The following is a 56358-nucleotide window of genomic DNA, read 5'->3' as shown; positions in this document are numbered from 1 at the left end:
CGTGGACGGCATGCACGACATCTACTACGGCACGGCACTGCCGCCGCACCGCAAGCCGATTCCGCTGGTGCACGGCAATGACCGCATCGGTGAGACCTCGCTGCGCTGCGACCCGGACAAGATCGTGGCGGTGGTGCGCACCAACGGCCCGGACCGCAACAGCCCGTTCAGCCCGATCGATGCGACCAGCGAGCAGATTGCCGCGCACCTGATCGAGTTCCTGAAGCACGAAGTCGCGCGCGGGCGCCTGCCGGCCAACCTGCTGCCGCTGCAGAGCGGCGTGGGCAACATTCCGAATGCGGTGCTGGCCGGCCTGGGCAGGAGCGGCTTCCGCGACCTGAGCGCGTTCACCGAGGTGATCCAGGACGGCATGCTGGACCTGCTGCGCGATGGGGTGCTGAGCTATGCCTCGTGCACCGGGTTCGCGCTGAGCCCGCAGGCCAATGAGACGTTCAAGGAGAACATCGATTTCTACCGCGAGCGCATCATCATGCGTACGCAGGAGATATCCAACCACCCGGAGCTGGTGCGCCGCCTGGGCTGCATCGGCATGAACGGGATGATCGAGGTGGATCTGTACGGCAACGTCAATTCCACGCATGTGATGGGCACGCGGATCATGAACGGCATTGGCGGCTCGGGCGATTTCGCGCGCAATGGCTTCCTGTCGGCGTTCCTGAGCCCATCGACGGCGAAGAACGGCACCATTTCGGCGATCGTGCCGATGGTGAGCCATGTGGACCACACCGAGCACGATGTGTCGGTGATCGTGACCGAGCAGGGTTTGGCCGACCTGCGCGGGTTGCCGCCGCGCAAACGCGCGCGGGTGGTGATTGATAACTGCGCGCACCCGGATTTCCGCGACCAGCTCAACGATTATTTCGAACGCGCCTGCCGCGAGAGTTACGGAAAGCACACCCCGCATCTGATGCCGGAAGCGCTGTCGTGGCACCAGCGATGGTTGGATACGGGCACGATGAAGGGGTGATCGGATACAGCGAAAACGCCGGGATTCCCCGGCGTTTTTGATTTTCGCGTGTGTCGCAAGCCGCATCCGGGACGAGACGCACGAAATGCAGGCACCGGTAGGTTCGGTTCCCAAACGAACGCCGGTAACGGTTCAACGCCCGGTAACGCATGACCTGCGACGGAGCAAACGCCATCCCCGCCAAAGGTCATGCCACAACCGAACGCGGAAAATTCCACGGCAGTGGTTCTCCTCCGCATCCTGCGGCCGCACCACTCGTGCATCCATGCACATCGTCGATTGGGATGCGACCCTACCAAGGCAGATCGCGCCCGCGTCATCGCACCCCTCGGCGCTGACGTTTCCCCGATCACTCGATGATCCGTTACCCGCGCAGGCTGTCCAACGACTCCTGCTGCAAACGCTCGTAAATCACGAACTCGTCTTCCACCTTCAACCCCAACGCCTGCTCGAACGCGTCGCGGTTGGCGTGTGCGGCATACGCCCGCTGCTCTTCGCCGCCCAGGTTGGATTGGAAAATGCCCGCGGCGCTGACCGGCAGGAAATCTTCGTAGACGATCGGGTCGGCGCTGGCCAGGCCAGCGGCGACCAACGCTTCGGCCGGCAGGTCGGCCACGGCGGACGGATCGGCGCGGCCGGATGCGGTGAGCGCGTAACGGTAGTAGCCCAGCCCTTCCCTGCGCAGGGTGTCGTGGTCGTCCGGAAAGCCGGTAAATGCGGCGGCCAGGCGGGTCGGATAGTCCTGCCCGGTGCTGCCGGCACCGCCGGCATCACGCGCCTGCGCCAGCAGCTGGTCATACAGCGCGCGGCCCTTCGGGGTCAGGGCAAGGCCACGCTGTTCGATCTCGCCGAAGCGCGCGGTGTGGGTGCCGGCATCACCGCCCTCGCCGTCGGGGAAGTTCACGGTTTCTTCCAGCGCCTTGAAGCTGGTCTGGCGCAGCAGGATCGGGCAGCGGCGCGGCGGCGGGCCTTCGACCACGGCCTTGGCGTCGATGCCACGGGCGAGCATGCTGGCCTGCGCGGCATCGATATCCAGCGTGCGCGGGGTGAGGTGGTTGATGTGCGGGCCACGGAAGCTGACCACGTCGGCGACCAGCCGGTGCGCGTTGCTCAGCGCATGGTAGGTGGCCAGCGACACGGTGGCATCGCTGTGCCAGCGGAAGGTTTCCAGCGCGGCCAGCACGAAGCGGCGCGCGTCATCCTGGTCCAGCCCGCCTTCGCGTTCGGCCTGTTCGATCAGTGCGAGCGCGTCATCGGTGAAGATGCGGCGGCGTGCGAGGATGCGCGCCGATTCTTCGCGCAGGGCGTCGTCTTCAATCAGTTCCAGCCGCAGCAGCGAGGTGAACACGCGGAACGGGTTGGCGGCCAGCGCGGAGGCGGTGCGCGGGCGGAAGGCGGTGGAATGCACCGGCACGCCGGCCACGGAAAGGTCGTAGTAGCCGATCGGGTGCATGCCCATCACGGCGAACAGGCGGCCCAGGGTGGCCAGTTCTTCGGCGGTGCCGACGCGGATGGCGCCGTGGCGTTCCTGCGCCAGGCGGCCGCGCTCGTCATTGCGCTCGAGCTGCTCGGCCAGCGCCGAGTTGTCGGTGAGCACGGCATCGTTGATTTCGGCCACCAGGTCGACCAGGGTGCCGTACAGCGGCACTTCGGTGCGGTACATGGTGGACATGGCCTGGGCGAACAGGCTGCGGATATCGTCGGGTGAAACGAAACGGTCGGCGCTCATTACGTACTCGGCAACGGATCACGGGGAACAGCAGGTGGATATTGTCGCCGACGCGAACCGGGCACGGCGAGGTGCACAGCAGCATTGAAGCGGGAGGCCAGCGCGGGTTGGATGGCGTTGGGGCGGCTGAGAATGCATCGGGCGGGTAGGGTCGGTTCCCAAACGACCGCCGGTAGCGGGTCAACGATCGGTAACGCATGACCGCGGGCAAAAACAAACGCCGTCCCCGTCGGAAGGTCATGCCATCACCGGACGCGGGCGGTACATCGGCGGTCGATTGGGGATGCGACCCTACCGCCAAGGCGGCAACGCGCCGAGGCTGCGAAGCGGCGTCAGCGGGTGCGGTGGGCTGCCGATTCCGCCGCTGCGCGTTCGCGCTGGGCGCGGTCGCCGAGCTGGCGCTTGAGGGTGGCGTCCAGGGTCACGGGGCGGTCCCAGTGGTCGTGGCTGGCCACGATGGCGTGGCGCACGGCGCGCCAGTGCAGGTTGCCGGGGGTGACCGGCATCGTGGTCACCACCTCGGCCCAGCGCTTGTCTTCGCCTTCCTCTGGCACGAAGCGCGACCACGCCTGTACGGCGTCGCGGCAGGAGCGTTGGGTGGCCTTGGCCCAGAAGCAGGCGAAGTAGATGTCGCCGGCCTGCCAGCCGTGGGTGTAGAACAGCGCGGCGATGTAGTCGCGCGGTACGCTGGCGTAGCGCGCTACCTCGTCGAGGAAACTTTCCGGGTAGCGCTCGGCGTAATGGTTGATGTCCTGCAGCTGGGTATCGACCCAGGCGTCACCGGTGTGGACCTGGTACGCCTGGGATTTTTCCGGCGTCTGCTGCGCGGCGGCCAGCAACGGCAACCACAGCAGCAGTGCAACCAGCAGCAGGCGCAGGCGCTTCACCGGTTCAGCCGCCCGCGGCCTTGGCTTCGATGGCGCGCAGGGCCTGCGGCCAGTCGAAGGCGGTGGCTGCTTCCACCATGCGCGGCTCATCGGCAGCAACGCCATGCTGGGTTTCATGGGCCCAGGTCACTGCGTACGGGGTGTGGATGCCCCAACCGCCCAGGGTGACCACCGGTTCGATATCCGAACGCAATGAGTTGCCGACCATGACGAAACGCTGCATGGGCAGGTCGAACTCTTCAAGCACGCGCGCGTAGGTTTCCGGATCCTTTTCGGAGACGATCTCGATGCGCGGGAACAGGTCGCGCAGGTTGGCGATCTTGATCTTGGCTTCCTGGTGGAACAGGTCGCCCTTGGTGATCAGCACTACCGGGTATTCGCGGGCGATCTCGGCGACCGACTCGCGCACGCCGTCGATCAGTTCGACCGGGTGGCGCAGGGTGTCATGGCCGATGTCGAGGATCAGCTGCAGGTCGCGGGCGGCAATGGAGGTTCCGGTGATCTCGATGGCGGCTTCGAGCATCGAGAGGGTCATGCCCTTGACGCCGTAGCCGAACACACCGAGGTTGCGCTGCTGCACCTCGAGCAGGTGGCGTGCGGTGGCGGTGTCGTGCACGTCGATGTAGCGCGACAGGATGTCGAGGTAATCCTGCTCGGCCTTGCGGTAGTAGTCCTCGCTCTTCCACAGCGTGTCGTCACCGTCAAAACCGACCAGACCGATGGCGCCGGTGGGCGCAGGCAGGGAGGTCATCATCGGGCAAGGATACCAAGCGGAAAAGAAGGAAGGGCGGCCCAAGCCGCCCTTCCGGGCCATCCACCGTTGTCCAGCGGTTTCAGGCTTGCTGCTGGGTTACGGGCTCCGGGTGGGGTCAGCCGGGCACCGTCGGCGAGCCCCGGCTTGGTGCGCGTTTAGCGCGCCGGGGCAGCGCTGCCGCCGGCGGCAGCGCCCTGCTGGGCGGCTACGTAGGCTTTGTATTCGTCCTGGGTGAGCTTGCCGTCCTTGTTGCTGTCGGCCTGGTCGAACACCTGGGCGAGGCCCGCGTTGACCTGGGCCTCGGTCTTGCTGATGGCGCCGTCACCGTCGGTGTCTACGGTGGCCCAGGTCTGGCCGCCACCGCCGCCGGCCTGCGACGAGGCCTGGGCGGCCGCGCCGGTGGCCGCATCTGCCGCCTGGTCCGCCTGTGCCGCCGACTGCTGGGCCTGCGCAGCCTGGGTCTGGGCCTGCGCGGCACTCTGCTGTGCGGTCTGGGCCATCGCCGGAATGGCCAGAACACTGCCGGCGGCGACGATCAGGGCGATCAGGGGCTTGCGGTTGCGAATAGTCATTGGGTGGTCTCCTTGTGGAATGTTGCGCGGCTCGTTGTTTCCGCACGGCCCCACACTGACAGCCCGTTTGTGAATCGACCTTGCCCTGCAACCGGCGTGCGCACGCGGTCTTAACCACACGCGCGCAGCACTCCGTTACCCCTGCGGTTACGCGCAGGTGAGCGATTGGTAAGACGACCATTCAATGCGCCCGGATTTAACCGGATGCGAACGAAAATTCAGGGGGTGCTGGCGCTTTTTTCGCCTGAGCGCGAGCTGAACAAAAGCCAGCCCAGTGCAACACCGCCCAAGGCGCCCGCCACTTCCACCACCACGCGCGAGCCCAGTTCGTTCGGATCGTGGATGGTGGCCAGGAACAACCGCGCGTACAGCGGCGATTCCAGCCGCATCATGCCCATGTAGAACAGATTCCACGCATCGATGCCGGCCGCGCCCACCACGGTGATGACGCAGGCCCAGCCGATGGCGTGCCCGTCCGACCACCCGGCCCAGCGGCACACGCGGTGCCACAGCGCATACACCAGCACGCCCAGCAGCAGGGCGATCAGCCCGGCTTCCAGCGTGCCCAGCAATCCAAAGTGCAGCGACAGGTTCATCGTGATCCGTAGGTTCGGTGAGCGCGCATTGTAGGCGCTCAGCGCACCGGGACGTCGAAGGCGGTGGTGGGGCTGGGCTCGGGGCTGAGGGTGTAGTGCCACCACTCCTGCGGGTAGTTGGCGAAGCCCTGGCGCTGCATGGCCCGCAGCAGCGTCTGCCGGTTCTGGTACTGGGCGGGGGTGATGTCGGGCGCTTCGGTATGCGCGCGCGGGCCGAAGAAGTCGAAGTCGGTGCCCATGTCGACCGTGGTGCACGGGTCGTTGCGGCAATCGAGCAGGCCCAGGTCCACGGTGGCGCCACGGCTGTGGCCGGAGGTTTCGGCGATGTAACCGCCCAGCAGCGCTGGCTTGTCCAGCCCGGGATACTGCACGGCCTTGCGCGATTGCTCCAACGGATCGTTGGCCCACGCCACGAAGGAACGCACCGACTGCGCCGGGCGGTAGCAGTCGAACAGCTGCAGCCCGTAGCCCTGCCCACGCAGGTTTTCTTCCACATGGGCCAGTGCTTTCGCGGCGGGGCGCAGCAGCAGGCACTTGGGCGCTTCATAGCCGGGCACTGGGCGGCCGGTGAAATTGTTGGGCCCGGCGTAGCGCATGTCCAGCGTGATGTCCGGCGAGAGCGTGGTGATGTCCACCAGGCCGGCCTGTTCGGCGGTGCGCACCAGTGCGATGTTCACTGGCTGGGCCGACACCGGCGGTGCGACGGCTGCGAACAACAGGCTAAGGGCAATCGCCGATGCGGCTGAAGTGCAGGTCCTGGTAGTCATAGCTGAAGTCGATATCCGGATCGATCGCGCTCAGGCGGAGCGTCGGCGGGGTGCCCGGCTCCACCTGCAGCCAGGGTTCTGCATCCGCCCCGAGGGTATCCCACTGCACCAGCCAGCGGGAACCGAGCTGCATCACGGTTCCGCGCAGTGCGGGTGACTTGTCCACGCTGAAGCGCAGCGTGCCGTTTTCCGGGCACAGGCGGGCCTGGCCCAGCCAAGGGTCCCGATACAGGCCGGGTACGGCCACGCCCTGCATGGCTGCGGGATGGTCGCCACCGCGTAGAGCCACGCCCTGCGTGGCTGCGGGATGGTCGATGCCGCTCAGCCACGCAGGGCGTGGCTCTACGGGTTTGCGTGCGGTCGTATCGGGGAGGGCGTGGGCGGCGTTGCGGTTGACCTGTTCGGCCTGCAGCTGCTCGGCGTAACCGGCAATGGTCTGCTGTTGCTCCGGTGCGGTGTAGTGCTTGAGCGCGGCCTGCATGAGCACGGTGCGCGCATCCTCGCCTTCGCCGTTGATCAGGATCACCACGCCGGCCTTGCGGTCCGGCAGCAGCGCGAGCGAGGAATACATGCCGGACAAGGTGCCGGTATGGGCGACCTTCCACTGCCCGTCCAGGTCCGACAGGCGCCAGCCATACCCATAGGCGGAGAAGTGCGCGTTGTCCCAGCGACGCTGGCGCTCGCCGAGCGGCATGGGCATGTGCGCGGTCCACAGCGCGCGGCGCTGGGTGTCGCTGAGCCAACCGGGCACGAGCGTGGGATCAAGAAGTACCTGCATCCAGCGCGTCATGTCGCGCAGGCTGCAGCGGATGCCGCCGGCGGCCATCGAGGTCAGGTCCGGGGCGATGGCGGTGTCGGCGTTGATGACCACGTTGCGTCCGTCGCGCGGTGCGTGCGGCTGGGCGACATTGCCCACCTCCGCGACCGACCACGTCCCTGCCTGGCAGCGGGTCATGCCGAGCGGAACGAACACGTCCTCGCGCAGCAGCTGGTCATACGGCTTGCCGCCGGCGGCCGCAGCCACTTCGCCGGCCACCACATACATCAGGTTGTCGTAGGCATAACCGCTGCGGAAGCTGGTGACGGGTTTGAGATGGGCCAGCCCGGCAATGATGTCGGCACGGCTGAAAGTATTGGGTTCAGGCCAGAGCATCAGGTCGCCCGCGCCCAGGCCTAGCCCGCTGTTGTGGATGAGCAGGTCGCGCACCTGCATGTGCCCGGTCACCCACGGGTCGTACATGCGGAACTGCGGCAGGTACCGGGTAACGGGGTCATCCCAGGCGAGCAGGCCACGGTCAACCAGCCGCGCCAGTACCGCGGCGGTCATCGCCTTGCTGTTGGAGGCGATCTTGAACAGCGTATCGGCGTCGATCGGCTCGCCACTGCCCACGCGGCGTTCGCCGGCCGTGTGCGTGTAGACCACCTGGCCGTCGTCCACCACGGCCATGGCCAGACCCGGCAGCGTGTAGTGCTGCCGGGTCTGGTCGAACATCGCCTGGAAGCCGGGGTCGGCGGCAGCGGCGGTAGCCGATGCCACCAGCCCTGCCGCCGCCCCACACAGAACCCACCGCTTCAAGGCGCGCATGCCCTCAATAGTTCCACGTCACCGTGAGCTGTGCATAGCGCGGCGACTGGAACCCGGTGCCATAGCCATACAGCGGGTTCGGCGTGCCGATGCTGTCCTGCGGCTCGTAGTCCTGGTCCACCGACACGATGCGCTGCTGGTTGAGCACGTTGTACACGGCCAGCTTCAGGCTCAGGTCCAGCGGCACCGGCACCTTGTAGGCAATGCTCATGTCCAGGTCGTAGGTCCACGGGGTGCGGCCATCGCCGGCACGCGGCGAATGCATAAAAACGCGTTCGGACGGCACGCTGGACTGGCAGTTGGACACGCACACGAAGTAGCTGCGGAAGTCGGTGGCGTCATACGGGTTGCCGGCGCCGAAACGGGTGATCGGGCTGCCGGACTGGATGCCCAGCGTGGCGGCCACGGTCAGGTTTTCGGTGAGCGCGTAGCTGCCGCGGAACTTGAACTGGTGGCGGCGGTCGTTGGCCAGGTAGCCGTAACCGCGGTAGTTCACCCACGGGTTGTCGAAGTTCTCGGTACGGCCCGAATCGGCGAAGTCGGTATCGGAATTGACCGGGCCTTCGGCGTTGCCCTTGCCGTAGGCCAGGGTGTAGGACGCGTTGAAGCCCCACTTGCCATCCCACGCACGGTCGACCTGCAGCTCCAGCGCCTTGTAATCGCGCTTGGGCTTGACCCAGCCGCGCTGGCCCACGTAGTTGCCGTCGTCGTCGTACAGCGCCCAGCCTTCGCGCGAGGTATCGATATTGATCCAGGCATCGTTGCTGCCGTCGCAGTCGCTGTCGCCCCACACGGTGTTGGTGCGGCCGGGATTGCCCATGATCCACACGCCATCGAAAGCACCGCACTGGCCGGTGGCGGTGATGTTCATGTCGTCGATGGCGTTGTTGAGGCGGCGATAGGTGACGCTGGCGCCGACCGACCACGATTCGCTGAGCATGTGCTGGAAGCCCAGGATCGCTTCATCCTGGTATACCGGGTCCATGTCGCGGTTCACTTCGGCGCGCAGGTCCGGCACGCTGCCATCGCCCTGCGAGTTGTCCACCGGGCCGATCTGGCCGCCCAGCACCGGGAGGTTGTTCTCGGCACCGGAGTAACCGAGGAATTCGTACCAGGTGCGCTCATCCAGGAAGCCGCCGGCCTGCTTGATGTTGATGACGTTGGCCACCGGCAGGAAGTAGCGGCCCAGGTTGCCGAACACCTTGGTGGTGCCGTCGCCACGGACGTCCCAGGAGAAGCCCAGGCGCGGGGCGAACATGTTGTCGATCTTGATGTAGCTGTCGCCGTCGCCGCCCTTGTTGTCGAAGCCTTCCACGCGCGCACCGATGTTCAACAGCAGGTTGGGCGTGACCTGCCAGTTGTCTTCGATGTAGTACGCCGAGTTGATGGTCTCGAAAGAGCCGGACACCTCATTGCGGCGGGAACGTGCGACCAGGCCACTGGCCGGCACGACGTCGTAGTTGAGCGTACTTCCCGGGGTGCGGTAGTAGATGTCGTAACGCAGTCCGCCCGGGCCGGGGTAGGCGCGTTCGTAATCGGAGGTGTTCTCTTCGCGGTCCAGGCCGAATCGCAGCAGGTGGTCGCCGATGGACCATTCGAAATCGGCACGGGCCGCCTTGCGGGTATCCAGCGCCGATTCCACCTGCGAGCTGCTGGTGCAGCTGCGGTCGCCCTGGAGGTCGGGCGGTACGCCCTGGCTGGCGGTACGGTTGTCGAATACGCGGTTGCAGTTCTGGTCCATCAAGCTGCTCTGCGAGCGGTTGCGCTTGTTCTCGCCGTACATGAGCTTCATGGTCAGGTCGTTGTTGACCTGCCAGCTGTAGGTACCGGACCAGTTCTTGCCGCCTACCGTGTTGTAGATCTGGTTGGTGCGGTCGCCGACGATATCGCCGGTGGCGTAGTCGTACTTGTAGACGTCGGTGATGGTGTCGCTCTTGTCGGAGAAGCCGAACAGCGACAGCATCTGGTTGTCGGTGATCTGCCAATCCAGCTTGCCGCCCCAGAACGGGTCATCGGCCTTGCCGCGGTTGAATACGGTGCCGGCGTCGTTGGTGGACCAGGGCTGGTAATCGCGGGCTTCGTACATGCCGAAGAAGAACAGCTTGTCCTGCACCAGCGCGCCGGAGGCGAACACGTTCAGGGCGCTGCGCGAATAATCATCCTGGCTGGCGGTGATGTAGCGGCTGCCGTCGCTGTCGTAGCGGTCACGCGCCTGCGACTGCCAGGCACGCGGTTCGACCACCAGCTGCGCGCCGGTCTGGAATTCGTTGGTGCCCGAGCGGGTCACGGCGTTGATGACGCCGCCGGTGCTGCGGCCGAATTCCACCGAATAGCCACCGGTCTTGACCTGGAATTCCTGGTAGAAGCCGAACGGCACCGACGAGAAGCCAACCCGGTTGTAGAAGTCGGTGACGTTCAGGCCGTTCACGTACACGGTGTTTTCCGCGACCGACGAGCCACCGAAGGAGATGCCCTGCCCGCCCAACGAGCCCTTGCCCTTCACCGCGCCCGGGGCCAGCAAAGCCACGGCGGTGATGTCGCGGTCCACCGGCAGCCGCAGCAACTCTTCACGGGTGATGTTGGTGGCCGATTCGGTCGAGCGCACATCGACCATGTTCACCACCTGCGGCGCACGCACCTGCACCGTGCCCAGGGTGCTCACGCCACTGACCGGCACGTTCACCGTGGTGGCATTGCCCAGGGTCACGTTGACCTGGCCCACGCGCGCCGGCGCACCGCCGGCCACGGATACTTCCAGGTCATAGGTGCCCACCGGCAGCAGGGGAATGCGGTAGCTGCCGTTGGCATCGGCGCGCACCGAGCGCACGAAGCCGGTGGCGGGGTTGCGCACCGTAACCGTGGCGCCTTCCAGTTGCTGGCCCGGTTCGCTCAGCAACCTGCCGGCCACCGAGCCATCCTGCGCCATCGCCGCCGGTGCCACGACACCCAGGCAGGCCCCCAACGCGACGCATAGCGCCGCCCGCTTCAAACTGTTCGCTTTCATTCCCTGCTCTCTCCTTCAAGGGTGAAATGGTGATACCGCCGATTACCGCGCCGACTCCACAGGCACAACGTGCGATTGGAAGTCGTACTTCCATTGATCGAAGTACAGGTTGCCGCCGGACCATTCGACTTCGCCGCGCTGCGAATCCACGGTGTCCGAGCGCGGATGGCGTTTGGCCGGCTGGAACGATTGCTGGAAGTCGTCGTTGAAGGCGATGCGATAGGCATCGAGCCCGCCGAAGTAGAAATCGCGCAATGCCGGCTCCGGGCTGTCCAGGCGGCCGGTGGTGACATCCATCGGCACCCAGCCATACGGGGCCAGGTACAGCGCGCCCCAGTCGTGCAGGTTGTTGTAGCCCACGGCGTCATCGGAATAGACCATGCCCGACTGCCAGCGCGCGGGAATGCCGTTCAGGCGCAGCAGTGCGATCAGCAGCAGCGTCTGCTGACCGCAGTCGGCGTGGCCGGCGTGCAGGGCGTAGTCGCTGATGTTGGAGATGGTGGAATATTCGCGGGCGCCGGCCCACGGGATCTGGTCGACCGCGTCGAACAGCTTCTGCGCGATGCGGTAGGGGTTGGTTTCGCTGCCGACCACGCGCTGCGAGAACGCGCGCAGCGCCGGGGTGAACACCACGTGCGGCGGCTGTTCGGCCAGGTAGGGCTGCAGCGCGGCGTCGGCAGGGGTGGGCAGCACCTTGGCCGGATCGACCTGGATATGGCGCGCGTAGACGGTGACCGCGTAGCGGATCTCGAAACGGGTGGGCGTGCCGGCCACGGCCTTCTGCTGCAGGTGGACCGTGCGCTGCTGGGCTGCTTCGGGCGCGATCACGGCGCCGGTTTTCGGGCCGATCCAGGTAATGTTTTCCTGCTGGCCGGGAATGGAACGCGGGTACGGAATCCACGCCTGCAGCAGTTCACCGGCGGGCACGGCGTCGGGCTTGACCGTGATCGACTGGGTGACTTCCACCCGGCGCGGCACCAGGCTGGTGGCGCCGCTGGTCTTGGCCGCTGCAATCACTTCGTGGTGGTGCGGTGCGAGGTTCTCATACGGGCCATCCACCGGCGGCGGCACGTTGGGTGCACGCCGTGCCCTGGCCTCGGCACTGACCCGGAACAGGTTGGAGGGCGCGCGCTTGAAGTAGCGCCGCTCACCGTCGATGTCGAGGTGTTCGACCAGGCCGGCAGCATCCCAGCGGGCGAATTCGTCATCGCGCAGGTCCGGGATCTGCTTGCGCACGAGGACCTTGGCGGCGGCTTCATCGAGGGTGAAATCCAGCCGCATGCGGCGCATGCGTTCGCGCTGATAGGCATAGGCGGCGCGTGTTTCGTCGCTGAGCGCGGGATCGTTGAGTGCCGTGGCGATGCGGGCATCTGCCGCAGCGAACTGGCCTTGGTCGATCTGCGCGATCACCGCGTCCTGGGCCAGCACTGGCGCCTGCGCCGAGGCCATGCCCAGCAGCAGGCACGCCGTCGCGGCGCGCCGGGCGAAGATCGAAGCAGAACGCGGTTTGCGTGCGGGCAGATCCACGGCGACACTTCCCAAGGTGCAGGTGGTAATCGCTGTGTAACACGGGCCTGACAGGTGGTCAATAATTTATTCTTGCTTTCGACGGAAAAAGGAATAAATATTCCTGACGCTTTCGAGGAGGGTGACCGCTCCATGATCCAGGCTTCCCCCCGCCGCCCCGCGCGGCCTGCGTGGCCGGCGCGCGCCTTGCTGGCGGCGCTGCTGGTACTGCCCGGCAGCGCGACATGGGCCCAAGCGCCCTTTGCGCCGCCGGCTGCATTCGGTGGCGTCATCGGGTTGCGCGAGGCCTACCTCGACCCTGCGTTCTGGGCGGCCCGGTTGCCCGATGCCGACCGCGTGATCCTGGACAGCGCTGGCATTGCCGCGCAGAACGCGCGCATGCGCGCCGAAGACGCCTCGATCCATGACCTGCGCGCACTTCCCGCCCAGCTCACGCGTGCACGGGTGTTGGCCGACATCCAGGCGCTGTCGCGCTGGCCGCAGAAGCCGCTGTTCGGCGAAGACGAACAGCCGATTCCGGGCAGCGCGCGTACCGCCATCGAGGCGAACCTGGCCCTGGCGGCGATTCCCGCCGAGCGCCCGCTGCAGTACGGGCTGGTCACCCACCGCGCGGCGCTGCGTGCGTTCCCGACCGCGCTGCGGGTGTTCACTTCGCAGGGCGACACCGATATCGACCGCTTCCAGGAATCGGCGCTGTTCCCCGGCGACGCGGTGGCGGTGCTGCATGAAAGCGCGGACGGACAGTGGCTGTTCGTCACCAGCGAGCGTTACTCCGCCTGGATCGAAAAGCGCTTCGTGGGCGTGGGCGATGCGGCGACGGTACTTGGCTACGGCCAGCACGGGCCGTTTCGGGTGATTACCGGTGCCACCGCCTTCACCGCGTTTACCCCGGAAGAACCGCGTGTTTCCCGCCTGCAGCTGGAGATGGGCGTGCGCGTGCCGGTGCTGGCCGACTGGCCGCTCAACCAGACCGTGAACGGCCAGCAGGCGCATGCCGCGCACGTGGTGCAACTGCCGGTGCGCAACGCCGATGGCAGCCTGGCACTGGTGCCGGCGCTGCTGCCGCGTTCGCAGGACACCGCCAGCGACTACCTTCCGCTGACCCCGCGCAACCTGCTCAGCCAGAGCTTCAAGTTCCTGGGCGAGCGCTACGGCTGGGGCCACTCCTACGACACCCGCGACTGCAGCGGCTTCGTGTCCGAGATCTACCGCAGCTTCGGCGTGCTGATGCCGCGCAACACCAGCGCGCAGGCAATCAGCCCGGCGCTGGACCGCATCGCCTTCAGCGAAAAGGACGGCAAGGCCAAGCGCAACGCGGCCGTGCAGCAGCTGCAGGTGGGCGACCTGGTCTACATCCCCGGCCACGTGATGGTCACCATCGGCCAGCTCGACGGGCAGGCGTGGATGATCCACGACACCTCGGGCGGCAGCTGGTTCGGCCCCGACGGCAGGCGCGTGCAGGCGCACCTCAACGGCGTTTCGGTGACCCCGCTGCAACCGATGATGGCCAGCGACACCGTGAGCTACATCGACCGCATCACCAACATCCAGCGCATCCGGCCCCAGACCCCTTGATGAAAATCACCGACATTGAACTTGGCATGCTGCGCGTGCCGCTGAAAACGCCGTTCAAGACCGCACTGCGCACCGTGGATACGGTGGAAGACGTGGTGGTGCTGGTCCGCACCGACACCGGCCACACCGGGTACGGCGAGGCGCCGGCCACGGCGGTGATCACCGGCGATACCCACGGCTCGATCATCGAGGCGATCAACACCTTCATCAAGCCGCGCCTGGTCGGCCAGGACGTGGCCGAGCTCAACCGCAACTGCGCGCTGATCCAGTCGTCGATGGAACGCAACACCAGCGCCAAGGCGGCGGTGGAAATCGCGGTGTATGACCTGTGGGCGCAGCTGCACAAGGCGCCGCTATACCAGATGCTGGGCGGTGGCGACCCGGTGATCACCACCGACATCACCATCAGCGTGGATTACATCGACAAGATGGTGGCCGATTCACTGTCGGCGATCGACCGCGGCTTCGAGTCGCTGAAGATCAAGGTCGGCAAGGACATCGGGCTGGATATCGAGCGGGTGAAGGCGATCCACGCCGCCGTGCAGGGCCGCGCCCTGCTGCGGCTGGATGCCAACCAGGGCTGGACCGCCAAGCAGGCGGTGCACGCCATGCACACGCTGGAAGAGGCCGGGGTGGTGCTGGAACTGCTGGAGCAGCCGGTGAAAGCGGCCGACATCAGCGGGCTGAAATACGTTACCGACCGGGTCAACACGCCGGTGATGGCCGATGAGAGCGTATTCAACCCGGGCCAGGTGTTCGACCTGATCCAGCAGCGCGCGGCCGACATCATCAACATCAAGCTGATGAAGACCGGCGGGCTGTCCAACGCGATCCGGATTGCCGACATCGCCGCCATCTACGGGGTACCGTGCATGATCGGCTGCATGATCGAATCCAGCATCAGCGTGGCGGCCGCCGTGCACCTGGCGGTGGCCAAGAGCGAGGTGATCACCAAGGTGGACCTGGACGGCCCCTCGCTGGGGCAGTTCAATCCGGTCACCGGCGGGGTACATTTCAACGAGTCGGAGATCACCATCAGCGATGCGCCGGGGCTGGGCATCACCGAAGTGCGGGGATTGGAGATGCTGAATCCGCCAAGATGGTGATGAACATCGTAGAGCCACGCCCTGCGTGGCTGCCACGCGATGCCCGGATCCACCCCAGCCACGCAGGGCGTGGCTCTACAAGCCTCAGGAACCCATGCCGCCCCTGGTGAAAATCCGCTCCGAGCGTGACCACATGTCGGCAATCGAACGCCGCATCGCCGATTTCATCCTGGACAACGCCCACCTGCTGCGCGATTACTCGTCGCAGCAGCTGGCCAGCGCGCTGGGGATCAGCCAGTCCAGCGTGGTCAAGTTCAGCCAGAAGCTGGGCTTCAAGGGCTACCCGGACCTGAAGTATTCCATTGGCCAGGCCGTGGCCCGGGCCGGCAACGACCCCGCCGCCGCCCCTGCGGCCGCTGCACCGGCCAATGATTACGACCAGCTGGCCGAGCGCCTGCGCCTGAGCCGCACCGCCGCCGACGAGGAAACCCGGCTGGCCAACCCGCAGGCCGACGTGGAAGCGATCGTGCAGCTGATCGACGGCGCGCCCAAGCTGTTCGTGTACGGGCTGGGCGACGATGGCCTGTACGCGCGCGAATTCGCGATGCGGCTGTCGCTGCTGGGCATGCTCACGGTGCACCACGCCGACCCGATCCTGATGATGGCGAACCTGTCGGCGGCGCGGCCGGGCGATGTGCTGCTGGTGTTTTCCGAATTCGGCAAGCTGCCGCAGCTGTTCCAGCTTTCGCGCCAGTTCCAGGACGTGGGCGGCAAGGTGGTGTCGATCACCCGGCACAGCGCCAACCCGCTGCGCGCGCATGCCGATGCTGCGCTGGTGGTATGCGCGCACGACCCGGCGCCGCACGTGGCACAACTGTTGTACCGTTCTGCCTTGCAGTCGCTGCTGGACTTCGTGTTCGTGCTGCTCTGCCACGCCAACCCGGACCGCCACCGCCAGCTCGGGGTGAACCTGGAACGGATCGAACACCTGATCGACACCTGATTGCCGGAGTCTGCCCGATGCTGTCGTTGCTGCGTTCCGCCGTTGCCGCCGTGCTGGTTGCCAGCGCCCTGCCCGCTGCCGCACTGGGTCCGCCGGTTGCGCCGGTGCAGGACACCCGCCAGATGATCGTGGTCACCACCGATGGCTGGGACGCTACCGCGGGGTCGCTGCAGGCATACACCTATGCCGACGCCAAGGGGTGGCAGCCGCATGGCGCGGCGTTTGCGGTGGCCGTGGGCCGCAACGGCAGCGCGTGGGGCGTGGGCCTGCGGCCGCGGCCGACCGATGAAGGCGCGCAGCAGCCGGGTGACCCGATCAAGCAGGAAGGCGACGGGCGCAGCCCGGCCGGCATGTTCTTCCTCGGTACCGCGTTCGGCTATGCCGGCAAGGGCAATACCGCGCTGCCCTATCAGCCGATGCTGGCCAGCTCCTACTGCATGGACGTGCCGGATTCGACGTACTACAACCGCATCGTCGATGCCGAGGTGGTGGGTGTGGAGGCGGTGGAAGGCTCCACCGAGCCGATGCGGCTGGACCTGCACAACAAAGGCGACATTCGCTATCGCGAGGGCTTCGTGATCGAGCACAACCCCGGCGGCGAAGCGGGCAAGGGCAGCTGCATCTTCGCCCACCTGTGGCGCACGCCGGGCGAGCCCACCGCCGGCTGCACGGCGATGCAGCCCGAACACATGCGCGCCCTGCTGTCGTGGCTGGACCCGGCGCAGAAGCCGATCTTCGTGCTGCTGCCGCGCGCGCAATACCAGCGCCTGCAAGGTGCATGGGCACTGCCTGCGCTGCCCGCGCGGATCGAGGCCGCGCGATGAGCAGCGCGCCCGAGCCGCAGCTGGAACGCGCGGTCAGCCGCTGGCAGATTGTCGGGTTGTCGATCAACGACGTGGTCGGCAGTGGCATCTACCTGCTGCCGGCGGCCACCGTACTGCTGCTGGGCCCGTTCAGCCTGTGGGGCGTGGTGGCGGCGGGCATCGTGGTGGCGCTGCTGGTGCTGTGCTACGCGCAGGCCGCCAGCTACTTCGATGAACCGGGCGGCAGCTACCTATATGCACGCGAGGCGTTCGGGCGCTTCGCCGGCTTCGAGATCGGCTGGATGATCTGGCTGACCCGGATCAGTTCGGCGGCGGCGCTGAGCAATGCGCTGGCCGATGCGGTGGCGCGGTTCTGGCCGTGGGCCGGGCACGACGTGGGCCGGGTGTTGGTGATCGTGGCTTCGCTGGGCTTCCTTACCGCGGTGAACGTGGCCGGGGTGCGGTCGGCGGCGCGTACCGGGATCGTGCTGGTGATCGGCAAGATGCTGCCGCTGCTGCTGTTCGTGGCGATCGGTGCATTCTACGTGGATACCGACCTGGCCTTCTCCGGCACCCGCCCGGACCCGCATGACCTGCAGCGCATGGGCGAAGCGGCGCTCCTGCTGCTGTATGCGTATGCCGGCTTCGAGAACATCCCGGCCGCGGCCGGTGAGTACCGCAACCCGCGCCGCGATATTCCGTTCGCGCTGATCACCATGATCATCACGGTGACGGTGATCTACGGCGCGGTGCAGTTCATCGCGCAGGGCACGCTGCCGGGCCTGGCCGATTCGGCCACGCCGCTGGCCGATGCGGCCGCCGGGTTCGGGGGCGAGGCGCTGGCGCTGATCCTCACGGTGGGTGCGACGATCTCCATCCTGGGTACCAACAGCAACACCATGATGATGGGCCCGCGCTTCCTGTTCGCGCTGGCGCGCGATGGGTACGGGCCGAAGCTGCTGGCGCAGGTGCATCCACGCTTCCGCACCCCGGCCGCGGCGATCATCACGCAGGGCTTGATCGCGCTGCTGCTGGCGCTGTCCGGCTCGTTCGTGCAGCTGGCGCTGCTGTCGATGACCACGCGCCTGTTCGCCTATATCGGCACGGCGGCGGCAGTGATCGTGCTGGCGCGCCGTTTCCGCGACCGGCCCGGTGCACTGAAGCTGCCGGGTGGCCCGCTGATTCCGATCCTGGCGCTGGTGCTGTGCCTGGCGTTGTTTGCCAGTGCCAGCTGGCAGAACATCGCGGCGGCGTTGATTGCGTTCGCGGTGGGCGGGGTGATTTACCTGTTGCCCCGCAAGGGCGAGGGTTGATGGGGGGCATCCCCCTTGATCCAACATTCACCCCACGCGCCCGTGGGGTTAACCGGGACACCGGTACGGTGAAGTCTCACCCCACCGGAGCCCCACATGAGCCCTGATTACCAGATTCCCGGCCGGGTGCCGGAAGACGCCGTGCCGCGCGAAGCGGTATCGGATTACTGGCGCGAGCGTTTCAGCGCCGAGCCGTACTACGACAGCGAGCAGCAGTTTGAGGACTACGAACCGGCCTATTACCTCGGTTACAGCTCGCGCCACACGCGGACCCGCGCAGACGAGGTCATCGAGGCCTACGAGCAGGTGGAAGCCGAACTGGAATCGCGCTGGGCGCGTGAACAGGCCACCAGCAAGCTGACCTGGGCCCAGGCCCGCAACGCAGTGCGTCGCGGCTGGGACGAGTCCACCACCCTCAACCAGGCCCACCTGGACAAAGGCGTACCGCGCGGTACCTGAGTACGGCGCGGCAAGGGTGACGTATGGTCCACGCCCCGCTGATGGCCATGGTGTACAACAGCGGCTGGCCATTCGCGTCCCCGTCCGGAGATTTCCCATGACCCGCCGCCTGCTGCTCAGCCTTGCCCTCGCCGCCACCCCGGCCCTGTTCACCACCGCCTGCGTGGCCGCCGATACGCCCAGCGCAGCATCCGCGCCCGCGCTGGAGAAAGCGCAATGGCCGTTCACCGCGACTGAGTTCGCAACGTTCGACCAGCCCTGGGCGATGAGCTTCCTGCCGGATGGCAGCCTGCTGGTCACCGAGAAACAGGGCACGCTGAAGCACTTCAATGTGGCCACCCGCAAGAGCGCGGAGATCACGGGCGTGCCGAAGGTGGCCTACGGCGGCCAGGGCGGCTTCGGCGACGTGCTGCCGCACCCGCAGTTCGCCACGAATCAGTTCGTGTACCTGAGCTACGCCGAAGAAGGTGAGGACGACACCCGCGGCGCTGCGGTGGGTCGCGCCCGGCTGGTGCTGGCCGCCGATGGCAGTGGCACGCTGGAAGACTTCAAGGTGATCTGGCGCCAGACCCCGAAGGTGGAAGGCAAGGGTCACTACGGCCACCGCCTGGCGTTCGGGCCGGACGGCAAGCTGTGGATCACCTCCAGCGAACGCCAGAAGTTCGACCCGGCGCAGGACATGTCCGGCAACCTGGGCAAGATCATCCGCCTCAACGACGACGGCAGCGTGCCGGCCGACAACCCGTTCGCCTCGCAGGGTGGCGTGGCCACGCAGGTGTGGTCGCTGGGCCACCGCAACGCGCTGGGCATCGCCTTTGATGCGCGCGGCAAGCTGTGGGTGCACGAGATGGGCCCGGCCGGTGGCGATGAGCTGAACCTGATCAAGCGCGGCGCCAACTACGGCTACCCGATCGTGTCCAACGGCAACCATTACGACGGCCGCGACATCCCGGACCACAGCACGCGCCCGGAATTCGAGGCACCGAAGGTAACCTGGACCCCGGTGATCTCGCCGGCCGGTTTCATCATCTACAGCGGCACACTGTTCCCGGAGTGGACCGGCAGCGGCTTCATCGGCGGCCTGTCCTCCACTTCGCTGGTACGGGTGGCGTTCGACGGCGACAACGCGCGTGAAGCCGAGCGGTTCCGGATGGGCGAGCGCATCCGCGAAGTGGAACAGGGCCCCGATGGCGCGATCTGGCTGCTGGAAGATGGCAGCAACGGCAAGCTGTTGAAGCTCACCCCGAAGGGGTGATGGAGATTGCGCCGGGCAATGCCCGGCGCCTTCTGGACGGCCGTGTCGCGCGGGGACGAACGCCGGTAGGGGCGGTTCCCAAACGACGATGTGCATGGATGCACGCGTGGTGCGGCCGCAGGATGCGGAGGAGCACCACTGCCGTTACGTCATCAACATCCGGTAACGCATGACCTTCAACGAAGGTACGCGTCATTGCCCGATATTGTTGACCTTCACGTCGGTCTTCGTGCATTCCTTGTCCAGGCACGTGCCGTTGATCCACACCTCGCCCTGGCCCAGCATCACGCCCTGCCCGTTGACGAACAACGTGTCGAACTTCTGCCCGGCAATCAGCCTGGCCAGCGTCGGGGTCACGATCTTGTCGTAGTCGCGCTGGAAGGCGGCGGCATCGGCCAGGTTCTGGTCCTTGCCACCGATGGTGACCCGGACGGGGTAGCGCATGAGGCCGGCCACGGCAGCGCGATCACCTGCGGCTACGCCACGCTGCAGTTGGTTGAACACGCTTTCGTACGGCGCGGCATCACCGAGCAGCTTGGTGATGCGTTCGCGTGCGCCGCCTTCGGTTCCGCTCGACGCGTCAGCGGGCGCGGCCGCCGAGTCCGTCCCCGCCACCGGCGGTGCCGTGTCCGGCGTGGGCGCGCTGCCGGGTTCCACCACATCCGGAGACAAGCCCGCCTGCGGCGCATCTTCAGCGGCAGTGGGCGTGGTGGCCGGTGGCGATGTCGATGGCGCCGCCGCCTCATTGGCCGGCGGCGTGGGCTGGCTGCAGGCAGCGAGCATCAACGTGGGAAGCAGGATCGTGATCAGGCGCATGCGCAGCTCCTTGAAGGTACCAAGCCCCACCCTACCCGAAGCCCTGTCACCCCCCGATGACGGGTAGTGCCAGGCCCTGCCTGGCAACCGCGCGGTGACAGCTCGCAGGATCGCCGGGCAGAGCCCGGCGCTACGTCACTCAGCCAGCAGCTCGAACACCACCGGCTCACCACTCGCCGACGACGCGCACACCCAGAGATCGAACTGGCCCGGCTCGGCACGGAACACGCCGTCACGGCCGGTGAAGCCGAGCGCGTGGCGATCCAGGGTGAAGCGCACGTCAGTGCTCTCGCCCGGCTGCAGCGCCACTTTGCGGAAGTCCTTCAGCTCACGCACCGGCCGCACGCGGCTGGCCACGCGGTCGTGGATGTACAGCTGCACCACTTCCTCACCCGCCACCGCACCGGTGTTGGTCAGCGTGGTGGTGATCTCCAGCGTGTCGTCCCATCCCAGCTGCGCATTACCCAGCTGCGGCACGCCGTACTTGAACGTGGTGTAGCCCAGGCCATGCCCGAACGGGTACAGCGCGGCGTTCGGAATTTCGCGCCAGCGTGCCTTGAACTCCGACATGGTCGGCAGTTCCGGGCGACCGGTGCGCGGGTGGTTGTAGAAGAACGGCTGCTGGCCGGACACCTGCGGGAAGCTCACCGGCAGGCGCCCGGAGGGGTTGTAGTCGCCGAACAGCACATCGGCCACGGCCGGGCCGGTCTGCGTGCCCAGGTACCAGGTGATGGCCACGGCCTGCGCATTGCGCACCGCGCCCTGCAGTGCCAGCGCACGACCGTTGCGCAGCAGCACCACCAGCGGCTTGCCGGTCATCGCCACGGCTTCGGCCAGCGCCTGCTGCGCCGCCGGCAGGGTGATTTCCACCCGCGACTGCGCTTCACCGCTGTAACGCTGCGGTTCGCCCAGCGCCAGCACCACTACATCCGCGCGCAGCGCAGCGGCCACGGCCTGTTCGATGCCATCCTGCACGGCCGCTTCCAGCTCGCAGCCGGGTACGATCTCAAGCAGGCTCTCATCGCTGATCGCTGCGCGCACGCCGGCTTCCAGGGTGACATAGCGCGCCTTGTCGCCGAACAGCGTCCAGCACCCTTCGATGTTGTCGCGGTCCTGCACGAACGGGCCGATCAGGGCGATCTTCTGCCCGGCCTTGCGCAGCGGCAGCACGTTGCCTTCGTTCTTGAGCAGCACGATGGAACGGCGCGCGGCATCGCGCGAGAGTTCGTCGTGCGCGGCGATGTGCGAGGTATCGGCTTCGCGCGCCGGGTCCAGCGAACGGTACGGGTCGTCGAACAGACCGATCGCTTCCTTCAGGTTGAGGATGCGGCGCACCGATTCATCCAGCGTGCTCATCGGCACCTCGCCGCTGTCGATCAGGCCCGGCAGGTGTTCGGCGTAGAAGCCGCTCTGCATGCTCAGGTCCAGGCCGGCGGTGAACGCCTTGGCGGTGGCGTCGCGGTCATCGGCCGCATAGCCGTGCGCCACCAGCTCCATGTCGGCGGTGTAATCGGAGATCACCACGCCGGGGAAGTTCCACTCACCGCGCAGGATGTCGGTGAGCAGTTCGGCATTGGCGCTGGCGGGCACGCCGTTGATGTCGTTGAAGGACGACATGACGGTGATCGCGCCGGCTTCGAAGGCGGCCTTGAACGGCGGCAGGTGCACGTCGCGCAGGGTCTGCGGCGAGATGTCCACCATGTTGTATTCCATGCCGGCCATCACCGCGCCGTAGGCGGCGAAGTGCTTGGGCGTGGCCAGCAGCGCGTCGGCCGCGCGCAGGTCCGGGCCCTGGAAACCGCGCACGCGGGCGGCGGCGAACGCACAGCCCAGCACCACGTCTTCGCCGGCGCCTTCGGCGCCACGGCCCCAGCGCTGGTCGCGGGCGATGTCCACGGCCGGGGCATAGGTCCAGTGCAGGCCGGCAGCAGTGGCCTCGACCGCAGTGGCGCGCGCGGTGCGCTGGGCCAGGTCCGGTTCGAAGCTGGCCGCTTCACCGAGCGGAATCGGGAACACGGTGCGCATGCCATGGATGACATCGGCGGCCAGGATCACCGGAATGCCCAGGCGGCTTTCTTCCAGCGCCACCTGCTGGATGCGGCGGCCGGCTTCGACGCCTACGCCGTTGAACAGCGAGCCCACCTTGCCCTCGCGCACCTGCTGCAGCACCTGGTCGGCATTGCTGACATTGGCTTCGGGGTTCACGTCCGGCGCGAACGGCCGGACCATGTCCGCGAACACACCCAGCTGGCCGACTTTTTCTTCGACGGTCATCTGGGCAATGAGGGTTTCGATGCGATCGGAGGCCACCGGCTATCCTTATGAAAACGTTTACAAGGCCGGGATTCTAGCGTTCCCGGCGCCACCAAAGCAAAGCGGGGGGCACAGGAGCTTACTCTGCGGCGGCCCGCTGCTGCTGTGCCGCCATCAGCATGGCATCGCTGGAGGCCTGGAACACACGCAGCCCGAACGCCGGCAGGATCGCCAGCAGGTGGTCGAACACATCCGACTGGATGCCTTCGTAGCCGGCCCAGGCGGTGGTGCGGGTGAAACAGTACACCTCCAGCGGCAGGCCTTCGGTGGTGGGCTGCAGCTGCCGTACCAGCAATGTCATATCCGTATGGATGCCGGGGTGTTGGCGCAGGTAGCGCTCCACGTACGCGCGGAAGGTGCCCAGGTTGGTGACCCGGCGCGCATTGACCGCCGCCACGCCCTGGGCCTGCAGCTGCGTGTTCCACTGGGTGAGCTCGGCCTGCTTTTCACGCAGGTAGTCGCCCAGCACCGCGAACTGTTCCAGCCGCTGCAGCGCCTGCGCGTCCACGAAGCCCACGCTGTGCTGGTCCAGGTACAGCGCGCGTTTGATCCGGCGCCCACCGGCTTCCTGCATGCCGCGCCAGTTCTTGAAGGATTCGGTGACCAGCTTCTTGGTCGGGATGGTGGTGATGGTCTTGTCCCAGTTCTGCACGGTGATGGTGTGCAGGGCGATGTCGATCACATCGCCGTCGGCGTTCTGGCTGGGCATTTCGATCCAGTCGCCCAGCCGCACGCGGCCATCGCCGCTGATCTGCACGCTGGCCACCAGCGACAGGATGGTGTCCTGGAAGATCAGCATCAGCACGGCGGTGGCGGCGCCCAGGCCGGTGACCAGCGGGCCCACCTTCAAACCCAGCAGTTCAGAAACGATGACCAGCCCCGCCGCCACGAAGACCACGATCTTCACGACCTGCAGGTAGCCCTTGATCGGCTTGTTGCGTGAATCCGGACGGCGTTCGTACAGCTCGTTGGCCGCATCCAGCGCGTGCGAGATGGCCAGCGCGACCGTCAGTGCCGCCCAGGCCGTACAGGCACCAATGATGAACTTCACCAGTTCCGGCGGCAGGTCCGGCACGATCCGGATGCCGGCGCCGATGACCATGCTGGGCACCACGTTGGCCAGCCGCGAGATCACCCGCAGGTTGCTGGCGCCCTCGCTGCCGCCGTTGCCCGGCAGGCGGCGCACCAGCCGGCGCAGGCCGCGCAGCAGGATGCGCTTGGTGACGAAGTTGGCCAGCCAGGCGGCAAGGGCCAGGGCGCAGAGCACGATGGTCGTGTAGGCCCAGGGCCAGGGTTCGAGGGTGTTTTGCAGGTTTTCGAGCAGCTGTACTGCGATTACGGCGTCTACCATCGTGTGTCGGTTTCTCTTGAGAGTGCGAGGGCCGACTAACAGTCGGCGCTACCCGGCGCTACCCGGCGTGCGGGGACGTGTGGCGGTGCTTCAGCCGGCGCTTCTTTCGATGATGACGCCGACTGCCTTGGCGCCACGGACCGCGCCGGGCTTGCTGAGCTTCAGGCGCAGCCACTGCACGTTGAATTCGCGCAGCACGATTTCGGCGATGCGTTCGGCCAGGGTTTCGACCAGGCCGAAATCGGACTCGCGCACGAACTGCTCGATCCGCTTGCTCACGGCCTTGTAGTTCAGGGTGTCGGCGATGTCGTCGCTGGCCGCCGGCTTACGGTTGTCAAAGCCCATTTCCAGGTCGAAGCGCAGGGTCTGGCGGATCCGCCGTTCCCAGTCGTAGATCCCGATCAGGGCATCGATCTCCAGCCCTTCGATGAATACCTTGTCCATAGGAGTGCCACGTTAAAGATGGCGTCCATGGTAACGGGGCAGGCCCGAACGTGCCTCGAACCGGCGGCGCGGAATCACGAATATCGGCCAGAAACGACAAAGGGCCCCTTGCGGGGCCCTTTGCTTGAATCTTGTCCCCGGGGGGAGATAGGGTACCGATCCGCGAGTCCCGGTGGCGCGTGAAATCAAGGTATCAGTGTGGGCGGTGATAGCAACTGGCACTGTCCTGTTTCGGGAGAGGGCTAACAGTTCAGTCCACTCGAGCCTTCACTTCGTAGCCGAATACGTCAGCCGCCAAACCCACAAAGCCGATTCGGGTGCCGTAGAGCACCACCGCAACAAGCGCAATGACCGCAACGGCCAATAGATTGGCCAGCAGACTTTCCCCAACCGCACGGAAGAGCGGCTTCGCTTTCTGTAGTTGTTGAGTCAGTTCCTGCTGGTACTGGCGCCCAAGATCCTCGGCGGCACCCTGCAGCAACTCTCCGGAAAGGACCTGAAGTGCCTGCTCTGCCTCTGAGCGGTAGGCGTCGATGCGGAGACCGAGATTCGAGCTGACAATGAAGGCCCATACCTCCTCCTCAGTCGGCTCCCGCCTTTTTTCAGCGCGAACGGCCTGGATGAAGCTCAACTTATCCCGCTTGTACAGTGCATACGCGACATGCCCCACCATATCGCCCTCATCCTTCACCAACGTGCCGTAGGTGAGATGCGGCCCGCTCACGATTACCGCCGCTTCAATGAGTTGAAGGCAACACGACCCGCCTGGTTGATCTGCTCCGAAGTCAACTGGAGCGAGATGACGCTACCCGGTGCACTGCCGATGAAGCTCCCCGTGGCGCGAACACCGGACATGAGGCGCGTGTTGGCGTCCCTTACAGCGCCGATGGTGACGACTTTCTTGAGATCGATTTTGAACATGGTCACTCCTCGTTCCCGACAGCATGAAGCGCGAGGCGGGCCAAATCTGCTGCATCCATCTCAGTATCAATGAAATCGATGGAACTGCAGTGCGCTACACCGCCGGCAGCGTCGCCATGTCCCAGCGCGGGGTGACCTGCACCTGTGGCGGATTGTGCTGGCCCGCTTCCAGCCGCAGTGCGCCGGCGAAGGCGATCATGGCGCCGTTGTCGGTGCACAGCGACGGGCGCGGGAAGCAGGCGCGGCCGCCACGGCGCTCTGCCATCTGCTGCAGCCGGGCCCGCAGGCGCTTGTTGGCGCCCACGCCGCCGGCCACCACGATCACGTCGGTGCCGGCCGCATCCAGCGCGCGCTCGCACTTGATCGCGAGCGTTTCGACCACGGCATCTTCAAAGCCACGTGCGATGTCGGCGCGGGTCTGCTCGCTCTGGTCGCTGTCGCGCCAGGCCAGCAGGACCTGGGTCTTGAGGCCGGAGAAGCTGAAATCCAGCCCGGGCCGGTCGGTCATCGGGCGGGTGAACTTGAACCTGCCCGGGGTGCCCTGTTCGGCCAATGCAGCCAGCTGCGGGCCACCCGGGTACGGCAGGCCCATCAGCTTGGCAGTCTTGTCGAAGGCTTCGCCGGCGGCATCGTCCAGGGTCTCGCCAAGCAGGCGGTACTGGCCGATACGATCCACCGCCACCAGCTGGGTGTGCCCGCCTGACACCAGCAGGGCCACGAACGGCGCCTCCGGCGGGTCGTCTTCCATCAACGGGGCCAGCAGGTGACCTTCCATATGGTGGACACCCACCGCCGGCACGTCCAGCGCCCAGGCCAGCGAACGGGCCACGCCAGCCCCCACCAGCAGGGCGCCGACCAGCCCCGGGCCGGCCGTGTAGGCCACCCCGTCGATGTCGTTCACGCCCAGCCCGGCCTCGGCCAGCGTCTGGCGGATCAGTGGCAGCAGTTTGCGCACATGGTCGCGGCTGGCCAGTTCAGGCACCACCCCGCCGTATTCGGCGTGAAGGGCGATCTGGCTGTATACGGCATGGGCGCGCAGGGCGTCCGGGCCGACCACGGCGGTGTCATACACCGCCACGCCGGTCTCATCGCAGGAAGATTCGATACCAAGGACTCGCATAACCGGTATTATGGACCTCTTGAGGCCTTGGCAGACGTACCGCCAGCGCGCCCTTCACTACCCCAGGCCAGGAACTTTGCCGGGGTGGGTTGCAAGTTCTTTTGTCGCCGCTATAATGTGCGGCTCTCACCGGGCGTGACCCGGTTCTACTGTGTCCCGGAGATTCCATGCCCAGCGTTAAAGTCCGCGAGAACGAGCCCTTCGAGTTTGCGCTCCGTCGCTTCAAGCGCACCTGCGAAAAGGCCGGCGTGCTGGCCGAAACCCGCAAGCGCGAGTTCTACGAAAAGCCGACCCAGGAGCGCAAGCGTAAGGCTGCTGCTGCTGTGAAGCGTCAGCTGCGCCGCTCGTCGCGCGACGTCACCAAGCGTCAGCGCCTGTACTGATCGGACGCAACTTCGATGCGGCAGGCATGTCCTGTCGCGGCGGAGCCGAAGCCGGAACGCGCGAGCGTTACCGGCTTTTTGCGTTTCCATCGATCCAGTTCCTGCCCCACCCTTTCACCGAACGAGGTGTTCCATGAGCCTGAAGCTGCAGCTCACCGACGACATGAAGGCCGCCATGAAGGCGGGCGAAAAGCACAAGCTGGGCGTGATACGCCTGATCAACGCCGCCATCAAGCAGCGTGAAGTGGACGAGCGCATCGAGCTGGATGACGCCGCCGTGATCGCCGTGCTGGACAAGATGGTCAAGCAGCGCAAGGACTCGGTCAGCCAGTTCGAAGCGGCCAACCGTGAGGACCTGGCGCAGATCGAGCGCGACGAGCTGGCGGTGATCGACACCTACCTGCCCGCCAAGATGGGCGAAGCCGAGATCCAGGCCGCCATCCAGGCCGCGATTGCAGAGACCGGCGCGGCCAGCGCAGCCGACATGGGCAAGCTGATGGGCGCGCTGAAGCCGAAGCTGGCAGGTCAGGCCGACATGGGCCTGGTCTCCAAGCTGGTCAAGGCGCACTTCGCCGGCTGATATTGATGCGGGCAGCGACCCCACGGTTGCTGCCCGCGTTTCACCCGGTCTTCGAACCGGGCCTGCTAGAAATCCAGGCATGTCTTCCCTGCCGCCTTCTCCCGCGCCCGAGTCCGTGCACGATCCTTCCCACGTTCCGCCCCGCCTGCGCAAGTACGTGGACCGGCTTGAACGCAGCTTCCCGGTTGCCGTGGGCAAACGCTTCGTCGATGTGGACGTGCTGAGCCAGGCCGCGTCGGTGTCTTTCTATGCGCTGCTGTCGATGGCCCCGCTGCTGGTGCTGCTGCTGTGGCTCACCGCCTCGCTGTACCCGCCCGCGCAGCAGGCGCTGATCGGCCAGATCAACGACGTGGCCGGCAGCAGTGCGGCCAGCGTGGCCGACACCGTGCTCAAGAACGCTGACAGCCAACCCTCCATGGGTTCGCTGGCCGGGATATGGAGCACGCTGCTGCTGTTCATCGGCGCCACGGCCGTGTTCGCCCAGCTGCAGAACGCGCTCAACCTGATCTTCAACACCAGCGGCGAGCGCCTGGACGGCATCGTGGCCTGGCTGCGCAAGCGCGTGTTCTCCTTCGGCGTGGTGCTGGCACTGGGCTTCCTGCTGATCCTGTCGATGACCGCCACCACCATGCTGCAGGTGGCCTTCGCGCAGCTGCCCTCGGTATTGCCGGCGATCGGTTACCTGACCAGCCTGCTGCTGTATACGGTGGGCTTTGCCTTCCTTTACCACTACCTGCCGGACCGCCGCGTGGCCTGGCGCCAAGCCTTCATCGGCGGGGTAATCACCTCGGCGCTGTTCGCACTGGGCCGCTACGCGATCGGGCTGTACATCGCCACGGTGGCGCCGGGCAGCGCCTATGGTTCGATGGGCGCGCTGGTGATCTCGCTGGTGTGGATCTACTACGCCACGGTGGTGTTCTTCGTGGGCGCACTGATGACGGCGGTGATCGATGAGCGCCTGCGGGCGCGCTTCCACCTGGCCGAGGCCGGCATCGTGCCGCCGAAACCGGGCGAAGGCACCGCCAGCTAGTAGACTAGCGGGGTCCCCCGCTTCCGTGCGTGGCCGTTGCCGGCCGTGCCCCTTGCCTGCTGCCCATGGCCCGTATCCCCGACGCATTCATCGACGACCTGCTGGCCCGCTCCGACATCGTCGAAGTGGTGGGCAGCCGCGTGCCGTTGACGCGCCAGGGCAAGGAATATTCGGCACGTTGCCCGTTCCATGACGAGCGCTCGGCCTCGTTCACGGTGTCGCCCACCAAGCAGTTCTACCACTGCTTCGGCTGCGGCGCGCACGGCACCGCGATCAGCTTCCTGATGAACTACGACCGCCTGGAGTTCCTCGACGCGGTCGATGAGCTGGCCAAGCGCGTGGGCATGGAAGTACCGCGCGATACGCAGCCGCGCACCGCCCAGCAGCAGGACGACAGCCGCGAGCTGTACGCCGCGCTGGATGCGGCCACGCGCTTCTTCCAGAAGTCGCTGGAAGGCAGCGACACCGCCCGTGCCTACCTGGACCAGCGTGGCGTGGATGAAGAGAACCGCACGCGCTTTGCGATCGGTTACGCGCCCGATGGCTACAGCGCGCTGAAGGATGCGCTGGGCAAGGACGAGCGGCGCATGAAGCTGCTCGACCGCGCCGGCCTGTTTTCCAAGAACGACCGCGGCCATGTCTACGACAAATTCCGCGACCGGGTGATGTTCCCGATCTTCGACCGGCGCGGGCGCGTGATCGCCTATGGCGGCCGGGTCATGGCGGCACCTGCTGACGGCCGGGACGCCGGCCCCAAATACCTCAATTCGCCGGAAACCGCGCTGTTCCACAAGGGCCGCGAACTGTACGGCCTGTGGCAGGTGCGCCAGGCCAACCAGAAGATCGAACGGCTGATCGTGGTCGAGGGCTACATGGACGTGGTCTCGCTGTTCCAGTTCGGGGTCACCCAGGCGGTGGCCACGCTGGGCACCGCGACCACGCCCGACCACGCCGAGCTGCTGTTCCGCAACGCGCCGGATGTGTTCTTCTGCTTCGACGGCGACGCCGCCGGCCGCCGCGCCGGCTGGCGTGCGCTGGAATCGGTGCTGCCGCGCATGAAGGACGGCCGCCAGGCGTTCTTCCTGTTTCTGCCCGATGGCGAAGACCCGGACACCATCGTGCGCAAGGAAGGCAAGGACGGTTTCGACGAGCGCCTGAAGCAGGCCACGCCGTTGTCGCAGTTCTTCTTCGACGAGCTCACCCGCGAAGTGAACATGGCCACGCTGGATGGCAAGGCGCGGTTGGCCGAGCGCGCGCGGCCGATGCTGGCGCAGATTCCCGATGGCGCCTTCGGTGACCTGATGAAGCAGCAGCTGGCCACGCTGACCGGGCTCGGGGCCAAGCCGTCCGCAACGCCGGTGTCGCGCCCGCCTGCACGTGCGGTGGCACCCGCGCCGCGGCGCAGCCTGGTGCGCGCGGCGATTGCGATCCTGCTGCAGCAGCCGTCGCTGGCGATGACGCTGGAAGGTCACCACTTCAGCGGCCTGCGCCTGCCTGGCGTGGAACTGCTGATCGAACTGCTGACCCTGGTGGAACAGCGCCCGGACATCAGCACCGGCGCGCTGCTGGAGCATTTCGACGGCCGCGAAGAGCAGGAGTCGCTGCACAAACTGGCCGCGCAGACGCTGCCCGGCGATGAGGCGATGTGGAACCAGGAATTGCACGATGCGGTGGCGCAGCTGGAAAAACAGCTGTTGCTGCAACGTCTTGAGGAGCTTCAGGCAAAGCAGCGGCAACAGGGCCTGGACGATACTGACAAGTACGAACTGCGCGAGCTGTTGAAGGCCCGCGCCACGCTGCGTTGACGGATCGAGGAGGAAGGTGACGTGATGCGACGATGGAACCGCCCCGCCTTCTTCAGTGCCTGCGTGATGTGCCTGGTGTTGCTGGCTGCGGAGAGCAGCGGGGCAGAGCCCCGCTCTACCTCGGTGGGTGCCGGCGTAGAGCGGGGCTCTGCCCCGCTGGCCGAAGCCAAGGTTCCCACCGCCTTCAAACACCCCACCAAAACCCTCTACACCGCCGGCCAACCCACCGCAGCCCAGTTGCACCAGTCCGCAGCCGCCGGCATCACCACCGTTATCGACCTGCGCCAACCCGGCGAAGCCCGCGGCTTCGACGAAACCGCCACCACCACCGCCCTCGGCCTGCACTACGTTCGCATCCCCGTGGCCGGCGCCGCAGGCCTTACCCCCGCCAACGTGCAGGCGCTGCAGACCGCACTGACCCAGGCCAACGGCCCGGTGCTTCTGCACTGCGCCTCCGGCAACCGCGTCGGCGCACTGCTGGCGCTGATGAAAGCGCAACAGGGCGCATCGGTCGGCGACGCCCTGCAGTTTGGCCGCGAGGCCGGCATGACCTCGCTGGAAGCACAGACCCGCGCCCTGCTCGAGCAGGACACCGCGCGTTGATCCTGCTGCCGCGTCACCCCCTTTCTCCCTGCTCTACAGGAGCCTGCCCACCATGACCCGCTGGTGGTCGCGCCTGCGACCGGACAACTTCACCCTCGCCCTGCTCGGTACTGTAGTGCTGGCTTCGTTCCTGCCGATGCGCGGCCCCGCCGCGATGGTGCTCGACGACGTCACCGACGTGGCCATTGCCGCGCTGTTCTTCCTGCACGGTGCGCGCCTGCCGCGTGAATCGATCATGGGCGGGCTGCTGCACTGGCGCCTGCACCTGACCATCCTGGCCTGTACCTTCGTGCTGTTCCCGCTGTTCGGGCTGGCGTTCAAGCCGCTGGATGGATGGCTGCTCACCCCCGAGCTGTACATCGGCGTGCTGTTCCTGTGCGCGTTGCCCTCCACGGTGCAGTCATCGATCGCGTTCACCTCGCTGGCGCGCGGCAACGTGCCGGCTGCTGTGGTCAGCGCATCGTTGTCGAGCATCCTCGGCGTGTTCCTGACCCCGTTGCTGCTTGCCCTGCTGGCCGGCACCGCCGGCGGCATGCACAACCCCGGCCAGGCGATCCTGGGCATCATGCTGCAGCTATTGGTGCCGTTCGTGGCCGGCCATTTGCTGCGGCCGTGGATTGCGCGCTGGGTGCAACGGCAGCGTGCGCTGCTGCGCTACACCGACCAGGGCACGATCCTGCTGGTGGTGTATTCGGCGTTCGGCGAAGCGGTGAACGAAGGGTTGTGGAGCAAGACGCCCCTGCTCTCGTTGCTTGCCGTGGCAGTGGTCGCAGCGGTACTGCTGGGCATCGCCATGCCGCTGATCAACCTGCTGGCACGGCGGTTGGGCTTCAACCGCGAAGACCGCATCACCATCCTGTTCTGCGGCTCGAAGAAGAGCCTGGCCACCGGCGTGCCGATGGCGAAGATTCTGTTCGCCGGCGGCAGCCTGGGCGCGATCGTGCTGCCGATCATGATCTACCACCAGATCCAGCTGATTGTCTGCGCGGTGGTGGCGCAGCGGTATGCGCGCGATCCAGTCGAGCCACCGACGGGGTAACCGCGGACCGGGAACCCGCGGTAGGGTCGCTCGATAGACGACCGCCGATACCGGTGATCGGCCGATGGTGGGCGTGATGCCGAACGACATCGGCCGTTCGACGCACCTTCGGCAAAGGTCATGCCGACATCGTGCTGATCGATATTATCGGAGGTCGTCTGTCGAGCGACCCTACCGGAGGACAGTACGTGGAAGAGTTGAGCCGTTATCGCCGTCGTATCAATCTTTCACAGCAGCGGCGATCTGTTGCAACACGTTGGCTTTTTGCTCCACGTCGCCTTCCCCGATAGCGATCAGCGAGTAGGCCTTGTTTTCCCCTGCCCATTCCAACGTTGCGCGGCTGCGCCCAAGATCATCCGAGACTTGTTCCAGCGATCTGTGCTCGGATCGGATTCAGCGAGGACGGCCAACATCGAGTCTGCACGTCGCAATCAGTGATGTTCGGTCGACGGCGAGGATGGTTCAGGCGTTACCAGCGTTTCCGGTATTCCTCTGGCACAGTCCATGCCACCCACGCATTGCTGAGCGGCCCGCCGGTGATCGCCGATGGTGGGCGCGGTTGCAAACGGGGCCGGCGTTTCCTAACGTCACCTCCGGCATGGTTCATGCCCCACCGCGCAGATCGTCTTTACGTGCGGTCGTTTGGGAAGCGACCCTACCAGGGCACTGCACACCTGGGAATCGTCAGCGTCACGGGTCGGTCAGCGTGCCCACGCTCAACTCCGGCAGATACACCCACACGTCGTAGGACCGATCCGCATCCGTTTCGACGAGCGGATCACGTGCCGGCCGCTCAATCAGCTCGACCGCGCGGCAAGGCTTCATGCAGCCCCAGGACTGGCCACGCAGCGCTTCCACGCGCACGCTGTACAGCGGCAGGTCCAGCAGGTGCGCGGCCATGGTGCGTTGCTGCATCTCCGGCGGCGCATCCGCCGGGGGGCTGCGCATCGCGTGCACGTTGCCGGCCAGCACCAGCATGCGCGCCGCGTTGGGCAGTGCGTTGAACTGCTGGCGCAGGTGCGTGGCCATCGCCGCATCGCGTTCCTCGCTGCTGTCGGTCGAGCCGGTTTCCACGTCGTAGCCAGCCACACCCACATCACGCCCCTGCATCCGCAGCGTGCGCAGGGTTTCGATCAACGCCAGCATGTCACGGCTGCGCCGCCCATCGTGCTGGTCGTTGTCCACCTTCCAGAAGGGCGAGCTGCGCAGTGCCTCGCGCGCCGCGGCGTCGCCGTCGGAGCGCAGGTACCGGGCCAGCGCCACATTCTCGCTCATCGGCAGTTCCAAGCCCAGGCGCACCGGCGCGTGGTCGCGGCTGTAGCGTTCCATCAGGTCGGCCACCAACAGGGGCGTTTCGGCGGTCCCGTGGTATTCGCCCAGCACCACCATGCGGTGGTCGGCCGCCAAGGTCATGATCTGCGTGGCCGTGCCATCCACGCGCGTTGTGGTGGCGGCAAAGGCGGTTCCGCACATCATCGAAGCTGCGACCACGGCCATCCAGGTCCATCGTTTCATGCCGTCACGTCCTGTTGGGGTCATGAATGCAATGGCGACGCGATTCCCGGATTCAAGGCGGGGCGCACGCAATGGCCATATTCCACCCAGGACCCGTTCGTAGCGCCGGGCTCTGCCCGGCTGCCTTTCGATCACAGGAACGGCAGCATCCAATGGTCCACCATCAGGAACGCGAACAACGCCATCAGGTAGACGATCGAGTAGCCGAACATCTTCATCGAGAACAGCTCGTCCGGCGGGTTGAGCATGCGCCAGGCGTACCAGAGGAACACGGCGTTGAGCACCACCGCGCCGCCCAGGTAGAACAGGCCGCTCATGCCCACCACGGTGGGCAGGATGCTGACGATGGCCAATACGATGGAATAGACCAGGATCGACTTGCGGGTGTACACCACGCCGTGGGTGACCGGCAGCATCGGGATCTTGGCCTTGGCGTAGTCCTCGCGGCGGAAGATCGCCAGTGCCCAGAAATGCGGCGGGGTCCAGATGAAGATGATGAGCACCAGCAGCGAGGCATACGCCCAGTCCCACGGACCCTGCATGCCGGTGATCGCGGCCCAGCCCAGCAGCGGCGGCGTGGCGCCGGCAAGGCCGCCGATGACGATGTTCTGCGAGGTCGCGCGCTTGAGGTACACGGTGTAGATCACCGCGTAGCCAATCAGCGACGCGAAGGTCAGCACGGCGGTGATGACGTTGACCCACAGCACCAGGATGGTCATCGACAGCACGATCAGCGCGCCGGCAAACACCAGCACCTGCCACGGCTTCACCTTGCCCACCACCAGCGGCCGCCACGAGGTGCGCGCCATCTGCGCGTCGATCTGCGCGTCCAGCAGCTGGTTGATGGCCGCTGCGGCCGATGCTGCCAGCCAGATGCCAAGGAAGCCCAGCGCGCCGCGCACGGCCTGCTCGGCCGTGGGCAACGCGGGGATGGCCAGGAACATGCCCACCAGCGCGGTGAACACGATCAGCGCCACCACCTTCGGTTTGGTCAGATCCCAGTACTGACGATAGTTGTTGGCCATGGGATCAGCCCACATTCCCGACGGTAGCGCCGACCGTTGGTCGGCTGCCTTCCGCATCCGGCGCCCGCAGCCGCGCCAGCAGCGTAACCAGCACGAACAACAGCGCCACCGCCCCACCGCTGTGCGCCACCGCCACTTCCAGCGGCACCGCCAGCTTCACGTTGAGGACGCCCAGGGTGATCTGCAGGAGCACCAGCAGGCCGAGCGCGCTGGCCCAGCCGCGCATGCTTGGCAGCCGGTACAGGCGCACCGCCAGCCACAGCAGGTACACCGCCACCACCACCGCGAACAGGCGGTGCGCCATCTGGATCGCAATGCGCGAGGCGCCATCCAGCACGCCCCCTTCGTAATCCACGCCGATGCCACGCCACAACGTGAAGCCTTCCTTGAAGTCGTGCGGCGGCCACCACTGGCTCACGCAGCGCGGGAAATTATCCAGCGAAGCACTGCCGCCGCCGCAGGCCAGCGCCGCATAGTTGGCGCTGACCCAGCCGCCGAGCGCGATCTGCAGCACCAGCACCGCCACGCCAATGCGCAGCAGCCATTTCAGCTTCGGTGCCTCGACCAGGGTGATCGGCATGTGCGTGGCGCGCCATGCCATCCACACCAGCAGGCCGAACATCAGCATGCCGCCGAGCAGGTGGCCCATCACCACGAGGGGCTTGAGCAGCAGGGTAACCGTCCACATGCCCAGCAGCGCCTGGAAGATCACCACCGCCAGGGTCAGCAGCGCAGCGCGCGCCAGGTCGATGTTGTTCCAGCGCAGCGCGGCGATCAGCAGGATCACCTCGCCGGTGATGGCCAGGACGCTCGCCGACACGTGATGCCCCAGCATGTACAGCGGTATGCCGGTAGCCACCAGCACGCACGCGGTGACCACCGCCGTGGTACCCCAGTTGCGCCGACGCACGGCCAGCAGCGCCAGGGTGAGGATTTCAATGCCCAGCGCACCCGCCAGGAAACGGTGCACCTGCTCGCGCCACGCCTTGTGGGTTTCCAGCGGACGGATCTTGGCCGCTTCGTGGCCGATCACCTCCTGCGCATGCTGCGGCCAGGTCACGCGGCCATAGCAGGTCGGCCAGTCCGGGCAGCTCAGGCCGGCATCGGACAGGCGCACGAACGAACCGAACATGATCGTGCTGGCCGTCATGATCAGGGCGAACCACGCCAGACGGTGGAAATTGCGATGCAGCGCCGGGCGCGCGGTGGGGTTCATCAAACGGAACTCACTTCAGTTTCAACAGCGTGGCCATGTCCTTGCGCAGACCGGCCAATTCGAATCCCGGCGCATACCGCATGATCACGAACCCGTTCGGGTCGATGACATACACAGGCGTGCCGGCGGCGTCATCCACGGCGGGCAGCACGGCACGCAGGTTTGGCTGGGGGGCCAGCACGCGCAGGGCGGGGTTGCCCTGGACCTCGGCCGGCGGCGTACCCAGCCACAGGATCTCGACATTATCGGCCCTATGGCCGAACAGCTGCCACACCTTGTCCAATCCCTGCGACAAAGTGACGCACTCGGCCGCGCAGCCCGGCGCGGGCGCCACGAGGATGCGCCACACGTGCGCATCGGGGTTCCACGGGTAAGGTTCGCCATTGGCCAGGGTGGGCGGCAGCGCGCGCGCATCCACCGCGGGGGTGAACACCTCACCGGTATTGCGGTGGGCGGCCGGCTGCCAGCCGGCGAAGCGCAGCACGCCGGCCAGCGCCATCGCGCCGAAGAACAGGCCTAACAGCGCGACCAGGGTCCAGCGACCACGGTTGCGGGCCTTGAGCTGTTCCGGGGTGATGGCATTCATGTGCGGGATTTTCTCACGGTTGGATGGGGTGTGCCGGCGGTGCGGACGGTATTGGGCTGCCTGGGCCGGCCAACGGCCGACGCTACCGGGGAGAGCGTCGCCGGGAGCGCCATTCAAGGATCAGTGCGACGATCAGGACAGTCAGCGCCAGGGCGAACCATTGCACGGCGTAACCGAGATGGCGGCTGGGCGGCATCGTGTTGGGCAACAGGTCCAGGTCGCGGGCATAGCCGCCTGGCAGCGCGGGATCCAGGCGCAGGACCGCGCTGCGCAGGCTGCGCGGTGGCAGGCTCAGCGTGGCGGCTACCTCGCCGGGCGGCATGCGGTTGGCCAGCCAGACGCCGGGCTGCGGTGCCGGCGCCAGCGCCAGGCCCAGCGCGATGCCGGTTGCCGGGGGCGGCGCCAGCAGGCCGGCAATGCGCGCGGCCCCGTCACGCGGGGTGATCGTGGGCAGCGTGCGGTCGGCCGGCATCGGCAGCCAGCCCAGGTCCACCAGTACCACCGCCCCCCCGTCGCTGCGGAACGGCTGGTACACCTTGATGCCGGCGCGGCCTTCGCGGGTCTGGTTGTCCAGCAGCAGCGTGCCCGGCAGGAAGCTGCCGTGATCCTCCACCCAGCGCAGTTGCGGCGGCGCGGCCTGCGCATCGGCCAGGCCCAGGGTCTGCGCGCGGGCCGGCAGCTGTTGGTCCAGAAGGGCCTGCTTTTCATGCATGCGTTGCAGTTGCCAGCGGCCCAGCTGGCAGAACCCGATGATCACCACGACCGCCGCCGCCCAGCCGATCAGGCGCGTGTGCTTGCGCATCATGACAACGCCGGCAAAACGCGGTCAGATAGGCGTATCCGCCCTGTCCTGGAGCCGCGCATGAATGATTCGTTGAAGACCTTGCTGGTAATCGCGTTTCTGATCGTCATCGTCTGGAATCTGGGCGCCGGGCTGTACTACCTGCTGGTCGACCGCGGCCAGACCAAGCGCACCGTCAATGCGCTCACCCGCCGCATCGCGGTGTCGGTGGCGCTGATCGCGCTGGTGGCCATCGGCATCTACAGCGGCTGGATAAAGCCGCATGGCATTGGCGGCTGACGCCTGGCGCTACAGCACGTAGACGAACAGGAACAGCATCAACCACACCACGTCGACGAAGTGCCAGTACCACGCGGCCGCTTCGAAACCGAAGTGGTTGTCGCGGGTGAAATGCCCTTTCGCCGAACGCAGCCACATCACCGCCAGCATGATCGTACCCAGCAGCACGTGGGCACCGTGGAAGCCGGTGAGCATGAAGAACGTGGACCCGTAGATGCCCGAGCCCAGGGTGAGGTTGAGTTCCTTGTAGGCGTGGATGTATTCCTCGGCCTGCAGCACCAGGAAGAACACGCCCAGCGCCACGGTCAGCCCCAGCCACACCAGCAGCTGGCGGCGGTGGCCGGCCTTGAGCGCGTGGTGGGCGATGGTGAGGGTGACACCGGAGGTAAGCAGGATCAGGGTGTTGATCAGCGGCAGGCCCCAGGCCGGAATGGTCTGGAAGTGGCCGCCAATGGCGCCGGGGCCGTTGGTGGGCCACGCGGCGGAATAGCCATCCCAGAGCAGTTCGTTGGTCATCACCCCGTCGCCCTCGCCGCCCAGCCACGGCAGGCCCAGGTTGCGGGTGTAGAACAGCGCGCCGAAGAAGGCACCGAAGAACATCACCTCGGAAAAAATGAACCACACCATGCCCATCCGGAACGAGCCGTCGACCTGGTGGTTGTAGTGGCCGGCCTGCGATTCGCGCACCACGTCGCTGAACCACCAGAACAGGGTCAGCACCAGCATGGCGATGCCGGCGTAGAAGGTCCACTTGCCCCAGCCGGCATCATTGAGCCAGCTGGCCACGCCCACCATGGTCACCATCATCGCGATGGAGCCGATGAAGGGCCACTTGCTGTGCGTGGGTACGAAATACACGTTGGCATCGGGGCTGTGCTGGGTGGCCATGATCGGTATCCGGGTACGTATCAGGGTGCCGAGCGCGCGGTGGCCGGCGGGGTCGCCGTGACCAGCTGCGCCGACAGCGCATCGTTCTTGTAGAACGTGTAGGACAGGGTGATGGTCTTGATGTTGGCCGGCAGGTCCGGGTCGACGATGAAACGCACCGGCATGTCGCGTTTCTCACCGGCCACCAGGGTCTGCGCGGTGAAGCAGAAGCATTCGGTCTTGCTGAAGTAGCCCGAGGCCTTGGCCGGGGCCACCGACGGCACCGCGCTGCCGACCAGCGCGCGGTCGCTATCGTTGCGCGCGTAGTACAGCGCTTCGTTGAGCTCGCCGGGCACCACGTCCATGGTCAGCTGTTCGGGATGGAAGGCCCACGGCAGCTTGGAGTTCACGCCGCCATCGAACTGCACCCGCACGGTGCGCTTGGCCGCGCCGGGGGCACCGACCGCCGCTGCGCCGGGGCCGCGTTCCAGCCGCACGCCGAACACTTTCTCGCAGGCGATGCGGTACAGCGGCACCAGCGAGAAGGTGAGCACGAACACCGCCACCGCCACCGCGATCAGGCGCGGCAGCCCGGCATGCGGTGCGGGGCGGGGGTCGTTCATCGGCCCAGCACCCCGCTCAGGATGAAGCCGACGTAGACCAGAATGGCCACCGCGCCCACCCACAGCGCGGTGCGCCGCGCGCGCTGGCGGCGAAGGGCAAGATCCTGCTGGTGGACGTCATGCATGGCAGACCTCAGTGGGTGATGTCGTCATGGGCCAGATCGCCCGGGCGGATGGTCGGCGGCACGGTAAAGGTATGCGCCGGTGCGGGTGACGGAATCGTCCATTCCAGCCCGCGCGCGCCTTCCCAGGAGCGGTCAGCGGCCTTTTCGCCGTTGCGCAGCGAGGCGATCAGGATCGCGGCCATCATGAACGGGGTCACGAACATGCCGAACGCGCCAATGGAGCTGATCAGGTTCCAATCGGCGAACGCCACGCTGTAATCGGGAATGCGGCGTGGCATGCCGGCCAGGCCCAGGAAGTGCTGCGGGAAGAACAGCAGGTTCACGAACACGATGGACCACCAGAAGTGCACCTTGGCCCAGAACTCGCTGTACATGCGCCCGGTCCACTTCGGCCACCAGTAGTACACCGCTCCGATCAGCGCGAACACCGCGCCGGTGACCAGCACGTAGTGGAAGTGCGCCACCACGAAGTAGGTGTCGTGGTACTGGAAGTCGGCCACCACGATCGCCAGCATCAGGCCGGAGAAGCCACCGATGGTGAACAGGATCACGAAGGCCACCGCCCACAGCATGGGCGCCTCAAAGGTGAGCGAACCGCGCCACATGGTGCTCACCCAGTTGAACACCTTTACCCCGGTGGGGATGGAGATCAGCATGGTGGCGAACATGAAGTAGATTTCGCCACCCAGCGGCATGCCCACGGTGAACATGTGGTGGGCCCAGACGATGAAGGACAGGAAGGCGATCGCAGCGATCGCGTAGACCATGGCCTGGTAACCGAACAGCGGCTTGCGGCTGAAGGTGGGGATGATCTCGCTGACCACGCCGAACGCCGGCAGGATCATGATGTACACCTCCGGGTGGCCGAAGAACCAGAAGATGTGCTGGAACATCACCGGGTCGCCACCGCCGGCGGCGTTGAAGAAGCTGGTGCCGAAGAACTTGTCGGTGAGCAGCATGGTCACCGCACCGGCCAGCACCGGCATCACCGCGATCAGCAGGAACGCGGTAATGAGCCAGGACCAGCAGAAGATCGGCATCTTCAGCAGGTCGATGCCCGGCGCGCGCATGTTGAGCACGGTGGCGATGATGTTGATGGCGCCCATGATTGAGCTGATGCCGGCCACGTGGATGGCAAACACGGTGAACGCCACGTTGTAGCCGCCCTGCAGCGACAGCGGCGGGTACAGGGTCCAGCCGCCTGCCGGCGCCCCGCCGGGCAGCAGGAAGGTGAGCAGCAGCAGGCTGAAGGCCACCGGCAGCAGCCAGAACGACCAGTTGTTCATGCGCGGCAGCGCCATGTCCGGCGCGCCGACCTGCAGCGGGATCATCCAGTTGGCCAGGCCGACGAACGCCGGCATGACGCCACCGAAGATCATGACCAGCGCATGCACGGTGGTGAGCTGGTTGAACATTTCCGGCTTGACGAACTGCAGGCCGGGTTGCATCAGCTCGGCCCGGATGATCACGCTCATCGCCGCGCCGATAATGAACATGATGAAGCTGAAGAGCAGGTAGAGCGTGCCGATGTCCTTGTGGTTGGTCGAGAAGAACCAACGTTCGAAGAACGACTGCTGATGCCCGTGATGCCCGTCGTGATCAACTGCGGAATGCGCCATCGCCACTACACCTCGTTGGTTCTGGTATCAGCGCGCACCGTGCGGCGCGCGCGGTTCGGTTCTCAGGCGTTTTCAGGCGCCGGTGCAGGTGCAGGTGCGGCTTCAGGTGCGGGCGCCGCCGGGGCCGAAGGGGCAGGCGTGGCTTCCGGCGCGGCGGGTGCCGGTGCAGGGTCCGGCGCCTTGGGCCGCTTTTCGGCCAGCCACTTCTGGAAATCTTCCCTGGACACCGCCTCCACCACGATGGGCATGAAGCCGTGGTCCTTGCCGCACAGCTCGGCGCACTGGCCGCGGTACACGCCGACCTTTTCGATGTTGGTCCAGGCTTCGTTGACGAAACCGGGAATGGCATCCTGCTTCCAGCCCAGCGCCGGCACCCACCAGGCGTGGATCACGTCATCGGAGGTGATGACGAACCGCACCTTGGTGTCGACCGGCAACACCAGGCGGTTGTCCACGTCGAGCAGATAGTGCGGGTGGCTGTCGCGGTCGGGCACCTTGCCGCTCTGCCGCATGCGGTCCGATTCGCGGTCGAGGCGACTGGTGAACGTGACCTCTTCACCCAGGTATTCGTACTTCCACATCCACTGGTAACCGGTGACCTTGACGGTCATTTCGGCATCGCGGGTGTCGTAGAACTTGATCAGGTTGGCCGTGGCCGGCCACGCCATCACCACCAGGATGATCACCGGAATCACGGTCCAGACGATCTCGGCCCGGGTGTTGTGGCTGAAGGTGGCGGCAACCGCGCCTTTGGATTTCCGGAACTTGAAGATGGCATAGAACATCGCGCCGAATACCAGCACGCCGATGACCGTACACACCCACAGCGAGAACATGTTGGATTCCCAGGCCAGCCGCGAGCTCTGGGTGACCCCCTTGCCCATGTTCAGCTGCCACGGAACCGGGTCGGCCGATTGGGCCCACGCCAGTAGCGGCGCCATCAGCGCTGCCCCACATCCCACTGCCTTTGCGAACTGCGTGCCCCACTTTCTGCGTTGCTTCATTGCCTAGACCCTTAGCGTCGTCGGTTGCAGCCATCGCTGGCCACTAGCAAGCCTTCTGGTTCTCTCTTCCCGCCGACGATCAGCCCCCACCCCATGGGGGTATGCACTGAACACCGGCGGTCGACCGGGTGCGGGTTCATCTCCGCACACACCGTTCATTCGAGCGTCCGTGGGGGACGCGTTTTCCTGCCGCGGGAAACGTCTCGATGGTAGCCCTGATGTCGCGCGAGCGGCAAGGGTCCATTCACAGTTTTGGGAATGGTGCAATACAGCATAAGCGCCGGCGGCCGATTTGACGAAATCAGCACAGTTTTTAACGACACCACTGGATCCGCTGAATCCCCCTGTATGAAAGGCTATGAACGTGATCTGCGGCGCAGGGCCGATTGCTTTCATGGATGAAAAAACGATTAAAATGGTCAAGTTTTCCACGAGCCAACCGGCATGACCGCACCTTCCGCGCTTCCCCCTGCCCCGGCCCCGTCCGGTGCCTCCCGTCCGCCGCTGCTGTCCTCCGAGCTGCCGGTTGTTCCCAATGCGTTCCGCCAGGCGATCACCGATGCCTGGATGAAGGACGAGGCCAGCCACGTGCGCGAGCTGCTGGCGCAGGCACGGCTGCCCGCCGATGAGCAGGCGCAGGTGCAGGCCACCGCCGCGGACCTGGTCAAGCGCGTGCGCGTGCGTGCCAAGGACCAGGGCGCGATCGAAGCCTTCATGCGCCAGTACGACCTGGGCAGCGAGGAAGGCGTGCTGTTGATGTGCGTGGCCGAAGCGCTGCTGCGCATTCCGGACCAGGACACCGCCGACAAGCTGATCCGCGACAAGCTCGGCGAAGCCGACTGGAAAAAGCATCTGGGCGGCAGCGATTCGGTGCTGGTCAACGCCTCCACCTGGGGCCTGATGCTCACCGGCCGCATCGTGCAGATCAACGACGCCACCCGCGCCGATGTGCCGGGCGCGTTCGCGCGCCTGATGGGCCGCGTGGGCGAGCCGGTGATCCGCCTGGCCGTGCGCCAGGCGATGAAGATCATGGGCCACCAGTTCGTCATGGGCCGCACCATCGACGAAGCGCTGTCGCGCTCGCACAAGGGCGACAACGCCAGCTACCGCTATTCGTTCGACATGCTCGGCGAAGGCGCGCTGACCATGAAGGACGCCAAGCGTTACCTGGAAGACTACCGCCGCGCGATCCACTCCATCGGTGGCGACCACAAGGCCCGCGGCGGCCGCCCGGACGGCGACGTCAATTCGGCCCCGGGCATCTCGATCAAGCTGTCGGCGCTGTACCCGCGCTACGAACACGCCAAGCGCGCGCGCGTGATGGCCGACCTGGTGCCGGGCGTGCTGGAGCTGGCGCAGCTGGCCAGGTCGTACGGTATCGGCTGCACGGTGGATGCGGAGGAAACCGACCGCCTGGAACTCTCGCTGGACATCATCGAAGCGGTGGTGAGCGATGCCTCGCTGGCCGGCTGGGAAGGCTTCGGCGTGGTGGTGCAGGCGTACCAGAAGCGCACCCCGTACACGATCGATTACCTGGCCGACCTGGCCCGCCGCATCGGCCGCCGCCTGCAGGTGCGCCTGGTCAAGGGCGCGTACTGGGATGCGGAAATCAAGCGTGCCCAGATCGACGGCCTACCGGCCTACCCGGTGTTCACCCGCAAGCAGAACACCGACGTCTCCTACCTGGCCTGCACCAAGCGGCTGTTCTCGCACGCAGACGCGTTGTACCCGATGTTCGCCACGCACAACGCGCATACCATCGCCGCAGTGAAGGCCATCGCCAAGGGCGGCGAGTACGAGCACCAGAAGCTGCATGGCATGGGCGATGACCTGTATGCCGAAGTGGTGCCGGCCAACCGCTTGAACGTGCCGTGCCGGGTGTACGCGCCGGTGGGTTCGCACGAAGACCTGCTGCCGTACCTGGTGCGCCGCCTGCTGGAAAACGGCGCCAACTCCAGCTTCGTCAACCGCATCACCGACGACGCCGTAGCCATCGACGACCTGATCCGCGATCCGGTCGACGCCGTGGCCTCGTTCGACTCCGGCACGCCCTCCAACATCGCGCACCCCAAAATCCCGCTGCCGGTTGACCTGCTGCGCAGCCAGAACCACGACAGGAAGAACTCCATGGGCGTCAATCTCGCCAACGACAACGATCTGCGCGCCCTGGCCGAGCAGCTCAACGCGGCCATCAAGCCCTGGCAGGCCGCCCCGCTGGTACCGGGTGCGCAGCCCACCGGCGCGCTGTTGAACGTGGTCAACCCGGCCGATACGCGGCAGGTGGTGGGCCAGTGGCAGCCCGCCGACAGCGCCACCGTGGAAAAGGCGCTGGCCAATGCCGTGGCCGCGCAGCCGCAGTGGAACCGCACCCCGGCCGCCAGCCGCGCGGCGATCCTGGAACACGCCGCCGACCAGCTGGAAGCGCGCATGCCCGAGTTCATGGCGCTGTGCGTGAAGGAAGCCGGCAAGAGCCTGCCCGACGGCATCGCCGAAGTGCGCGAAGCCGTGGACTTCCTGCGTTATTACGCCAAGCAGGCGCGCGAACAGTTCGGCCATGCCGAAAAGCTGCCCAGCCCCACCGGTGAATCCAACGAACTGCAGCTGCATGGCCGCGGCGTGTTCGTGTGCATCAGCCCGTGGAACTTCCCGCTGGCGATCTTCCTGGGCCAGGTGGCCGCCGCACTCGCCGCCGGTAACAGCGTCATCGCCAAGCCGGCCGAGCAGACCAACCTGATCGGCTACTACGCGGTGAAGCTGCTGCTGGGGGCCGGCGTGCCCGAAGGCGTGGTGCAGTTCCTGCCCGGCGACGGCGCCACCGTCGGCGCGGCGCTCACCGCCGACCCGCGCGTGGCCGGCGTGGCCTTCACCGGTTCGACCGACACCGCGCGTGCGATCAACCGTGCGATGGCCGCACGTGACGCTGCCATCGGCGTGCTGATCGCCGAAACCGGCGGCCAGAATGCCTTCATCGCCGACTCCTCGGCGCTGCCGGAACAGCTGGTGAAGGATGCGATCGGCTCGGCCTTCACCTCCGCTGGCCAGCGCTGCTCGGCCGCGCGCGTGCTGTTCGTGCAGGACGACATCGCCGACAAGGTGATGACGATGCTGGCCGGTGCGATGGCCGAACTGAAGGTCGGCGACCCGGGCCTGTTGTCGACCGACGTCGGCCCGGTGATCGATGCCGATGCGCTGCAGATCCTGCAGGAACATGCGGTGCGCATGGAGAAGGAAGCGCGCCTGATCGCCGCGGCCGAGCTCAGCGAAGCAGCCGCGCACGGCACCTTCTTCGCGCCGCGTGCGTATGAGCTGAAGAACCTGGACCAGCTGCACAGGGAAATCTTCGGACCGGTGCTGCACGTGATCCGCTGGAAGGGCGACCAGCTCGATGCGGTGATCGACCAGATCAACGCCACCGGCTACGGCCTCACCCTGGGCGTGCATTCGCGCATCGATGAAACCGTGGACCGTATTTCGTCGCGGGTGAACGTGGGCAACGTGTACGTCAACCGCAACCAGATCGGTGCGGTAGTGGGCGTGCAGCCCTTCGGCGGCCAGGGCCTGTCGGGTACCGGCCCGAAGGCCGGTGGCCCGCACTACCTGCTGCGTTTTGCCACCGAAAAAACCGTCACCGTGAACACCACGGCGGCCGGTGGCAATGCCTCGCTGCTGACCCTGGGCGACTGATTTCGTCAGGATTCCGACAGCGGGGCAGAGCCCCGCTCTACGAACAAGAAACCCCGCAAATGCGGGGTTTCTTGCGGGTGATGCCGGCGCCGTCAGTCGGCGTGGATCGCCTCGATCTCATCGCGCATCAGCAGTTCTTCGCCCATGTAGCGCTCGAACTTGATGCGGCCAAAGCCGGGTGCGTACCAGGCCTCCATGCGGTTGTCTTCGAAGGTGGCCCTCAGGTGGCAGGTGTCCGCGAAGGTACGCGGGTTGCCATCGACGGTGGCCTCGACATTCTCGAAGCCGACGAAGGTGTAGTGGTTGAAGCCGTCGTAGTCGACGTCGGTGACGGTCTCTTCGACATGGTGGGTGCGGGTGCCTTTGCCGTTGAGCTGGAACTGCTCGCCGGGCGTCGCGCGTTGCGGGAAGGTGGGTGCCGGATCGAAGGCGTCGGTCATCACCGGTGCGGAAGCGTCGCCGCCCCAGGCGGAAATGCCATAACGCTCCTCGCCCAACAGCATGCGGCCGCTGGCATCGAAGAAGCTGGCGCGACCTATGCCGCCGCCGGCGCTGGAGACCTTCAGCGCGGGTGCGCCGTTGAACGGGGCCTTTTCGATGGTCAGCGTTTCGTCGGCGGTCGACCAGGACACGCCCGGAGTGAGGGTGAAGCACGCGGCGAAGTCGGTGGCGAAGGCCGGCGCGGCCAGGGCAGACAGGCCCAGGGCCAACGTGGAACGGAGCAGAACGGATGACATATGGTGTCCTTGTCGTCGAATCATGGTGCGGTCCCTGCACCGCGCGCGGACGATGCCGACGCGCGTGGGGCCCGGGATTGTACGTGGCTGTGGCATGATCCAGCCATGCGCCCGAATGTCCTGCCCCTGTTACTGGCGATGCTCCTGTCCACCGCTCCTGTCGCTGCCGCAGCGGCGAGCGACCGCGTGCTGGTGTTCACGCACACCGCCACGTTCCGCCACGATTCGATTCCCACCGCCGTGAGCACGCTGCGCCTGTTGGCGGAGCGGGAGCGGTTGACCGTAGACCAGAGCGAAAACCCGGCGGATTTCAATGACGCCAACCTGGCCCGTTACCGGGTGGTGGTATTCGCCAACACTACCGGCGATGTGCTCGACGCGGCGCAGCAGCAGGCGATGGAAACCTTCATCCGTGCGGGCGGCGGTTTCATGGGCGTGCATTCGGCGGCCGACACCGAGTACGAGTGGCCGTGGTATGGGCAGTTGGTCGGTGCGTATTTCAAGAACCACCCCGAAGGCCTGCAGTTCAGCCGGGTGCAGCCCGAGCGCGACGGCAAGGCACAGGGCAATGCGTGGCCGGTGCGCGATGAGCTCTACAACTACCGGAGCAACCCGCGTGGCACGGTGCAGGTGGTGGCCACCGTCGACGAGCGGATGTACCAGGGTGGCACGATGGGTGCGGACCACCCCATTGCGTGGTGCCGCGCCTACGACGGCGGGCGCAGCTGGTACACCGGGCTGGGGCATGACAAAGGGCTGTACCGCAACCGCGATTTCCTGGCCCACCTGCGGCAGGGACTGCTGTACGCGGCGGGCCGTTCGCCGACGTGCTGAGAGGCAATACCGAATGATCGGTGGCTTTGCGCTGGTGGGGTCGCATCCCGATCGACTGCACGTATGGGTGATCAGCGCGGATCAACACGGTCGGCGGTCGATCGGGATGCGACCCTACCGACGCCGATCACCGCTACGTGCAGTACTTCTTCCCCAAACGCAGAAGGCCCCGCTTGCGCGGGGCCTTCTGGTGTTACGCGGCGCGAACGCCGTGGATCAGAACTTGTAGTTGAACGAGGCCGCCAGCACGTCGCCGCGGACCTTGTACTTGCCGTTCAGCGAGTTGCCCTGGTTGTTGGTGGTGGCCGGAACGTTGAGGTTCGGGTCGCTGGTGAACAGGTGGGTGTAACCGAAGTTGTATTCGGTGTTCGCCGACGGGGTCCAGCCCACGCCCAGCGACAGCCACTTGCGGCTGGTGTCCGGCACGCGGACGTCGCGGTGGGCGTCGGTGGTCGGAGTCTGGTCGTACGCCACGCCGCCACGCAGGGTGACGGTGTCGCTCAGCTTGAAGTCGGTACCGAGCGAAACGAAGGTCGTGTCGCGGTAGCCGAATTCCAGCACCGAGTCCGGCTGCGCCGAGGCGTAGTTGATGGTGACCTGGTCGAATGCGGTCGACCAGGCAGTACGGGTGACGTCACCCATCACGGTCCAACGGTCGTTGACGTTGTGGGTCACGCTCAGGGTGGCCGACGCCGGCAGGGTCAGGGTGGCCTTGCCCGAGGTACTCACGAAGCGACCCGGCTGGGCAACCGCCAGCACGGCAGCAGCGTTGGACGGCACGTCGAAGGTGGCGTCGCCGCCGGTGATCTTGTGCTCGACCTTGGAACGGTAGCTGATACCGATGTGGGTGTTCTCATCGGGGCTGAACAGACCGCCGATGGTCCAGCCCACGGCGTTGTTGTCGCCTTCGACGGTCAGCTTGCCATCGGCGCTGCCCGGGGCGAAGCCCGGTACGCGGGACTGGGCCAGCGCGGTGCCGAAGTCGATGTTGTTGCTCAGTTCGATGGTCAGGTGCTCAACGAACACCGACGCGCCGAACGACACGTACGGGTTGACGTCGTACGAGGCGGCAAAGCCGAGGTCAATGGCCTTCAGGTCGGTCTTCAGGCCGCTGTAGCGACCCACCCAACCGTTGTCGTAATCGGTCTTGAAGCCGAACGGGGCGGTCAGCGACACACCGAAGTGGGCCTTTTCGCCGATCGGCATGTGGAAGTACGCGGCCGGAACCGGGGCAATCATGCCGGCGTCGCCGCCGTCACCGCCGGTCTGCGGCTGGCCGGTCGGCTTGCGGCCGCTGCCTTCGTATTCGGCCTTGAAGCTGATGGCGCTCAGGTCGCCCTGGATCTGCATGCCTTCCAGCTGGCGCATGCCGGCCGGGTTGACGGCGATGATCGAGGCGTCGCCCTGGGCGCTGCCCGAACCGGCGAAGGCGCGGCCGAGGCCCTTGGCGCTGTTTTCCTTCAGCTGGAAGGCGGCGGCGTTGACGTGGCCAACGGCCAGGACACCGGCGATGCCGACGGCCAGGGCGGTGACGCGGGCGAGGGTGGAAGCGGTATGCATCGTTTGTTCTCTCCGGAAATGCGTGTGGTTTGGCAACGCGCGCCTGCGCCGTCCCCCGCCCCGAAAGGCCTGGAACAACGCGCCGGATCCCCTCCCGACATACGACGCCGTATGCGAGTATACCCAGACCAGTTAATGAAACAATAACGCGGTCGTCCTTTCCGGCTATTCAGGCTGAACGCGTCGCCGCCCCCTTCAGGAGCGTTGCCGCGCTAGGCTAGCGCCACCCATGTTCGTCTCCCTCCCCTCCCGCAAGAAGTCCGCCGTCCGCTGGGCGACGCCCTTGCTGTTCGCGACGCTTTGGGCCGCATTCCTGTGGTCGATCTCGCGCCCGGGCGATGCCCGGCGCAGCCTGTGGTTGGACTGGGGTGCATTGTCCACCGGGCTGACCCGGCCGCTGGACTGGTGGGCCACCTTCCAGGACGGCAGCGTGCTTCGGTTGTTCACCGCCCTGTTCCTGCACGCGGACTGGTCGCACCTGCTGGGCAACCTGGTGTTCCTGCTGATCTTCGGGCTGCCCGCCGAACGGGTGCTGGGGCCGTGGCGGCTGATCCTGCTGTTCCTGGTGGGCGGGGCGATCTCGAACCTGACCGCGATCTACACGATGGGCAGCCCGGACCAGATCATCATCGGGGCCAGTGGCGCGGTGTCGGCCTTGATCGGGGCCTATCTGGCCCTGTTCCCCGGCGCGCGGCTGGGCGTGGTGATCCCACTTGGGCTGTTCCTGGAATTCGTGCGGGCACCGGCCTACCTGCTGATCGGGGTGTGGGCCGGGCTGCAGGTAGTGTTTGCCTATATCGGCCCGAGCTTCGGCATGGTGGCCTGGTGGGCGCACATCGCCGGGTTCGCGTTCGGGTTGGCGTATGGGGTCTATGTACGCGCAGCGATTGCCAGGCGGTTGCGGAAGCGGCACGGGTTTTGATGCACGGCGCATTCGCGCCGCTGCACGACCAACGGTCGTGCGCTACCTCATGGGTTCGGTTCGGGTTTGGCACCGGGTTCCGCTTCGGGTTTGGCGACCGTTTTTGATTCCGGCTTCTGCGTGGGCCGGCCAACGGCCGGCGCTACCGGCTTGGCGGTTGCCTTCTGCTTTGCTGCTACCGAACCCGGCTGCTTCAGTTCGGCCAGCGCTTCATTGATCGGGCCGTCGCCGGGCAGCACGTCGCCGGGCTGGTAGCCGTCACCGCCTTCTTCATCGCCACGCAGGTGGCCCGGCAGGGTTGCTTCGCTGTAATCGGACAGGCTGGCCGGCAGGTCGTCGTCTTCGCCGGCCTTCTTTTCGGGGAACAGCACCACGTCCGGCACGATGCCGGTGGCCTGGATCGACTTGCCACTCGGGGTGTAATAGCGCGCGGTGGTGAGCTTGACCGAATCGCCGTTGTCCAGCGGCAGCACGGTCTGCACCGAGCCCTTGCCGAAGGTGCGACTGCCGATCACGCGCGCGCGGCCGTTGTCGCGCAGCGCGCCAGCCAGCACTTCCGAGGCACTGGCCGAACCGGCATCGGTCAACACCACCACTGGCGCGCCCTGGAGCAGGTCGCCGGGGGTCGCGTCGAAGCGCGCATCGCTGATCGCGATGCGGCCACGGGTGCTGACGATGTTGCCCTTGTCGAGCAGGTCATCGGCGACCTGTACCGCCGCCGTGAGCAGGCCACCCGGATTGCTGCGCAGGTCCAGTACCAGGCCCTTGAGCGTGCCACCGGCCTGCTGCTGCAACTGGGCGACATGCTTCTGGAAATCGGCGCCGGTATCGGCCTGGAACGTGCTCAGGCGCACGTAGCCATAGCCGGGTTCCAGCATGCGGCTGCGCACGCTGGTGACGCGGATGGTTTCGCGGGTGATCGGCACATCGAACGGCTTGAGCTTGCCCTCGCGCACGATGGTGAGGATCACCTTGCTGCCGGCCTTGCCGCGCAGCGGTTCGGTGGCTTCGATGGCGCTGATCGGCTTGCCGTCGATGGCGATGATCAGGTCGCCGGCCAGGATGCCGGCCTTGGCCGCCGGGGTGTCGTCGATCGGCGAGATGACTTTGAGGCTGCTGTTGTCCGGCTGCTGCTGCAGCTCCACGCCAATGCCTTCATAGGCGCCTTCGGCCTGTTCGTCGAAGGCTTCGGCATCTTCTTTGTCGAAGTAGGTGCTGTGCGGGTCCAGGTCCAGCAGCAGGCCGCGGATGGCCGACTGCATCAGCTTCTTGTCGTCCACCGGCTCCACGTAGGCCGCACGCACTGCGTTGTAGACGGCCACGTAGCGGCGGATTTCCTCCAGCGGCACACGCGAGGTCACTGCCTCTTCGGTAGAAGCCGCATCGCCGCTGCGTTCCGGAACCTGGGCGGTCTGCTGCGCCCATGACAGCGCCGGCACCAGGGCCAGCAGCAGGGTGGCGGAACGGGCTACGCGCATGAAGCACTCCAGGTTGAGCGGGGGACGGGACGACACGCACCAGGGATGCGTGGCCCGATTATGCGCGAAGGCACGGTAAATTCCCGTTGAACGAGCGGGCCCTGCAACCGCCGCCACCGCCCGTTGCCAGCCCACTGGTAGAGCCACGCCCTGCGTGGCTGCCGTTGACCTACCGCCGCTGCAACCACGAAGTAGGATCCACCGGCTGCCCGTTACGCCGCAATTCAAAGTACAGCGCGGTAACCCCCTGCCCACCCGAGTTGCCGACCTTGGCCACGGCCTCCCCTTTCTTCACCGTGCCACCGGCATCCCGCAACAGGGTGTCGTTGTGCGCGTAGAGGCTCATGTAGCCATTGCCATGGTCAACGATCAGGATCATGCCGTAGCCGGTCATCCAGTCGGAGAACACCACTGTGCCATCGGCGACGGCGGTGACCGTGCTCCCCGCAGGCGCGCTGATCAGTACGCCACTGCTGGTGCGCCCGTCCGGCAGCTTGCCGCCATAGCGCGCCAGCAGGTTGCCCGACAGCGGCCAGCCCAGGCCGCCCACCTTCGGGGCCGGCGCCGAGGCCACCGCCGGCGGGGTCTTGCCCGGGCGCGGCGGCGGCTTGGTGCCACTGGCCACGGCAGCACGCTCGGCCTTTTCGGCGGCGGCCTTTTCGGCCGCCGCGCGGCGCGCGGCGGCACGGCGTTCGGCTTCTGCGCGGGCGGCGGCGGCGCGCAGGTTGGCCAGCAGCGTTTCCAGCGCCTTGGCGTCCTGGCCAAGCGCCTTCTCGCGTTCGCTGCGGTCTTTGTAGCGTTCGTCCAGGCTGGCTACCGTGGCGGCGCGGGTGCGCCGATCAACGGCCAGGCTGGCCGCCTGTTGCTTCTGCTGCTGGCGGGTACCTTCCAGCGCCTGTCGGCGTTCTTCGATCTGCGCTTCCACCGTTTCCAGTTCGGTCAGGTCGGCGGTCAGCGCGCCGATGCGCCGTGCGCGTTCTCGCTGCAGATAGCGGTGGTAGGCCAGGGTGCGGTTGGCATCGGCCACCCGGTCCTGCGACAGCAGCAACTTCAATGGCGCGTTGTTGCCGATCCGGTAGGCGGCGCGCAGCAGCGAGGCCAGTTCCTGGCGCTGCACGTTCAATCCGGCCTGCAGTTCGTTCCGGCGCTGCTGCAGTTCCTGCAGGGCGCGGGTCTCGCGCTGCAGGGCGGTTTCGGTCTGGGCCAACACGCGGCCGGTGCGGGCAACTTTTTCGTCGGCGTCGCGCAGCTGGCGCGATGCCTGCCCGCGCTGGCCTTCCAGGGTGCGCCGCTCCCGGGCCACGCCCTTGAGTTCGGTGCGCAGCTTCTGCAGCTTGCGCTCGGCTTCCTTGGGGTTCTGGGCAGCCAGCGGTGCAGCGCCGACCATGGCCAGGACAAGTGCCAGTGCCGACAGCGCCACCGGCCAACGCGACCCACGGCCGTGCCCAGCGGTCGGATTGTTATTCCGGCGTGAGGAAAAGACGTTGTGGCGCAAGGGCTTTCCAGTGACTTCAGGCAGATGCGGATCGCAGCGCTGCATGGTGACATTCCTAACGGCGGCCTGCCAGCCGCATACCGGACGATGCACCCATGAAACGCTTCCCGCTTCCGCTGCTGTTGGCCCTGATGATCCCCAGTGGATCCGCCTGGGCCGTTGACGACATCAGCAAGGTCAATGGCAGCATCACTGCAGAAACCGGCCAGGCCTATGGCGACCTGGAAACGGTGAACGGCAACATCAAGGTGGGCGCAGGCGCGACCACCCACAGCATCGAGACCGTCAATGGCAGTATCGCCGTGGACGAAGGCGCCCGCACCGGCAGTGTCTCTACCGTCAACGGCAGGATCGTGATCGGCCCGCGGGTGATCGCAGGCGGCAACCTGGAAACGGTGAATGGCAGCATCTTCACCGATCGCGGCAGCCAGATCGAAGGCAGTATTGAAACCGTCAACGGTGGCATCGGCCTGGTCGAGACGCGCCTGCGCAACAGCATCACCACCGTCAACGGCGACATCACCGTCGGGGTCGGCTCGCAGGTTGAAGGCGGCATCCACGTCGAGAAACCCAGCTTCAGCATCTCGCTCAGCGCGCCGCGCCCACCTCGGGTGATCATCGGGCCGAGGGCCTCGGTCGCCGGCGAGCTGCGGTTCGAACGCGAGGTGGTGCTGTACGTGCACCGCACGGCGAGCATCGGCCCCGTCACCGGCGCCGAACCGGTGCCCTTCGACACCGACACCGCGCCCACCCATTGATACGCTTTCACCCGGTGCCCGCGCACCAGCCCTTTGTCTCCAGGAATCGATGATGTCCCGCAAACTTCTGTTGTGCCTGGCCGCCACCGCTGCGCTGACCGCGTGCAAGGGCGAGACCACCGCTCCGGCCGCCGCGCCGGCTGCTGATACCGCTCCGGCCGCCGCCGGCCACGCCTTCTCGGCCGGGATCAACGCCGGCGACTTCGGCGAACTGGTCAAGACCCTCTCCTCGGACGCGTTTGAAGGCCGCGCGCCGGGCAGCACCGGCGAAGACCGCACGGTGGAATACATCCGCGACCAGATGCAACGCATCGGGCTGCAGCCGGGCAACGGCGACAGCTGGTTCCAGGAGGTGGCAATGACCGAAACCACCGCCGACGAATCCACCGTCCTCACGCTGGACCAGGCGGGCAAGCAGCGTGACCTGACGTTCGGCACCGACATGGTGATCGGCACCCGCAGCGGCCAGCCGGAGGTGAAGATCGATGGCAGTGAGCTGGTCTTCGTCGGCTATGGCGTGGATGCGCCGGAACAGAAGTGGAACGACTACGCCGACCAGGACTGGAAGGGCAAGACGGTCGTGATGTTCGTCAACGACCCCGGCTTCCACGTCAATGACGAGAAGCTGTTCGACGGCAAGCGCATGACCTACTACGGCCGCTGGACCTACAAGTTCGAGGAAGCCGCGCGCAAGGGCGCTGCTGCGGCGTTGATCGTGCACGACACGGCCGGTGCTTCGTACGGCTGGGACGTGGTCAAGAACTCGTGGGCCGGCCCGCAGTACGACCTGCCCGCCAAGGGCGATCCGGAACCCCGCCTGCCCGCGCAGGGCTGGCTGAGCGCCGATGCGGCGCGCCAGTTGTTCGCCGATGCCGGGCTGGACCTGGACCAGGCCTACAAGGATGCCAACAAGCGCGGCTTCAAGCCGGTGCCGCTGAAGGCGAAGATCTCGCTGGACCTGAAGAGCACCATTGCCGAGAAGAAGTCGCGCAACGTGGTCGGCGTGCTGCCGGGTACCAAGCATGCCGACGAGGCCGTGCTGTACATGGCGCACTGGGACCACCTGGGCAAGCACGAAGGTGAGCAGGGCGACAACATCTACAACGGTGCGGTCGACAATGCGACCGGCGTGGCCGGCATCCTGGAAATCGCCGATGCGATGGCCCACGAACAGCCCGCGCCGGAGCGTTCGGTGGTGTTCCTGGCGGTGACGCTGGAAGAGTCCGGCCTGCTGGGTTCGAAGTACTACGTGAACCACCCGACCTTCCCGCTGGACAAGATCGCCGGCGTGATCAACATCGATGCGATGTCGGTGGCCGGCAAGGCCAAGGACCTGACCGTGACCGGTTTCGGCAGCTCGCAGCTGGAGGACATCCTCAAGCCGCTGGCCGCGGAGAAGGGTCGCACGCTGCACGGTGAAACCTCGGTGCAGAGCGGCTTCTACTTCCGCTCGGATCACTTCAACTTCGCCAAGGCGGGCGTGCCGGCACTGTATGCCGACGGTGGCGAAGACCTGCTGGATGGTGGCGTGGAAGCGGGCCGCAAGGCGGCGGAAGCGTACGGCCGCGACCGTTACCACGGCCCGAAGGACGAGTACGACGCCAGCACCTGGAAGCTGGACGGCACCGTGGAAGACCTGGAGCTGTTGCACGGCGTCGGCAAGGCGATCGCGGTGGGTGGCCAGTGGCCGAACTGGTACGAAGGCAACCCGTTCAAGGCGGCCCGCGACGAGATGATGCAGGGCAAGGCGGAGGCGGCGGCGCCTACGGCGAAGTAAGCCGTTTCCGTCGTTGACGTTGAGAGAGAGCGGCGCCCTTGGGGGCGCCGTTTTCGTTTGGGGAGTCTCATTCGGCCTGATCGGTCTGTGCAGGCTGTTCTGTCTCTGTCGGCCAGCGGGTCCAGCAATAGGGGTAGTCGCCGACTCTTGTAGCCAGCCCCGCCCGGACTGGGTTCTCCATCAGGTAGTTGGCCTGCGTGAGCAGGGATTCGTCCGAGCGTATGCAGTGGTCATAGAAGCCGCGCTGCCACAGGGATCCCTGCGAGTTCCGATGCAGGTTGAGCGCACGTGAGGAGCGGGATTTGAAGGCCTGCATGCAGCGACTGATGTTTCCGTTGCCCAGTTGCATCAGCCAGTGGATGTGATCGGGCATGACCACCCAGGCAAGCGTGCGAGAACGATGTTCCCGGTCGGAGCAGCGAAGCGCCTCGACCACACATTCGACGATGGCGTCATCGACAAAGAGGGATTCGCGGCCGGCTACGACGGTGGTGAGCATGTAGTACGCCCCCGGGAGGGAGCGGCGGCCGATGAGGAGACGTGGACTGGACATGACCCCAGAGTGGCGTTTGCCCACGGCCGGTTGTATCCGGAATGTCTCAATCAGGCTGTCAGACGAAGCCGGTAGGGTTGCATTCCGATCAACCGCCGGGGTGGTGATTACCCCATTGGGGCATGACCACGAACGCAGGCAAAGAAAAAACCCCGCTGCGTGAGCAGCGGGGTTTTGGGGTGTAAACCCTGGCGATGACCTACTCTCGCATGGCTTGAGCCACACTACCATCGGCGCAGCTGCGTTTCACTTCCGAGTTCGGGATGGGATCGGGTGGTTCCACAGCGCTGATTTCACCAGGGAGACGGTTGGAGCAGCGCGGTGCGCCAGCTCGGCATTTGTCTCCGTGCCACACGACCAGCAGTCGTGTGCTATCGGGTGCAGGCTACCGAAAACCGGAGGCTTGCAAAAAAAGGAAAACCCCACTGCGCAAGCAGCGGGGTTTTCGGGGTGTAAACCCTGGCGATGACCTACTCTCGCATGGCTTGAGCCACACTACCATCGGCGCAGCTGCGTTTCACTTCCGAGTTCGGGATGGGATCGGGTGGTTCCACAGCGCTAATTTCACCAGGGAGACGGTTGGAGCGTCGCGATGTACGTGATTTTCCCTTGGGGAAAAAGCACGGCCATA

At 66.3% G+C, this 56358-nt stretch carries 51 protein-coding genes and 2 rRNA genes (1 of these 53 only partly in view); 20 read left to right on the top strand and 33 right to left on the bottom strand.

Going from position 1 to position 56358, the window contains the following annotated elements:
- Positions 1-988: the 3' portion of an acetyl-CoA hydrolase/transferase family protein gene (locus J7J08_RS12405; RefSeq protein ID WP_214905960.1), read on the top strand. 527 nt of this gene lie to the left of the window's left edge; only the last 988 of its 1515 coding nucleotides appear in the window; its start codon lies beyond the left edge, outside the window; its stop codon occupies positions 986-988.
- A 364-nt stretch (positions 989-1352) separates the two neighbouring features.
- Here the strand turns inward: J7J08_RS12405 and J7J08_RS12400 are convergent, their stop codons facing one another.
- The 9 genes from J7J08_RS12400 to J7J08_RS12360 all read right to left on the bottom strand — a co-directional run bounded on the left by J7J08_RS12400 (position 1353) and on the right by J7J08_RS12360 (position 12331).
- Positions 1353-2717, bottom strand: coding sequence for a VOC family protein (locus J7J08_RS12400; RefSeq protein ID WP_214905958.1), 1365 nt, complete (start codon positions 2715-2717; stop codon positions 1353-1355).
- Between the two features lie 332 nt (positions 2718-3049).
- Positions 3050-3604 (bottom strand): hypothetical protein, encoded by a 555-nt coding sequence (locus J7J08_RS12395; RefSeq protein WP_214905956.1) that lies wholly within the window; start codon positions 3602-3604, stop codon positions 3050-3052.
- 4 nt (positions 3605-3608) lie between these two features.
- Complete coding sequence (locus J7J08_RS12390) at positions 3609-4358, bottom strand: HAD family hydrolase (protein ID WP_214905954.1); 750 nt, start codon at positions 4356-4358, stop codon at positions 3609-3611.
- 155 nt (positions 4359-4513) lie between these two features.
- Positions 4514-4930, bottom strand: coding sequence for an EF-hand domain-containing protein (locus J7J08_RS12385; RefSeq protein ID WP_214905952.1), 417 nt, complete (start codon positions 4928-4930; stop codon positions 4514-4516).
- 218 nt (positions 4931-5148) lie between these two features.
- The gene (locus tag J7J08_RS12380; RefSeq protein ID WP_214905950.1) at positions 5149-5526 is read right to left on the bottom strand and encodes a hypothetical protein; all 378 of its coding nucleotides are present in this window, start codon (positions 5524-5526) and stop codon (positions 5149-5151) included.
- Between the two features lie 38 nt (positions 5527-5564).
- The gene (locus J7J08_RS12375; protein WP_214905948.1) at positions 5565-6293 is read right to left on the bottom strand and encodes a M15 family metallopeptidase; all 729 of its coding nucleotides are present in this window, start codon (positions 6291-6293) and stop codon (positions 5565-5567) included.
- On the bottom strand, positions 6247-7785 hold the full coding sequence (locus J7J08_RS12370; protein ID WP_251006626.1) for a serine hydrolase domain-containing protein: 1539 nt from the start codon (positions 7783-7785) through the stop codon (positions 6247-6249). The genes J7J08_RS12375 and J7J08_RS12370 overlap by 47 nt, the downstream gene beginning before the upstream one ends.
- A gap of 97 nt (positions 7786-7882) precedes the next feature.
- Complete coding sequence (locus J7J08_RS12365) at positions 7883-10882, bottom strand: TonB-dependent receptor (protein ID WP_214905943.1); 3000 nt, start codon at positions 10880-10882, stop codon at positions 7883-7885.
- A gap of 42 nt (positions 10883-10924) precedes the next feature.
- Positions 10925-12331, bottom strand: a complete 1407-nt coding sequence (locus J7J08_RS12360; protein WP_214905998.1) for a transglutaminase-like domain-containing protein — start codon at positions 12329-12331, stop codon at positions 10925-10927.
- A 210-nt stretch (positions 12332-12541) separates the two neighbouring features.
- Between J7J08_RS12360 and J7J08_RS12355 the strand changes: the two genes are divergently transcribed.
- The 7 genes from J7J08_RS12355 (at position 12542) to J7J08_RS12325 (ending at position 19863) form a co-directional block, all read left to right on the top strand.
- A complete protein-coding gene (locus J7J08_RS12355; RefSeq protein WP_214905940.1) occupies positions 12542-13984 on the top strand; it encodes an SH3 domain-containing protein in 1443 nt (480 codons plus the stop codon).
- Complete coding sequence (locus tag J7J08_RS12350; protein WP_214905937.1) at positions 13984-15090, top strand: dipeptide epimerase; 1107 nt, start codon at positions 13984-13986, stop codon at positions 15088-15090. The genes J7J08_RS12355 and J7J08_RS12350 overlap by 1 nt, the downstream gene beginning before the upstream one ends.
- 94 nt (positions 15091-15184) lie before the next feature.
- Complete coding sequence (locus J7J08_RS12345) at positions 15185-16033, top strand: MurR/RpiR family transcriptional regulator (protein WP_214905934.1); 849 nt, start codon at positions 15185-15187, stop codon at positions 16031-16033.
- Positions 16034-16050: 17 nt separating this feature from the next.
- Entirely contained in the window at positions 16051-16857 is an 807-nt protein-coding gene (locus J7J08_RS12340) for a hypothetical protein (RefSeq protein WP_214905931.1), read from the top strand.
- On the top strand, positions 16854-18149 hold the full coding sequence (locus J7J08_RS12335; protein ID WP_214905928.1) for an amino acid permease: 1296 nt from the start codon (positions 16854-16856) through the stop codon (positions 18147-18149). Before J7J08_RS12340 ends, J7J08_RS12335 begins: the two co-directional genes overlap by 4 nt.
- Positions 18150-18245: 96 nt before the next feature.
- Positions 18246-18608 (top strand): hypothetical protein, encoded by a 363-nt coding sequence (locus J7J08_RS12330; RefSeq protein WP_214905925.1) that lies wholly within the window; start codon positions 18246-18248, stop codon positions 18606-18608.
- A gap of 97 nt (positions 18609-18705) precedes the next feature.
- Positions 18706-19863, top strand: coding sequence for a PQQ-dependent sugar dehydrogenase (locus J7J08_RS12325; protein WP_214905922.1), 1158 nt, complete (start codon positions 18706-18708; stop codon positions 19861-19863).
- A gap of 192 nt (positions 19864-20055) precedes the next feature.
- Here J7J08_RS12325 and J7J08_RS12320 read toward each other — a convergent pair whose 3' ends face one another.
- From J7J08_RS12320 to tsaD, 7 genes are all read right to left on the bottom strand, one after another.
- Positions 20056-20679 (bottom strand): hypothetical protein, encoded by a 624-nt coding sequence (locus J7J08_RS12320; RefSeq protein ID WP_214905919.1) that lies wholly within the window; start codon positions 20677-20679, stop codon positions 20056-20058.
- A gap of 135 nt (positions 20680-20814) precedes the next feature.
- Positions 20815-22989 (bottom strand): glycoside hydrolase family 3 N-terminal domain-containing protein, encoded by a 2175-nt coding sequence (locus tag J7J08_RS12315; RefSeq protein WP_214905916.1) that lies wholly within the window; start codon positions 22987-22989, stop codon positions 20815-20817.
- Positions 22990-23071: 82 nt separating this feature from the next.
- A complete protein-coding gene (locus J7J08_RS12310) occupies positions 23072-24343 on the bottom strand; it encodes a mechanosensitive ion channel family protein (RefSeq protein WP_214905913.1) in 1272 nt (423 codons plus the stop codon).
- 90 nt (positions 24344-24433) lie between these two features.
- Positions 24434-24787: a dihydroneopterin aldolase gene (gene folB / locus J7J08_RS12305; protein ID WP_214905910.1), complete on the bottom strand. Its 354-nt coding sequence runs from the start codon at positions 24785-24787 to the stop codon at positions 24434-24436.
- Positions 24788-25037: 250 nt separating this feature from the next.
- On the bottom strand, positions 25038-25511 hold the full coding sequence (locus J7J08_RS12300) for a hypothetical protein (protein WP_214905907.1): 474 nt from the start codon (positions 25509-25511) through the stop codon (positions 25038-25040).
- Between the two features lie 2 nt (positions 25512-25513).
- Complete coding sequence (locus tag J7J08_RS12295; protein WP_214905904.1) at positions 25514-25708, bottom strand: hypothetical protein; 195 nt, start codon at positions 25706-25708, stop codon at positions 25514-25516.
- A 94-nt stretch (positions 25709-25802) separates the two neighbouring features.
- The gene (gene tsaD / locus J7J08_RS12290) at positions 25803-26828 is read right to left on the bottom strand and encodes a tRNA (adenosine(37)-N6)-threonylcarbamoyltransferase complex transferase subunit TsaD (protein WP_214905901.1); all 1026 of its coding nucleotides are present in this window, start codon (positions 26826-26828) and stop codon (positions 25803-25805) included.
- Between the two features lie 167 nt (positions 26829-26995).
- On the opposite strand from tsaD, the gene rpsU reads away from it, so the two are divergent.
- The 6 genes from rpsU (at position 26996) to J7J08_RS12260 (ending at position 32268) form a co-directional block, all read left to right on the top strand.
- Complete coding sequence (rpsU, locus tag J7J08_RS12285; RefSeq protein WP_002808376.1) at positions 26996-27211, top strand: 30S ribosomal protein S21; 216 nt, start codon at positions 26996-26998, stop codon at positions 27209-27211.
- 133 nt (positions 27212-27344) lie between these two features.
- On the top strand, positions 27345-27791 hold the full coding sequence (locus J7J08_RS12280; protein WP_214905898.1) for a GatB/YqeY domain-containing protein: 447 nt from the start codon (positions 27345-27347) through the stop codon (positions 27789-27791).
- Between the two features lie 79 nt (positions 27792-27870).
- Positions 27871-28821 (top strand): YihY/virulence factor BrkB family protein, encoded by a 951-nt coding sequence (locus J7J08_RS12275; RefSeq protein ID WP_214905893.1) that lies wholly within the window; start codon positions 27871-27873, stop codon positions 28819-28821.
- Between the two features lie 65 nt (positions 28822-28886).
- On the top strand, positions 28887-30626 hold the full coding sequence (gene dnaG, locus J7J08_RS12270; protein ID WP_214905891.1) for a DNA primase: 1740 nt from the start codon (positions 28887-28889) through the stop codon (positions 30624-30626).
- Positions 30627-30647: 21 nt separating this feature from the next.
- Positions 30648-31229, top strand: a complete 582-nt coding sequence (locus J7J08_RS12265) for a protein tyrosine phosphatase family protein (protein ID WP_343237731.1) — start codon at positions 30648-30650, stop codon at positions 31227-31229.
- Between the two features lie 52 nt (positions 31230-31281).
- Positions 31282-32268, top strand: a complete 987-nt coding sequence (locus J7J08_RS12260; protein WP_214905888.1) for a bile acid:sodium symporter family protein — start codon at positions 31282-31284, stop codon at positions 32266-32268.
- Positions 32269-32958: 690 nt separating this feature from the next.
- On the opposite strand, the gene J7J08_RS12255 is transcribed toward J7J08_RS12260, so the two are convergent.
- From J7J08_RS12255 to J7J08_RS12235, 5 genes are all read right to left on the bottom strand, one after another.
- On the bottom strand, positions 32959-33783 hold the full coding sequence (locus J7J08_RS12255; protein ID WP_251006622.1) for a calcium-binding protein: 825 nt from the start codon (positions 33781-33783) through the stop codon (positions 32959-32961).
- 131 nt (positions 33784-33914) lie between these two features.
- Positions 33915-34808: a heme o synthase gene (gene cyoE / locus J7J08_RS12250; RefSeq protein ID WP_251006621.1), complete on the bottom strand. Its 894-nt coding sequence runs from the start codon at positions 34806-34808 to the stop codon at positions 33915-33917.
- A gap of 4 nt (positions 34809-34812) precedes the next feature.
- The gene (locus tag J7J08_RS12245) at positions 34813-36024 is read right to left on the bottom strand and encodes a COX15/CtaA family protein (RefSeq protein ID WP_214905882.1); all 1212 of its coding nucleotides are present in this window, start codon (positions 36022-36024) and stop codon (positions 34813-34815) included.
- A 10-nt stretch (positions 36025-36034) separates the two neighbouring features.
- Positions 36035-36610, bottom strand: a complete 576-nt coding sequence (locus J7J08_RS12240; protein WP_214905879.1) for a hypothetical protein — start codon at positions 36608-36610, stop codon at positions 36035-36037.
- A gap of 82 nt (positions 36611-36692) precedes the next feature.
- Entirely contained in the window at positions 36693-37415 is a 723-nt protein-coding gene (locus tag J7J08_RS12235) for an SURF1 family protein (protein WP_214905876.1), read from the bottom strand.
- A 57-nt stretch (positions 37416-37472) separates the two neighbouring features.
- On the opposite strand from J7J08_RS12235, the gene J7J08_RS12230 reads away from it, so the two are divergent.
- Complete coding sequence (locus J7J08_RS12230; protein ID WP_038690924.1) at positions 37473-37691, top strand: twin transmembrane helix small protein; 219 nt, start codon at positions 37473-37475, stop codon at positions 37689-37691.
- A gap of 9 nt (positions 37692-37700) precedes the next feature.
- Here the strand turns inward: J7J08_RS12230 and J7J08_RS12225 are convergent, their stop codons facing one another.
- The 5 genes from J7J08_RS12225 to coxB all read right to left on the bottom strand — a co-directional run bounded on the left by J7J08_RS12225 (position 37701) and on the right by coxB (position 41929).
- Positions 37701-38579 carry a cytochrome c oxidase subunit 3 gene (locus J7J08_RS12225; protein WP_214905872.1) on the bottom strand — a complete coding sequence of 293 codons (879 nt, stop codon included), beginning with the start codon at positions 38577-38579 and terminating at the stop codon, positions 37701-37703.
- Between the two features lie 20 nt (positions 38580-38599).
- A complete protein-coding gene (locus J7J08_RS12220; protein WP_214905869.1) occupies positions 38600-39181 on the bottom strand; it encodes a cytochrome c oxidase assembly protein in 582 nt (193 codons plus the stop codon).
- Entirely contained in the window at positions 39178-39306 is a 129-nt protein-coding gene (locus J7J08_RS13455; RefSeq protein ID WP_285230680.1) for a hypothetical protein, read from the bottom strand. The genes J7J08_RS12220 and J7J08_RS13455 overlap by 4 nt, the downstream gene beginning before the upstream one ends.
- A gap of 8 nt (positions 39307-39314) precedes the next feature.
- The gene (gene ctaD, locus J7J08_RS12215) at positions 39315-40925 is read right to left on the bottom strand and encodes a cytochrome c oxidase subunit I (protein WP_214905867.1); all 1611 of its coding nucleotides are present in this window, start codon (positions 40923-40925) and stop codon (positions 39315-39317) included.
- 62 nt (positions 40926-40987) lie between these two features.
- On the bottom strand, positions 40988-41929 hold the full coding sequence (gene coxB / locus J7J08_RS12210) for a cytochrome c oxidase subunit II (protein ID WP_214905864.1): 942 nt from the start codon (positions 41927-41929) through the stop codon (positions 40988-40990).
- A gap of 444 nt (positions 41930-42373) precedes the next feature.
- On the opposite strand from coxB, the gene putA reads away from it, so the two are divergent.
- A complete protein-coding gene (gene putA, locus J7J08_RS12205; RefSeq protein ID WP_214905862.1) occupies positions 42374-45613 on the top strand; it encodes a bifunctional proline dehydrogenase/L-glutamate gamma-semialdehyde dehydrogenase PutA in 3240 nt (1079 codons plus the stop codon).
- 92 nt (positions 45614-45705) lie between these two features.
- On the opposite strand, the gene J7J08_RS12200 is transcribed toward putA, so the two are convergent.
- Entirely contained in the window at positions 45706-46350 is a 645-nt protein-coding gene (locus tag J7J08_RS12200) for a hypothetical protein (protein ID WP_214905859.1), read from the bottom strand.
- A 105-nt stretch (positions 46351-46455) separates the two neighbouring features.
- On the opposite strand from J7J08_RS12200, the gene J7J08_RS12195 reads away from it, so the two are divergent.
- On the top strand, positions 46456-47184 hold the full coding sequence (locus J7J08_RS12195; RefSeq protein ID WP_214905856.1) for a ThuA domain-containing protein: 729 nt from the start codon (positions 46456-46458) through the stop codon (positions 47182-47184).
- A gap of 216 nt (positions 47185-47400) precedes the next feature.
- Here the strand turns inward: J7J08_RS12195 and J7J08_RS12190 are convergent, their stop codons facing one another.
- Positions 47401-48744: an outer membrane protein transport protein gene (locus J7J08_RS12190; protein WP_214905853.1), complete on the bottom strand. Its 1344-nt coding sequence runs from the start codon at positions 48742-48744 to the stop codon at positions 47401-47403.
- 229 nt (positions 48745-48973) lie between these two features.
- On the opposite strand from J7J08_RS12190, the gene J7J08_RS12185 reads away from it, so the two are divergent.
- Complete coding sequence (locus J7J08_RS12185; protein ID WP_214905850.1) at positions 48974-49666, top strand: rhomboid family intramembrane serine protease; 693 nt, start codon at positions 48974-48976, stop codon at positions 49664-49666.
- A 47-nt stretch (positions 49667-49713) separates the two neighbouring features.
- Here J7J08_RS12185 and J7J08_RS12180 read toward each other — a convergent pair whose 3' ends face one another.
- Entirely contained in the window at positions 49714-51144 is a 1431-nt protein-coding gene (locus J7J08_RS12180) for a S41 family peptidase (RefSeq protein WP_214905847.1), read from the bottom strand.
- A gap of 169 nt (positions 51145-51313) precedes the next feature.
- The gene (locus J7J08_RS12175; RefSeq protein ID WP_251006623.1) at positions 51314-52531 is read right to left on the bottom strand and encodes a peptidoglycan DD-metalloendopeptidase family protein; all 1218 of its coding nucleotides are present in this window, start codon (positions 52529-52531) and stop codon (positions 51314-51316) included.
- Between the two features lie 203 nt (positions 52532-52734).
- Between J7J08_RS12175 and J7J08_RS12170 the strand changes: the two genes are divergently transcribed.
- Together J7J08_RS12170 and J7J08_RS12165 are read left to right on the top strand one after the other, a co-directional pair.
- On the top strand, positions 52735-53397 hold the full coding sequence (locus tag J7J08_RS12170) for a hypothetical protein (protein WP_214905843.1): 663 nt from the start codon (positions 52735-52737) through the stop codon (positions 53395-53397).
- 52 nt (positions 53398-53449) lie between these two features.
- A complete protein-coding gene (locus J7J08_RS12165; protein WP_214905841.1) occupies positions 53450-55174 on the top strand; it encodes a M28 family metallopeptidase in 1725 nt (574 codons plus the stop codon).
- A 67-nt stretch (positions 55175-55241) separates the two neighbouring features.
- On the opposite strand, the gene J7J08_RS12160 is transcribed toward J7J08_RS12165, so the two are convergent.
- From J7J08_RS12160 to rrf (J7J08_RS12150), 3 genes are all read right to left on the bottom strand, one after another.
- Positions 55242-55673, bottom strand: a complete 432-nt coding sequence (locus J7J08_RS12160; protein ID WP_251006620.1) for a transposase — start codon at positions 55671-55673, stop codon at positions 55242-55244.
- A 240-nt stretch (positions 55674-55913) separates the two neighbouring features.
- A 5S ribosomal RNA gene (rrf, locus tag J7J08_RS12155) occupies positions 55914-56028 on the bottom strand.
- 156 nt (positions 56029-56184) lie between these two features.
- Positions 56185-56299 (bottom strand): 5S ribosomal RNA (rrf, locus tag J7J08_RS12150).
- Positions 56300-56358: the final 59 nt, after the last annotated feature.

The organism is Stenotrophomonas sp. ISL-67, assembly GCF_018612915.1.
Classification (GTDB): Bacteria; Pseudomonadota; Gammaproteobacteria; order Xanthomonadales; family Xanthomonadaceae; genus Stenotrophomonas.
Note: the sequence above shows the minus strand (reverse complement) of the source record. Positions and strands in the feature narration are given on the sequence as shown.

Excerpts from the sequence above, each read along its gene's own strand:
- J7J08_RS12380 (WP_214905950.1), bottom strand. The coding sequence starts at position 5,526 with ATGAACCTGTCGCTGCACTTTGGATTGCTGGGCACGCTGGAAGCCGGG.
- J7J08_RS12195 (WP_214905856.1), top strand. The coding sequence starts at position 46,456 with ATGCGCCCGAATGTCCTGCCCCTGTTACTGGCGATGCTCCTGTCCACC.
- dnaG (WP_214905891.1), top strand. The coding sequence starts at position 28,887 with ATGGCCCGTATCCCCGACGCATTCATCGACGACCTGCTGGCCCGCTCC.
- J7J08_RS12345 (WP_214905934.1), top strand. The coding sequence starts at position 15,185 with ATGCCGCCCCTGGTGAAAATCCGCTCCGAGCGTGACCACATGTCGGCA.
- J7J08_RS12180 (WP_214905847.1), bottom strand. The coding sequence starts at position 51,144 with ATGCGCGTAGCCCGTTCCGCCACCCTGCTGCTGGCCCTGGTGCCGGCG.
- J7J08_RS12240 (WP_214905879.1), bottom strand. The coding sequence starts at position 36,610 with ATGAATGCCATCACCCCGGAACAGCTCAAGGCCCGCAACCGTGGTCGC.
- J7J08_RS12160 (WP_251006620.1), bottom strand. The coding sequence starts at position 55,673 with ATGCTCACCACCGTCGTAGCCGGCCGCGAATCCCTCTTTGTCGATGAC.
- J7J08_RS12365 (WP_214905943.1), bottom strand. The coding sequence starts at position 10,882 with ATGAAAGCGAACAGTTTGAAGCGGGCGGCGCTATGCGTCGCGTTGGGG.
- J7J08_RS12355 (WP_214905940.1), top strand. The coding sequence starts at position 12,542 with ATGATCCAGGCTTCCCCCCGCCGCCCCGCGCGGCCTGCGTGGCCGGCG.
- J7J08_RS12375 (WP_214905948.1), bottom strand. The coding sequence starts at position 6,293 with ATGACTACCAGGACCTGCACTTCAGCCGCATCGGCGATTGCCCTTAGC.
- J7J08_RS12255 (WP_251006622.1), bottom strand. The coding sequence starts at position 33,783 with ATGAAACGATGGACCTGGATGGCCGTGGTCGCAGCTTCGATGATGTGC.
- J7J08_RS12235 (WP_214905876.1), bottom strand. The coding sequence starts at position 37,415 with ATGATGCGCAAGCACACGCGCCTGATCGGCTGGGCGGCGGCGGTCGTG.
- J7J08_RS12175 (WP_251006623.1), bottom strand. The coding sequence starts at position 52,531 with ATGGTCGGCGCTGCACCGCTGGCTGCCCAGAACCCCAAGGAAGCCGAG.
- J7J08_RS12200 (WP_214905859.1), bottom strand. The coding sequence starts at position 46,350 with ATGTCATCCGTTCTGCTCCGTTCCACGTTGGCCCTGGGCCTGTCTGCC.
- J7J08_RS12225 (WP_214905872.1), bottom strand. The coding sequence starts at position 38,579 with ATGGCCACCCAGCACAGCCCCGATGCCAACGTGTATTTCGTACCCACG.
- J7J08_RS12325 (WP_214905922.1), top strand. The coding sequence starts at position 18,706 with ATGACCCGCCGCCTGCTGCTCAGCCTTGCCCTCGCCGCCACCCCGGCC.
- J7J08_RS12220 (WP_214905869.1), bottom strand. The coding sequence starts at position 39,181 with ATGAACGACCCCCGCCCCGCACCGCATGCCGGGCTGCCGCGCCTGATC.
- J7J08_RS12280 (WP_214905898.1), top strand. The coding sequence starts at position 27,345 with ATGAGCCTGAAGCTGCAGCTCACCGACGACATGAAGGCCGCCATGAAG.
- J7J08_RS12350 (WP_214905937.1), top strand. The coding sequence starts at position 13,984 with ATGAAAATCACCGACATTGAACTTGGCATGCTGCGCGTGCCGCTGAAA.
- J7J08_RS12340 (WP_214905931.1), top strand. The coding sequence starts at position 16,051 with ATGCTGTCGTTGCTGCGTTCCGCCGTTGCCGCCGTGCTGGTTGCCAGC.
- folB (WP_214905910.1), bottom strand. The coding sequence starts at position 24,787 with ATGGACAAGGTATTCATCGAAGGGCTGGAGATCGATGCCCTGATCGGG.
- J7J08_RS12335 (WP_214905928.1), top strand. The coding sequence starts at position 16,854 with ATGAGCAGCGCGCCCGAGCCGCAGCTGGAACGCGCGGTCAGCCGCTGG.
- putA (WP_214905862.1), top strand. The coding sequence starts at position 42,374 with ATGACCGCACCTTCCGCGCTTCCCCCTGCCCCGGCCCCGTCCGGTGCC.
- J7J08_RS12385 (WP_214905952.1), bottom strand. The coding sequence starts at position 4,930 with ATGACTATTCGCAACCGCAAGCCCCTGATCGCCCTGATCGTCGCCGCC.
- J7J08_RS12370 (WP_251006626.1), bottom strand. The coding sequence starts at position 7,785 with ATGTTCGACCAGACCCGGCAGCACTACACGCTGCCGGGTCTGGCCATG.
- J7J08_RS13455 (WP_285230680.1), bottom strand. The coding sequence starts at position 39,306 with ATGCATGACGTCCACCAGCAGGATCTTGCCCTTCGCCGCCAGCGCGCG.
- J7J08_RS12400 (WP_214905958.1), bottom strand. The coding sequence starts at position 2,717 with ATGAGCGCCGACCGTTTCGTTTCACCCGACGATATCCGCAGCCTGTTC.
- tsaD (WP_214905901.1), bottom strand. The coding sequence starts at position 26,828 with ATGCGAGTCCTTGGTATCGAATCTTCCTGCGATGAGACCGGCGTGGCG.
- J7J08_RS12310 (WP_214905913.1), bottom strand. The coding sequence starts at position 24,343 with ATGGTAGACGCCGTAATCGCAGTACAGCTGCTCGAAAACCTGCAAAAC.
- J7J08_RS12260 (WP_214905888.1), top strand. The coding sequence starts at position 31,282 with ATGACCCGCTGGTGGTCGCGCCTGCGACCGGACAACTTCACCCTCGCC.
- J7J08_RS12330 (WP_214905925.1), top strand. The coding sequence starts at position 18,246 with ATGAGCCCTGATTACCAGATTCCCGGCCGGGTGCCGGAAGACGCCGTG.
- J7J08_RS12165 (WP_214905841.1), top strand. The coding sequence starts at position 53,450 with ATGTCCCGCAAACTTCTGTTGTGCCTGGCCGCCACCGCTGCGCTGACC.
- J7J08_RS12295 (WP_214905904.1), bottom strand. The coding sequence starts at position 25,708 with ATGTTCAAAATCGATCTCAAGAAAGTCGTCACCATCGGCGCTGTAAGG.
- J7J08_RS12390 (WP_214905954.1), bottom strand. The coding sequence starts at position 4,358 with ATGATGACCTCCCTGCCTGCGCCCACCGGCGCCATCGGTCTGGTCGGT.
- J7J08_RS12185 (WP_214905850.1), top strand. The coding sequence starts at position 48,974 with ATGTTCGTCTCCCTCCCCTCCCGCAAGAAGTCCGCCGTCCGCTGGGCG.
- J7J08_RS12275 (WP_214905893.1), top strand. The coding sequence starts at position 27,871 with ATGTCTTCCCTGCCGCCTTCTCCCGCGCCCGAGTCCGTGCACGATCCT.
- J7J08_RS12245 (WP_214905882.1), bottom strand. The coding sequence starts at position 36,024 with ATGAACCCCACCGCGCGCCCGGCGCTGCATCGCAATTTCCACCGTCTG.
- coxB (WP_214905864.1), bottom strand. The coding sequence starts at position 41,929 with ATGAAGCAACGCAGAAAGTGGGGCACGCAGTTCGCAAAGGCAGTGGGA.
- ctaD (WP_214905867.1), bottom strand. The coding sequence starts at position 40,925 with ATGGCGCATTCCGCAGTTGATCACGACGGGCATCACGGGCATCAGCAG.
- J7J08_RS12190 (WP_214905853.1), bottom strand. The coding sequence starts at position 48,744 with ATGCATACCGCTTCCACCCTCGCCCGCGTCACCGCCCTGGCCGTCGGC.
- J7J08_RS12230 (WP_038690924.1), top strand. The coding sequence starts at position 37,473 with ATGAATGATTCGTTGAAGACCTTGCTGGTAATCGCGTTTCTGATCGTC.
- rpsU (WP_002808376.1), top strand. The coding sequence starts at position 26,996 with ATGCCCAGCGTTAAAGTCCGCGAGAACGAGCCCTTCGAGTTTGCGCTC.
- cyoE (WP_251006621.1), bottom strand. The coding sequence starts at position 34,808 with ATGGCCAACAACTATCGTCAGTACTGGGATCTGACCAAACCGAAGGTG.
- J7J08_RS12360 (WP_214905998.1), bottom strand. The coding sequence starts at position 12,331 with ATGGCCTCGGCGCAGGCGCCAGTGCTGGCCCAGGACGCGGTGATCGCG.
- J7J08_RS12170 (WP_214905843.1), top strand. The coding sequence starts at position 52,735 with ATGAAACGCTTCCCGCTTCCGCTGCTGTTGGCCCTGATGATCCCCAGT.
- J7J08_RS12320 (WP_214905919.1), bottom strand. The coding sequence starts at position 20,679 with ATGCGCCTGATCACGATCCTGCTTCCCACGTTGATGCTCGCTGCCTGC.